Origin of the sequence: Candidatus Contendobacter odensis Run_B_J11 (assembly GCF_000531125.1) — a bacterium.
GTDB lineage: Bacteria > Pseudomonadota > Gammaproteobacteria > Competibacterales > Competibacteraceae > Contendibacter > Contendibacter odensensis.
On the sequence record NZ_CBTK010000295.1, the window covers coordinates 1 to 57,671 of the forward strand.

53 protein-coding genes and 1 pseudogene (1 of these 54 running past the window's edge) are annotated in these 57,671 nt (G+C 56.4%); 25 read left to right on the forward strand and 29 right to left on the reverse strand.

The genetic code is table 11. The features are described from left to right. Positions 1 to 450: 450 nt before the first annotated feature. Together BN874_RS25900 and BN874_RS18865 are read left to right on the forward strand one after the other, a co-directional pair. Positions 451 to 1,442: pseudogene (locus tag BN874_RS25900) on the forward strand (IS1-like element ISBeg1 family transposase); the annotation flags it as partial. A 321-nt stretch (positions 1,443 to 1,763) separates the two neighbouring features. After that, complete coding sequence (locus tag BN874_RS18865; protein WP_034435915.1) at positions 1,764 to 2,993, forward strand: pyrophosphate--fructose-6-phosphate 1-phosphotransferase; 1,230 nt, start codon at positions 1,764 to 1,766, stop codon at positions 2,991 to 2,993. A gap of 76 nt (positions 2,994 to 3,069) precedes the next feature. On the opposite strand, the gene BN874_RS26245 is transcribed toward BN874_RS18865, so the two are convergent. After that, positions 3,070 to 5,910: a DNA translocase FtsK 4TM domain-containing protein gene (locus BN874_RS26245; protein ID WP_154725027.1), complete on the reverse strand. Its 2,841-nt coding sequence runs from the start codon at positions 5,908 to 5,910 to the stop codon at positions 3,070 to 3,072. 189 nt (positions 5,911 to 6,099) lie between these two features. Between BN874_RS26245 and BN874_RS18875 the strand changes: the two genes are divergently transcribed. The 3 genes from BN874_RS18875 to BN874_RS18885 are packed head-to-tail and all read left to right on the forward strand — an operon-like array spanning position 6,100 to position 8,751. Next, positions 6,100 to 7,275 carry a GNAT family N-acetyltransferase gene (locus BN874_RS18875; protein WP_034435916.1) on the forward strand — a complete coding sequence of 392 codons (1,176 nt, stop codon included), beginning with the start codon at positions 6,100 to 6,102 and terminating at the stop codon, positions 7,273 to 7,275. Then, entirely contained in the window at positions 7,247 to 7,984 is a 738-nt protein-coding gene (gene aat / locus BN874_RS18880) for a leucyl/phenylalanyl-tRNA--protein transferase (RefSeq protein ID WP_051498076.1), read from the forward strand. Before BN874_RS18875 ends, aat begins: the two co-directional genes overlap by 29 nt. Next, the gene (locus BN874_RS18885) at positions 7,981 to 8,751 is read left to right on the forward strand and encodes an arginyltransferase (protein WP_081756525.1); all 771 of its coding nucleotides are present in this window, start codon (positions 7,981 to 7,983) and stop codon (positions 8,749 to 8,751) included. The genes aat and BN874_RS18885 overlap by 4 nt, the downstream gene beginning before the upstream one ends. Positions 8,752 to 8,900: 149 nt before the next feature. Here BN874_RS18885 and thiM read toward each other — a convergent pair whose 3' ends face one another. From thiM to glgC, 4 genes are all read right to left on the reverse strand, one after another. After that, the gene (gene thiM / locus BN874_RS18890) at positions 8,901 to 9,713 is read right to left on the reverse strand and encodes a hydroxyethylthiazole kinase (protein WP_034435917.1); all 813 of its coding nucleotides are present in this window, start codon (positions 9,711 to 9,713) and stop codon (positions 8,901 to 8,903) included. Between the two features lie 2 nt (positions 9,714 to 9,715). Continuing rightward, a complete protein-coding gene (locus BN874_RS18895) occupies positions 9,716 to 10,768 on the reverse strand; it encodes a GMP reductase (RefSeq protein ID WP_034435918.1) in 1,053 nt (350 codons plus the stop codon). Next, positions 10,769 to 12,244 carry a 4-alpha-glucanotransferase gene (malQ, locus tag BN874_RS18900; protein WP_034435919.1) on the reverse strand — a complete coding sequence of 492 codons (1,476 nt, stop codon included), beginning with the start codon at positions 12,242 to 12,244 and terminating at the stop codon, positions 10,769 to 10,771. It abuts the gene before it with no gap. Between the two features lie 64 nt (positions 12,245 to 12,308). Further along, positions 12,309 to 13,580: a glucose-1-phosphate adenylyltransferase gene (gene glgC, locus BN874_RS18905; RefSeq protein ID WP_034435920.1), complete on the reverse strand. Its 1,272-nt coding sequence runs from the start codon at positions 13,578 to 13,580 to the stop codon at positions 12,309 to 12,311. Positions 13,581 to 13,867: 287 nt separating this feature from the next. Here glgC and glgB point away from each other — a divergent pair, with 287 nt between their 5' ends. From glgB to BN874_RS18940, 7 genes are all read left to right on the forward strand, one after another. After that, a complete protein-coding gene (gene glgB, locus BN874_RS18910; RefSeq protein WP_034435921.1) occupies positions 13,868 to 16,045 on the forward strand; it encodes a 1,4-alpha-glucan branching protein GlgB in 2,178 nt (725 codons plus the stop codon). Beyond that, entirely contained in the window at positions 16,042 to 17,016 is a 975-nt protein-coding gene (cysB, locus tag BN874_RS18915; protein ID WP_034435922.1) for an HTH-type transcriptional regulator CysB, read from the forward strand. Before glgB ends, cysB begins: the two co-directional genes overlap by 4 nt. 266 nt (positions 17,017 to 17,282) lie before the next feature. Next, on the forward strand, positions 17,283 to 18,200 hold the full coding sequence (locus BN874_RS18920) for a hypothetical protein (RefSeq protein WP_034435923.1): 918 nt from the start codon (positions 17,283 to 17,285) through the stop codon (positions 18,198 to 18,200). Between the two features lie 278 nt (positions 18,201 to 18,478). Continuing rightward, positions 18,479 to 20,620, forward strand: coding sequence for a glycogen debranching protein GlgX (gene glgX, locus BN874_RS18925; protein ID WP_051498077.1), 2,142 nt, complete (start codon positions 18,479 to 18,481; stop codon positions 20,618 to 20,620). 230 nt (positions 20,621 to 20,850) lie between these two features. Continuing rightward, the gene (gene cysT, locus BN874_RS18930) at positions 20,851 to 21,693 is read left to right on the forward strand and encodes a sulfate ABC transporter permease subunit CysT (protein ID WP_034436044.1); all 843 of its coding nucleotides are present in this window, start codon (positions 20,851 to 20,853) and stop codon (positions 21,691 to 21,693) included. Then, positions 21,690 to 22,565: a sulfate ABC transporter permease subunit CysW gene (gene cysW, locus BN874_RS18935; protein ID WP_034435924.1), complete on the forward strand. Its 876-nt coding sequence runs from the start codon at positions 21,690 to 21,692 to the stop codon at positions 22,563 to 22,565. Before cysT ends, cysW begins: the two co-directional genes overlap by 4 nt. Further along, positions 22,562 to 23,677, forward strand: a complete 1,116-nt coding sequence (locus BN874_RS18940) for a sulfate/molybdate ABC transporter ATP-binding protein (protein ID WP_051498078.1) — start codon at positions 22,562 to 22,564, stop codon at positions 23,675 to 23,677. The genes cysW and BN874_RS18940 overlap by 4 nt, the downstream gene beginning before the upstream one ends. A 96-nt stretch (positions 23,678 to 23,773) precedes the next feature. Here the strand turns inward: BN874_RS18940 and BN874_RS18945 are convergent, their stop codons facing one another. The 3 genes from BN874_RS18945 to serA form a co-directional block, all read right to left on the reverse strand. Then, positions 23,774 to 24,349: a hypothetical protein gene (locus BN874_RS18945; protein WP_154725028.1), complete on the reverse strand. Its 576-nt coding sequence runs from the start codon at positions 24,347 to 24,349 to the stop codon at positions 23,774 to 23,776. Between the two features lie 217 nt (positions 24,350 to 24,566). Beyond that, positions 24,567 to 25,106: a DUF2058 domain-containing protein gene (locus BN874_RS18950; protein WP_034436048.1), complete on the reverse strand. Its 540-nt coding sequence runs from the start codon at positions 25,104 to 25,106 to the stop codon at positions 24,567 to 24,569. 38 nt (positions 25,107 to 25,144) lie between these two features. Next, entirely contained in the window at positions 25,145 to 26,383 is a 1,239-nt protein-coding gene (gene serA / locus BN874_RS18955) for a phosphoglycerate dehydrogenase (protein WP_034436050.1), read from the reverse strand. Positions 26,384 to 26,486: 103 nt separating this feature from the next. Here serA and BN874_RS18960 point away from each other — a divergent pair, with 103 nt between their 5' ends. Beyond that, positions 26,487 to 27,887 carry a D-2-hydroxyglutarate dehydrogenase gene (locus tag BN874_RS18960; protein WP_034435926.1) on the forward strand — a complete coding sequence of 467 codons (1,401 nt, stop codon included), beginning with the start codon at positions 26,487 to 26,489 and terminating at the stop codon, positions 27,885 to 27,887. Positions 27,888 to 27,935: 48 nt separating this feature from the next. Continuing rightward, the gene (locus tag BN874_RS24780) at positions 27,936 to 28,133 is read left to right on the forward strand and encodes a hypothetical protein (RefSeq protein ID WP_154725029.1); all 198 of its coding nucleotides are present in this window, start codon (positions 27,936 to 27,938) and stop codon (positions 28,131 to 28,133) included. Between the two features lie 21 nt (positions 28,134 to 28,154). On the opposite strand, the gene BN874_RS18965 is transcribed toward BN874_RS24780, so the two are convergent. From BN874_RS18965 to BN874_RS19000, 8 genes are all read right to left on the reverse strand, one after another. Then, a complete protein-coding gene (locus tag BN874_RS18965) occupies positions 28,155 to 29,129 on the reverse strand; it encodes an HpcH/HpaI aldolase/citrate lyase family protein (protein WP_081756526.1) in 975 nt (324 codons plus the stop codon). After that, entirely contained in the window at positions 29,126 to 30,211 is a 1,086-nt protein-coding gene (locus tag BN874_RS18970) for a cysteine protease StiP domain-containing protein (RefSeq protein ID WP_230314495.1), read from the reverse strand. The genes BN874_RS18965 and BN874_RS18970 overlap by 4 nt, the downstream gene beginning before the upstream one ends. Beyond that, positions 30,208 to 30,945, reverse strand: a complete 738-nt coding sequence (locus BN874_RS18975; RefSeq protein WP_051498080.1) for an HAD family hydrolase — start codon at positions 30,943 to 30,945, stop codon at positions 30,208 to 30,210. The genes BN874_RS18970 and BN874_RS18975 overlap by 4 nt, the downstream gene beginning before the upstream one ends. Further along, positions 30,930 to 32,075 carry a phosphoribosyltransferase domain-containing protein gene (locus tag BN874_RS18980; protein WP_034435929.1) on the reverse strand — a complete coding sequence of 382 codons (1,146 nt, stop codon included), beginning with the start codon at positions 32,073 to 32,075 and terminating at the stop codon, positions 30,930 to 30,932. Before BN874_RS18980 ends, BN874_RS18975 begins: the two co-directional genes overlap by 16 nt. A gap of 10 nt (positions 32,076 to 32,085) precedes the next feature. Further along, a complete protein-coding gene (locus tag BN874_RS22975; RefSeq protein ID WP_051498081.1) occupies positions 32,086 to 33,132 on the reverse strand; it encodes a CgeB family protein in 1,047 nt (348 codons plus the stop codon). Next, the gene (locus BN874_RS18990) at positions 33,078 to 34,124 is read right to left on the reverse strand and encodes an ATP-grasp domain-containing protein (protein WP_195912229.1); all 1,047 of its coding nucleotides are present in this window, start codon (positions 34,122 to 34,124) and stop codon (positions 33,078 to 33,080) included. Before BN874_RS18990 ends, BN874_RS22975 begins: the two co-directional genes overlap by 55 nt. 14 nt (positions 34,125 to 34,138) lie before the next feature. Continuing rightward, a complete protein-coding gene (locus BN874_RS18995; protein WP_034435931.1) occupies positions 34,139 to 34,843 on the reverse strand; it encodes a TIGR00266 family protein in 705 nt (234 codons plus the stop codon). Positions 34,844 to 34,920: 77 nt separating this feature from the next. Then, positions 34,921 to 35,496, reverse strand: a complete 576-nt coding sequence (locus BN874_RS19000; RefSeq protein ID WP_034435932.1) for a TerD family protein — start codon at positions 35,494 to 35,496, stop codon at positions 34,921 to 34,923. Positions 35,497 to 35,749: 253 nt separating this feature from the next. Here BN874_RS19000 and BN874_RS19005 point away from each other — a divergent pair, with 253 nt between their 5' ends. The 4 genes from BN874_RS19005 (at position 35,750) to BN874_RS19020 (ending at position 39,945) form a co-directional block, all read left to right on the forward strand. Continuing rightward, positions 35,750 to 36,772, forward strand: a complete 1,023-nt coding sequence (locus BN874_RS19005) for an amino acid ABC transporter substrate-binding protein (RefSeq protein WP_034435933.1) — start codon at positions 35,750 to 35,752, stop codon at positions 36,770 to 36,772. 85 nt (positions 36,773 to 36,857) lie between these two features. Next, on the forward strand, positions 36,858 to 38,039 hold the full coding sequence (locus BN874_RS19010; RefSeq protein WP_051498098.1) for an amino acid ABC transporter permease: 1,182 nt from the start codon (positions 36,858 to 36,860) through the stop codon (positions 38,037 to 38,039). Between the two features lie 3 nt (positions 38,040 to 38,042). Continuing rightward, a complete protein-coding gene (locus BN874_RS19015) occupies positions 38,043 to 39,152 on the forward strand; it encodes an amino acid ABC transporter permease (protein ID WP_034435934.1) in 1,110 nt (369 codons plus the stop codon). 13 nt (positions 39,153 to 39,165) lie between these two features. Continuing rightward, positions 39,166 to 39,945 (forward strand): amino acid ABC transporter ATP-binding protein, encoded by a 780-nt coding sequence (locus tag BN874_RS19020; RefSeq protein ID WP_034435935.1) that lies wholly within the window; start codon positions 39,166 to 39,168, stop codon positions 39,943 to 39,945. 32 nt (positions 39,946 to 39,977) lie between these two features. On the opposite strand, the gene BN874_RS19025 is transcribed toward BN874_RS19020, so the two are convergent. From BN874_RS19025 to BN874_RS19035, 3 genes are all read right to left on the reverse strand, one after another. After that, positions 39,978 to 40,739, reverse strand: coding sequence for an alpha/beta fold hydrolase (locus BN874_RS19025; RefSeq protein ID WP_034435936.1), 762 nt, complete (start codon positions 40,737 to 40,739; stop codon positions 39,978 to 39,980). Further along, positions 40,736 to 41,509, reverse strand: coding sequence for an SIR2 family NAD-dependent protein deacylase (locus BN874_RS19030; protein ID WP_034436058.1), 774 nt, complete (start codon positions 41,507 to 41,509; stop codon positions 40,736 to 40,738). The genes BN874_RS19025 and BN874_RS19030 overlap by 4 nt, the downstream gene beginning before the upstream one ends. 340 nt (positions 41,510 to 41,849) lie before the next feature. Then, entirely contained in the window at positions 41,850 to 42,821 is a 972-nt protein-coding gene (locus BN874_RS19035; protein WP_081756528.1) for a transglycosylase SLT domain-containing protein, read from the reverse strand. Positions 42,822 to 43,076: 255 nt separating this feature from the next. Here BN874_RS19035 and fusA point away from each other — a divergent pair, with 255 nt between their 5' ends. Both fusA and BN874_RS19045 read left to right on the forward strand, forming a co-directional pair. Continuing rightward, positions 43,077 to 45,119: an elongation factor G gene (gene fusA / locus BN874_RS19040; protein ID WP_034435937.1), complete on the forward strand. Its 2,043-nt coding sequence runs from the start codon at positions 43,077 to 43,079 to the stop codon at positions 45,117 to 45,119. Between the two features lie 214 nt (positions 45,120 to 45,333). Further along, positions 45,334 to 45,711, forward strand: coding sequence for a hypothetical protein (locus BN874_RS19045; RefSeq protein WP_034435938.1), 378 nt, complete (start codon positions 45,334 to 45,336; stop codon positions 45,709 to 45,711). Between the two features lie 79 nt (positions 45,712 to 45,790). Here the strand turns inward: BN874_RS19045 and BN874_RS19050 are convergent, their stop codons facing one another. Both BN874_RS19050 and BN874_RS19055 read right to left on the reverse strand, forming a co-directional pair. Further along, positions 45,791 to 46,321: an O-acetyl-ADP-ribose deacetylase gene (locus BN874_RS19050; RefSeq protein WP_034435939.1), complete on the reverse strand. Its 531-nt coding sequence runs from the start codon at positions 46,319 to 46,321 to the stop codon at positions 45,791 to 45,793. An 11-nt stretch (positions 46,322 to 46,332) separates the two neighbouring features. Continuing rightward, positions 46,333 to 46,503, reverse strand: coding sequence for a rubredoxin (locus BN874_RS19055; protein WP_195912233.1), 171 nt, complete (start codon positions 46,501 to 46,503; stop codon positions 46,333 to 46,335). Between the two features lie 131 nt (positions 46,504 to 46,634). Here BN874_RS19055 and thiD point away from each other — a divergent pair, with 131 nt between their 5' ends. From thiD to BN874_RS19075, 4 genes are read left to right on the forward strand one after another with little or no spacing between them, the layout of a single operon-like run. After that, positions 46,635 to 47,462 carry a bifunctional hydroxymethylpyrimidine kinase/phosphomethylpyrimidine kinase gene (gene thiD / locus BN874_RS19060; protein WP_034435941.1) on the forward strand — a complete coding sequence of 276 codons (828 nt, stop codon included), beginning with the start codon at positions 46,635 to 46,637 and terminating at the stop codon, positions 47,460 to 47,462. Further along, the gene (thiE, locus tag BN874_RS19065; RefSeq protein ID WP_034435942.1) at positions 47,459 to 48,085 is read left to right on the forward strand and encodes a thiamine phosphate synthase; all 627 of its coding nucleotides are present in this window, start codon (positions 47,459 to 47,461) and stop codon (positions 48,083 to 48,085) included. The genes thiD and thiE overlap by 4 nt, the downstream gene beginning before the upstream one ends. An 11-nt stretch (positions 48,086 to 48,096) precedes the next feature. After that, positions 48,097 to 49,374 (forward strand): glutamate-1-semialdehyde 2,1-aminomutase, encoded by a 1,278-nt coding sequence (gene hemL / locus BN874_RS19070; RefSeq protein ID WP_034435943.1) that lies wholly within the window; start codon positions 48,097 to 48,099, stop codon positions 49,372 to 49,374. A gap of 15 nt (positions 49,375 to 49,389) precedes the next feature. Further along, positions 49,390 to 49,998, forward strand: a complete 609-nt coding sequence (locus tag BN874_RS19075) for a Uma2 family endonuclease (RefSeq protein WP_034435944.1) — start codon at positions 49,390 to 49,392, stop codon at positions 49,996 to 49,998. Between the two features lie 187 nt (positions 49,999 to 50,185). On the opposite strand, the gene BN874_RS19080 is transcribed toward BN874_RS19075, so the two are convergent. From BN874_RS19080 to BN874_RS19090, 3 genes are all read right to left on the reverse strand, one after another. Further along, on the reverse strand, positions 50,186 to 50,722 hold the full coding sequence (locus BN874_RS19080) for a disulfide bond formation protein B (protein WP_081756529.1): 537 nt from the start codon (positions 50,720 to 50,722) through the stop codon (positions 50,186 to 50,188). 135 nt (positions 50,723 to 50,857) lie between these two features. Continuing rightward, entirely contained in the window at positions 50,858 to 51,325 is a 468-nt protein-coding gene (locus BN874_RS19085; protein ID WP_034435945.1) for a flavodoxin family protein, read from the reverse strand. A gap of 52 nt (positions 51,326 to 51,377) precedes the next feature. Next, positions 51,378 to 51,989, reverse strand: a complete 612-nt coding sequence (locus tag BN874_RS19090) for a 2-hydroxychromene-2-carboxylate isomerase (RefSeq protein WP_034435946.1) — start codon at positions 51,987 to 51,989, stop codon at positions 51,378 to 51,380. A gap of 275 nt (positions 51,990 to 52,264) precedes the next feature. Here BN874_RS19090 and infA point away from each other — a divergent pair, with 275 nt between their 5' ends. Next, positions 52,265 to 52,483 carry a translation initiation factor IF-1 gene (infA, locus tag BN874_RS19095; protein WP_034435947.1) on the forward strand — a complete coding sequence of 73 codons (219 nt, stop codon included), beginning with the start codon at positions 52,265 to 52,267 and terminating at the stop codon, positions 52,481 to 52,483. A 110-nt stretch (positions 52,484 to 52,593) separates the two neighbouring features. Here infA and clpA read toward each other — a convergent pair whose 3' ends face one another. The 5 genes from clpA to aceB form a co-directional block, all read right to left on the reverse strand. Beyond that, entirely contained in the window at positions 52,594 to 54,846 is a 2,253-nt protein-coding gene (clpA, locus tag BN874_RS19100) for an ATP-dependent Clp protease ATP-binding subunit ClpA (RefSeq protein ID WP_034435948.1), read from the reverse strand. Between the two features lie 45 nt (positions 54,847 to 54,891). After that, positions 54,892 to 55,218, reverse strand: a complete 327-nt coding sequence (gene clpS / locus BN874_RS19105; protein ID WP_034435949.1) for an ATP-dependent Clp protease adapter ClpS — start codon at positions 55,216 to 55,218, stop codon at positions 54,892 to 54,894. Positions 55,219 to 55,409: 191 nt separating this feature from the next. Further along, the gene (locus tag BN874_RS19110) at positions 55,410 to 56,141 is read right to left on the reverse strand and encodes an LrgB family protein (protein ID WP_034435950.1); all 732 of its coding nucleotides are present in this window, start codon (positions 56,139 to 56,141) and stop codon (positions 55,410 to 55,412) included. Positions 56,142 to 56,143: 2 nt separating this feature from the next. Continuing rightward, positions 56,144 to 56,497 (reverse strand): CidA/LrgA family protein, encoded by a 354-nt coding sequence (locus BN874_RS19115; RefSeq protein ID WP_034435951.1) that lies wholly within the window; start codon positions 56,495 to 56,497, stop codon positions 56,144 to 56,146. 97 nt (positions 56,498 to 56,594) lie between these two features. Continuing rightward, positions 56,595 to 57,671, reverse strand: partial view of a malate synthase A gene (gene aceB, locus BN874_RS19120; protein ID WP_034435953.1) — the 3' portion only. It continues 522 nt past the right edge of the window; 1,077 of the gene's 1,599 nt are visible here — the last part of the coding sequence; its start codon lies off the right edge, out of view; it ends in the stop codon at positions 56,595 to 56,597.

Genomic DNA, 57,671 nt, shown 5'->3' on the forward strand with positions numbered 1-57,671 from the left:
TCCTCGCTTGACGGCAAAACCCCCGATAGCGTGTACTTTGATTCGCTGCCGATCCAGCAGGCAGCCTAAACCGCAGAAACCCACTTAAGCCCGGTAAAATCCTGTCCAACAAACCGGGGCCACCGCTGACCGCCTTGAATCTCCTCAAACTGGAAGATCGACAACGCACTGAGGGTACGGATCGATCGGTCATCTCCATTGCCCGTTGGAAAATTCGCACATTCAATGAGCATTTGCTCAAACGCTTTTCTTCCATCTTAGGTTTAGACTTCAGTTTGATTAAATCCAACCCCGAGTTCGGTAACCTATGTAACTACGGGGCTATCGCCGCATAAAACTGTCCGAAGTATTGATCTAAATGAACATCACCTATTTAGATCAATGGGTTGGATTCAGTCAACGCCCTCGCCTGACGCTACCAACCCTCGCCATCACAGGAAAATTTACAGGACCGTAAAATTCGAGACGGCCCTGCGCGCGCTCGCCGAGGGAAATTCGCTGCGTGCCACTGCGCGCATCGTCGAAGTAGATAAGGACACGGTCTGTGCGTGGCTGGATCGGGGTGCCCGGCAATGCCGGTCAGTGATCCTGGCATTGTGGCAAAACTTGCCAGTGACGGAATGCCAACTCGGTGAATTGTGGGGTTTTATTCATACCCAACAAGAAAATCTGCCCGGTGCCAAGGAATACATCGAGACGTATGGAGACGCTTGGGTTTGGTTGGCGTTTGCTCCTGTTTGGCGCTTGGTCTTGGGCTTTGTGATCGGCAAACATGACCCACCCGGCGCAGACCGGTGGTTGGAACAGGTCGCTTGGGTAACGGATGAAACCGTACCCTTTTTTACCAGCGATCAATGGCCTGCCTATACGCAAGCGTTGTTGAATACCTATGGGGAATGGTATTGCCCGCTGCGCCGTGGGGCGCGCGGGCGCCAGCCCAAACCCCGACAACGCCCCTGTTCCAATCTGTGCTGTACGCCCAAGTGATTAAGCAACGAACCGGTGGGCGAATTACGGCCATCTCCACCCATGTTGTCTTTGGAGACCCCGCAGTGGTCGCGGCTCGGCTGGCGCAGTCACCGGTCAGTCAAACGATCAACACGAGTTTCGTCGAGCGGGACAATCTGACTCAGCGACAACAGAACCGCCGGTTGACCCGTCGCACCAACGGTTTTTCCAAGGCGTTAAGTGGGTTTGAAAAACAACTGTGGTTGTCCTTGGCCTACTACCCTTTTGTGTTACCCCATGACAGCTTGCGTCATCCCCTGCCGATCACCGAACCGACGCGAGGATCCGGCTCTCCCCGTCGATGGTGTCCCAGCACTCCCGCGATGGCGGCGGGCGTGACCGATCCTGTCTGGACCACCCAAGAGCTGCTGTCGTATCGGGTCTCACCGCTGTACTGGACAGAATGCCCCGATCTTGAAAAGCTATTTCGCTAGACCGAGGTTCCTCACGGAAACTGAGGGACACTACCTGGCAATCTAATTCATCTAAAAATGTCTATGTCTGGTTAGCACTTAATTCGCATTATAGCTGTACGATATTTGGGGACCACTATACAGAGAACGAGATTACCGCCGTCCCGCTATCCGGGAGTACCGCTTCCAACCTTGGGACAGCAGGAAAAATTCCCCGCGAATTTTGGCGTTGTTCCATGGCAGAATGACCCCTACCATTCCGGTGGGTCTTCCAGCTACTAATGCTCATCACCCTTTCGTTGCTCTCTTTTTCCTTTAACTTCAATGAGATTAATATCAACTATGAGTAAGCCCAAGAAAGTTGCTCTTCTCACGGCGGGCGGTCTGGCCCCCTGCCTCAGCTCGGCCATTGGCAGCCTCATCGAGCGCTACACCGAGATTGATCCCACCATTGAAATCATCTGCTATCGCAGCGGCTACAAAGGGTTGCTGCTCGGTGATTCCTACAAAGTCACCCCGGAAATCCGCGAAAAGGCCGGACTGCTGCACCGCTTCGGCGGCTCGCCCATCGGCAACAGCCGAGTCAAGCTCACCAACGTCAAGGACTGCGTAAAGCGCGGCTTGGTCAAGGAAGGCGAGGACCCGCAGAAAGTCGCCGCTGATCAATTGATCAAGGATGGCGTGGACATCCTCCACACCATCGGTGGCGACGATACCAATACCGCCGCCGCCGATCTCGCCGCCTTCCTGGCTAAAAACAACTACGGCCTCACCGTCATCGGCCTGCCCAAGACGGTGGACAACGATGTGTTCCCGATCAGGCAATCGCTCGGCGCCTGGACCGCCGCCGAACAGGGCGCCCGCAACTTTCAGAATGTCGCGGCTGAGAACAACGCCAACCCGCGCATGCTGATCGTGCATGAAGTGATGGGCCGCAACTGTGGCTGGCTCACCGCCGCCACCGCCCAGGAGTATCGCAAGCTGCTCGACCGCACCGAATGGCTGCCCGCCATCGGCCTCGACCGCGCCGCCTTTGAAGTCCATGCCGTCTTCGTCCCGGAGATGGAAATCGACCTCGCCGCCGAAGCCAAGCGCCTGCGTGCGGTGATGGATAAAGTGGACTGCATCAACATCTTCGTCTCCGAAGGTGCCGGTGTGGAAGCTATCGTGGCGCAACTTCAGGCCAAGGGCGAAGAAGTGCCACGTGACGCTTTCGGCCACATCAAGCTCGACGCCATCAACCCCGGCAAATGGTTCGGCGAGCAATTCGCCCAGATGATCGGCGCGGAAAAAACTCTGGTCCAGAAATCCGGCTACTTCGCCCGTGCCTCCGCCGCCAATGTCGAGGACATCCATCTGATCAAGTCATGCGCCGATCTGGCCGTCGAATGCGCCTTCCGTGGTGAATCCGGCGTCATCGGCCATGATGAAGACCAGGGAGGTGTGCTGCGCGCTATTGAATTCCCGCGCATCAAGGGCGGCAAACCCTTCAACATTGATACCCCCTGGTTCACCGAAATGCTGGCGGCCATTGGGCAACCCAAGGGTGGGAAGGTCGCGGTAAGCCACTAAGGGCGGATCGTAGCAGGATCGGGGTGAAGCAATGCGGCATCCCGGTCTTGCCCGCCATCCCTCAGCAAAGCCCCACTCACGGCGGCGGCGGCGCTAATACCTCGCGGCTACCGTTGGGCTGCACCGACCCCACCACACCCGCCGTTTCCATCTCCTCGACCAGCCGCGCCGCCCGGTTGTAACCAATGCGTAGCCGGCGCTGTACTCCGGACACCGAAGCCCGCCGCGACTCAGTCACGATGCGCACCGCCTCATCGTACAGTGGATCGCTCTCGCCGCTGCGCCCATTTCCGTTATCGGCCTCATCCCCGCTATCGCCGTCTTCACTGGACCCGGCCAGCACCTCGTCCATGTAATCCGGCGCACCCGTTTGCCGTAGATAATCCACCACCCGAGTCACCTCGTGATCGTCCACAAACGCACCATGCGCTCGCTGTGGCAGACCCGTGCCGGGCGGCAGATAAAGCATGTCACCATGGCCCAATAACTGTTCTGCACCCATCTGGTCAAGGATGGTGCGGGAATCCACCCGCGACGACACCTGAAACGCGATCCGGGTCGGGATATTGGCTTTGATCAGGCCGGTGATCACGTCCACTGACGGTCGCTGGGTCGCAAGAATCAGATGGATCCCGGCGGCGCGCGCCTTCTGCGCCAGCCGTGCGATCAACTCCTCCACCTTTTTGCCCACCACCATCATCATGTCCGCCAGTTCATCGATCACCACCACAATGAACGGCAATGGCTCCAGCAACGGAGATACACTCCACACCCCCGCATCGCCCGGCTTCCAGAATGGATCGCTGATGCCTTCTCCCGCCGCTTGCGCATCACTGAGCTTGCGGTTGAAACCGGCAATGTTGCGCACCTTCAACACCGCCATCAGCCGGTAGCGGCGTTCCATCTCGCCCACGCACCAGCGCAGGGCATTAGCCGCCTCCTTCATATCGGTGACCACCGGAGTCAACAGATGCGGGATATCCTCGTACATGGATAGTTCCAGCATCTTCGGGTCAACCAGAATCAGTCGCACCTCGCGAGGCGGAGCCTTGTACAGCAGGCTCAGCAGCATGGCGTTGATCGCCACTGATTTACCGGAACCCGTGGTGCCGGCCACCAGCAGATGCGGCATTTTCCCCAGATTCGCCACCACCGGATTACCACCGATATCCTTGCCCAAGGCCAGCGTCAAGGGTGACAAGGACTGGGTATAGATCGGTGCTTCCAACACTTCGCGCAAATAGACGACTTCACGGTGCTGGTTGGGAATTTCCAGCCCAATAACCGACTTGCCGGGGATGATTTCCACCACCCGGACACTGATAACCGACAGGCCGCGCGCCATATCCTTGGCCAGATTGCTGATCTGGCTGACTTTGACGCCCGGCGCCGGATCGATCTCGAAGCGGGTAATCACCGGCCCCGGCTCCACTGCCACGACCTTGACTTCAATACCAAAGTGTTTAAGCAGAACTTCCACTCGCCGCGACATCTGTTCCAGCGTTTCCGAGGAATAGCCGGCGGTGTTGGCGGAGGGCCGGTCGAGCAAATCCAGGGGAGGCAGCGAATACGGCGCGACCGGAGCGGGCGACGTCACCTGTCGCTTCATGACTGCTGCCTTATCCAGCGATGCAGCAGGCGCCGGTGGTACGCTCAGTGGTTGCGGCGCTGAAACGGGAAGCGAAACCAAGGGCGAGCGGGATGCAATTTCATCCGTCTCTACCTCCTCTTCACCCACATTGAGTTCAGTGACGGGCTGCGTCCATGGAACGGGAGAGACCAACGGGATCGAGGCTGCGGCAACCCTGACCGGCGCGACCGTCGGCACCAGGGTCAGCATCTCTGACCCGGCAGGTAACTCCCAAACCGGAGGCGTGGACCTCATCGGATCAGCAACCGACGATTCCGGGCGCAGTGATTCCTGATTAGGCGACAGATTAAAGACTGGCTCAATCCGCGCCGGATGCCAGCCAGCCGGCAATTCAGTCTCAATAGCAGGTGCTGAATCGGTAGGAGAGGTAGCAGGCGATCTGATCGGTGGCGGTACACGGTCCACTGTCTCGGTCACCACCGCCGGTTCGACCGATGCCGCAGGCATCCGCCACGCCCGCCACTTAGCCAGCGGCCACTTAACCACCTGCCTAGACCTACGCTCCGGGTTCATCTTCACCACCGGAGTAACCATCTCTCCATCAGAGATTAGCGCGATTTCGACCGCAGGATCCACGTTCTCGCTACCGCTGGCGCTGGTATCCGGGTGCGTCCGGCGCAACGGAGCTATCACTAGAGTGCTGATCCAGCCCACCGCCTTCAGCGCCGTCTGACCTACCCAATCCAGCAGTGTCAACCAGGAAAAACCGGTTGTCAGGGTCAGCCCGGCCAACAATAAAAAAACCATGAACAGGTTGCCACCCGCAAACTCGAAGGCATGGGTCAGAAACTGGCTGGCATGGATCCCCACCAGTCCGCCGGCTGATCCGGCACCGGGAATCGTACCCGGCGCCGGGTGTACATGCAGCGCCGCCAGCCCACAAGCCATGGTCAATGTCACCACAAAGCCCAGTACCCGGAGCAGCACGATCTCACCGTCCAGTTCCAGCAGAGCGCCGCGCATAAACAACCGCCAGCCACCGAAGACCACGCCTAGCGGCAGCAGGTAAGCGGGGTAGCCGAAAAAATAGAGATTCACGTCGGCGAACCAGGCGCCGATCACCCCACCGAGATTATGAAACTGGCTCACATTTGCGGTGTGGGTCCAGGCTGGATCTTCGGGGCTGAACGTCGCCAGCGCGATTATCATTCCCAACGCGATAGCAGCCAGCAGCCAGAAGCCGATCTCGCGCAATACTCCCTTGAGGAACCGGAAAATACCCACCCGAATCACCGGGGGTTCAGTCTTGATTCGATGTGCCTGCACCAAAATTCAGTCCTGTCGTATGCGGAGGGCAAGAGCGGTGAAATCCACTCTGAGATGAAATTTATACCGCTTTTAATAAACAAGCATTGTCCCATTCAAGCGTGCCAAGGTGAAGGGCGAACCGACCCCCGGTTTAGAGTTCCAAAGCCATGCATCCAACCTCAACCTACTGACACTGACCCGTGAATCATGCGCATTGAACGGATCGACGCTCTGACTGATATTCTCGCCGCCGAGTGGAACGCCCTGGTTCCCGACCGCAATCCGTTTCTCAGCCATGAGTTCCTCAGCGCGCTGGAACGCCATCACTGCGTCGGCGAGCGTACCGGCTGGTTACCATGGCACATCATCTGCCGAGACGAGCAGGGGTTATTGCTGGGTGCTGCGCCGCTGTATCTAAAATTCAACTCCTACGGCGAGTTCGTGTTTGACTGGGGCTGGGCGGAAGCCTACCGACGGCATGGCCTGCCCTACTACCCCAAACTGGTCGGCGCCATTCCCTATACCCCGGCCACCAGTCCCCGCTTATTGCTGGCCCCCGATCAACCGCATCCCGAAACCACGGCGCGGGCCATGGTGGACTATGTGCTGGAACAATCTCACCGCCAGCGCTGGTCCTCGATCCATTGGCTATTTCCGACCCTGACTGAGACCGGCCTGTTGCAAAATAAAGGCTTCCTGTCTCGAATCGGCTGCCAGTTCCATTGGCACAATCGCGACTACCGGGATTTTCAGGACTTTCTTGATACGCTCACCGCCAAGCGGCGCAAGAACATCAACCGCGAACGCCGACTGGTGCGCGAAGCCGGGCTGGAATTGCAGATTTTGAGCGGGCGAGAACTCAGCGAGGCGCAATGGCCCATCGTGTACGAATTCTACCGCTCCACCTTTGAACGCTTGGGCGGGATGCCCACGCTCACTCTTCCCTTCTTTCAGGACATTGCCGAAACGTTGAGTGAGCAGTTGATGCTGGTTCTAGCCTTCGACCAAGGTCGCGAGGTCGCTGGCGCAATCAGTTTTCGCAGCGCCAGCACCCTCTACGGACGACATTGGGGCTGTCGGGCCGATCATGACAGCCTGCATTTTGAAGCCTGCTATTATCAGGGTTTGGACTATTGCATCCAGCAGGGCTTGCAGCGCTTTGAGCCGGGCGCGCAGGGCGAACATAAAATTTACCGGGGCTTTCTGCCAACCCTCACCCACTCGGCCCACTGGATCGCCCATCCCGGTTTCCGCCAGGTAATCACTGATTTCCTCGACCGTGAAACGCCCGCAGTCCGGCAATATGCACAAGAACTGCTGCAACATTCACCCTACCGGGACGAGGTAACTCCCGATGCATCTGCCATGGCTAGATCCGCGTGACGACAGTCAGCCGTTTCCCCCGCATGAACGCGCTCTAACCGAACCCGATGGTCTGCTGGCCGCCGGCGGCAACTTGTCGCCACGCCGGCTGCTGCGCGCCTACCGCATCGGTATCTTCCCGTGGTATTCGCCAGGCCAACCGATCCTGTGGTGGTCACCGGATCCGCGCCTGGTGCTGTTCCCGGAATCGGTCAATCTCTCGCGCAGCCTGCGCAAGACCTTAAAAAAAGGGCTATTCACGGTGACCGCCGATACGGCCTTCGCTGCGGTTATTGCTGCCTGTGCCGCGCCGCGTGGTGAAGATTCTGGAACCTGGATCACCGCAGAGATGAATCGAGCCTATGTCAGGCTGCATCAGCTCGGTCACTCCCATTCCATCGAAACCTGGTATGAGGGCGAATTGGTGGGCGGCTTGTACGGGGTTGCCGTAGGTCGGGTGTTCTATGGCGAATCCATGTTCTGCATTATGAGCGACGCTTCCAAAGTGGCGCTGGCCGCGCTGGCCGCGCAATTGTGGCGCTGGCAATTCACCCTAATTGACTGCCAAGTGCATACCGAGCATCTGACCCGGATGGGCGCGGTGGAAATTCCCCGCGCTACCTTTCTCCAGTTGCTGGAACGCTATTGTATCCTGCCGGGCCGGGATGGATTCTGGCGTCTCGACGATGATCTGGTTACCGACCTGCTAACTCCCGCCACGCTACCATGAGCAATCCCCGCGATTCGCTGTACGATTTGCGCATGTTCCTGACCACTGAATATCCATGCAGTTATCTGCCGGGCCGGCGGGCGCGTAATCTGGTCGCTGACCCAGCCGTGACCGATAGCCGGATTTACACCCAACTGGCCGATTTGGGATTCCGGCGCAGTGGCGACCATGTTTATCGGCCGCACTGCCGAAGTTGCATGGCGTGCCGGTCGCTGCGAATCCCAGCAGAGCGGTTTCGCCCGAACCGTTCACAGCGGCGGATCTGGACTCGCAATCAGGATGTGCAGACCCGGATGACTGAAGCGGAGTTCCAGGACGAACACTTTGACTTGTTCGCCCGTTACATCCGGGTCCGGCATTCCGGCGGCGGCATGGATCCGGCCAGCCCGGACAGTTATTGGTCGTTCATCACCTCGCGCTGGTGCCCGACTTGGCTGTGTGAATTTCGCCGCGACCAGCAATTGCTGGCAGTCGCCGTCGTGGATCGCTTGGATGACGGGTTGTCAGCGGTCTACACCTTTTTCGACCCATTCCAGAATGAGCGCGGTTTAGGCACCTTCGCGATCCTGTGGCAGATTGCCGAAGCGCAGCGATTGGGACTGAAATGGGTATATCTGGGCTATTGGGTCGAACACTGCGACAAGATGGCGTATAAGGCTCGTTTCACTCCGCACGAAGTATTCGTCGCGGAACGCTGGGGCTGGGTATGCTCTTCCTCATCAGGATTTTCGCTTTCCGTCATTCCCGCGTCAGCGGGAATCCAGTAACCCACTGAAAAGACTGATGAGGAAATGCGGCTTGGCCCGTATCAATAAATCCTTTCCACAGATCAGAGCAGAAGCCTTCAATCCCCTCACACCCATCAGTCCCCGGGTTCTTGGAGCCTGTGTGCCGCTTCATGGAACTCCTCGACGGGCTAACTTTTTTCCAGCTTCAGCCTTTGCGCAAAATCACTGTGCGTTAACTCATACAGCACATCCAGCAATGCCACCTGCAAACTCCCCGGCCCCCGCGCCTGCGCCGCCGCCAATTCCCCTGCCACACCGAATACCGCCAGCGCTGCCGTCGTCGCCGTAAATGCATCCGGCGTCACCGCCAAAAGTGCCCCAATCACGGCAGTTGCTGAACAGCCCAGTCCAGTGACTCGCGTCATCAGCGGATGGCCGTTCTCAATTGCGACCACCCGTGCCCCGTCGGTCACATAATCCACCGCTCCGGTCACCGCAACTACTGATCCGGTATCTATCGCCAACAACCGCGCCGCGCCCAGCGCTGTTTCTGAACCCTGAGTGCTGTCCACTCCTCTGCCCTGCCCAGCGTGTTGTGCCAACGTCAGAATCTCCGACCCATTGCCACGGATGACGCTCGGCCCCAATCGCGTCAAAGCCCTCGCTGCAGCCAGTCGGTACGGCGTTGCGCCCGCGCCTACCGGATCGAGAATCCACGGTATGCCCGCAGTACCCGCCCGCATCGCCGCCAGCTTGCTGGCCGCAATCTGTTGTGAATCCAGCGTACCAATGTTGACGACCAGCGCCTGGCTCATCGCAACAAAATCCTCAACCTCGTCCAGCGAATGCACCATCGCCGGTGATGCCCCCAGCGCCAGCAGCACGTTGGCCGTGTTGTTCATCACCACGAAGTTAGTGATGTTGTGGACCAGCGGCGCCCGCTCCCGAACCGTCGCTACCAACGTCCACAACTGTTTCACGTCCAATGGCTCAATAGGCATGGTCACGTCTCAAAAATCGGATTTTCCTGCTCAGTCACTCGCACGAAGGTGGTGCGTTTGGTCAATTCCTTCAACTGTCCCGCACCAACATAGGTACAGGCCGACCGCAACCCACCTAAAACATCCTTAACCGTTTCCTCTACTGAACCTCGGTACGGTATCTCAACGGTTTTGCCTTCGGAGGCACGATATTCAGCGACTCCGCCGCTATATTTTTCCATTGCGGTACGCGAACTCATCCCGTAAAACCGTACCCGGCGCTGTCCCTCCCGCTCCAGAACCTCGCCGCCACCCTCATCGTGCCCCGCCAGCATCCCGCCGAGCATCACAAAGTCCGCTCCAGCGCCAAAAGCCTTGGCTACATCACCCGCGCAGGCGCAACCACCATCCGAGATAATCTGCCCGGACAGTCCATGCGCCGCATCGGCACACTCAATGATCGCCGACAGTTGCGGGTAGCCCACTCCGGTTTTAACCCGCGTGGTGCAGACCGAACCCGGCCCGATGCCCACTTTGACGATATCAGCGCCGGACAACAACAGCTCCTCCACCATCTCACCGGTGACCACGTTACCCGCAATAATCACTTGGTCCGGATGCCGCGCTCTAATCTCAGCCACCCGCGCCACGAAATGCTCGGAATAACCGTTCGCCACGTCCATGCAGATAAACCTGAGTTCGGGTAGGCGCTCCAGAATCTGATCCAGTTTTTCGAGATCGCCATCAAGAATGCCGGTACTCACCGCTACATGCGCCAACCCACCTTCATGGCCGTCAGCGCGCAATCCGGCCACGAAATATTCCCATTCCTCCACCGGGTAATATTTATGTACCGTCGTACACAATCCATGGCGCGCCAGCGCCTTCGCCATGGCGAAGGTGCCGACGGTATCCATATTGGCAGCCATGATCGGGATACCGGTCCAACTTCGCCCACTGTGGCGAAACCGAAAGGTTCGTTCCAGCTTCACCTGCGCCCGACTACCCAAGGTAGAACGCTTGGGCCGGATCAGCACATCCTTGAAGCCCAGTTTCAGATCGGCTTCGATGCGCATTTACACTCGTCCATACAATTCCAATAAATGCCGATAATGGCCCGCCACCTCATGGCCTACCTGATCCCAGCGGAATCGCCAACGCCAACAGCCGTCTGCAACTCCGGGCCGGTTCATCCGATGTTCACCGCCCAGCGCCAGTACATCCTGCATCGGCGTCACCGCCAGCCGCGCCACCGAGGCAAACGCCGCCCGCACCAACAACTCAGGCATTTGCTTCGGCCCACCGCCCAGATAGTCGAATACATGCGCCCGAGTGGATTCATCCAGTTCGTGGAACCAGCCCAGCGTCGTGTTGTTATCGTGGGTTCCGGTGTAAATCACTGAACTATCAAGATGATTATGCGGCAGATAGGGATTATCGGCTCCGCCGCCAAAGGCAAAGTGCAACACCTTCATCCCTGGCAAATGATGCGCGTCACGCAAAGTTTCAACTTCGGGAGTGATAATGCCCAAATCCTCGGCGACCAGTGGTAACGCGCCAAATTCCGTCTTCAAGGCTTTGAAAAGTGCGTCGCCGGGTGCCAACTGCCAGCGCCCCGCCACCGCAGTTTCAGCACTGGCGGGAATTTCCCAGTACGCCTCCAACCCCCGGAAATGATCGATTCGCAGCAGGTCAAACTGCGTCAGTTGAGTACGAATCCGTTCTTTCCACCACTGAAAACCGTCCGCCTCCATCCGCTCCCAGGCGTAATGTGGATTGCCCCATAACTGTCCAGTGGCGGAAAAATAATCCGGTGGTACCCCGGCCACCACTTCCCGCCGACCGTCGCGATCCAGCAAAAACATATCACGCTGAGCCCATACATCGGCGCTGTCGTAACCGACAAATAGTGGAATATCACCGAACATCAGGATGCCACGCTCGTTGGCATAACGCTTGAGCGCCATCCATTGCCGATCAAACAGGAACTGCTCAAACTGGCACTGCGTGATGGCCTCCACGCATTGCTGCCGCATCGAGGTCAACGCCTTCGGCTGGCGGTCGCGCTGTTCATTCGGCCAGACAAACCAGGCCCGTTGCCCGTTGGCCGCCCGGATCGCTTGATACAGAGCGTAATCGTCCAACCAGTGGCGATGCTGATGGCGAAACGCCTCAAAGGCTGCGAAATCTTTTCCACCCCGCCCTTGAAACCCCTGTCTGGCCTCACCCAGTCGCCGCCGCCGGTAGGCCCATCCGTCCTCACCCGCACCCGGTCCTCCATCCGCCCGTAACCAGCCTGCGTCAACCAGTGGCTCCAGCGCAATGAGTCGTGGATTACCGGCATGAACCGACTGGGCCGAATACGGCGATAGATCGTCATGAGTCGGTCCCAGCGGCAACGTCTGCCAAACCGTAAATCCGCATGCCGCCAGAAATTCCACGAACCGATAAGCATCCGAGCCTAGATCACCATTGCCATAGCCACCTGGCAGCGAAGTTGGATGCAACAGCAATCCCGCCCGCCGGCGGTCAAATGGCGAACCTATAGTCATGAACAATAACCTCTTGATGAGTTGAGTAATTAACAATGGGTGGATCGAGCAGAATTGAGCCGTATCAGCGAACTCGATGCAGTTCCTGACCCAGCATCTCGCGGGTAATCAGCACTACCCCTTTCTCGGTTCGATAGAAACGCCTTGCATCTTCCTGAGGATTTTCACCGACTACGGTACCGGGTGGGATGACGCAACCTCGGTCAATAATAATCTTACTGAGATGACAGTAGCGACCGATATCTACCTCAGGCAACACCACGGCATCTCGCAATTGCACGAAGGAATGCACTTGGACTCGCGGGAAAAGTAGCGAATGATTAACGTAACCACCAGAAATGATACATCCTTCTGCGATCATCGAATCCACGGCCATGCCCCGCCGTCCGTCATCATCAAATACAAACTTGGCAGGTGGCAACTGTTCCTGATAGGTCCAGATGGGCCAGTGTTCATCGTAGAGGTTTAACTCCGGATCCACACCCACCAGTTCCATATTCGATTCCCAGAATGCATCCACCGTCCCGACATCGCGCCAGTAACTCTGCGTCTTGGTCTGTACATCGCTGAACGGATAGATGACCACCCGATGTCGTCCAAGCAACCGGGGTAGCAAATCCTTGCCAAAATCATGGTGCGAATCCGGGTTCTCGGCATCCTCAATTAATTGATTGTACAGGAATTGAGTATTGAATACATAAATACCCATTGAAGCCAACACCATACCGTTCCGGCCTGGTAGCGTCTCTGGTTCTTGCGGTTTTTCCACGAACCGGATCACTTCATTGCGCTCGTTCACCGTGAGTACTCCAAACTCACGCGCCCGTTCGTGCGACACCTCAACACTGCCAACAGTGACTTCGGCCTTACTTTCTACATGGTGTGCCACCATCGGTCCATAATCCATCTTGTAAATATGATCTCCAGCCAGGATGAGTACAAACTCAGGAGCATGGCTGCGGATAATGTCCAGATTCTGATAGACGGCGTCGGCTGTTCCCTTGTACCAGGAAGTTTCGTCGATCCGTTGCTGGGCCGGCAGCAATTCAACGAACTCACCGAACTCCCCACGCAGGAAACCCCAACCACGCTGAATATGTTGAATCAGTGAGTGTGCCTTGTACTGAGTCAGCACACAGACGCGCCGGATTCCAGAATTGATACAATTAGACAGTGGAAAATCAATAATTCGGTACTTGCCACCGAACGGCGTCGCCGGTTTTGCGCGCCACAGTGTTAGTTGTTTAAGTCGGCTACCACGCCCGCCTGCCAGGATCAGGGCCAGTGTTTCCCGGGTTAGGCGACTAACGAAACGTGAGGTGATGGCGGCGCTCATGCGTTTAATGTTCCTCTCTGCTATGCTGTTTTGATTTTCAGGATCTAAGAAACAGGCCGCTTGGCGGGCAAGGTGCCAAGGATGCAGTAACGGCAAGCGATGAACGGATGTTTGGCACCTCCACCTTTATATTAGTTGGTTTTCAAAGGTAGTTTTCGCCATTCGTAGCGCTTGGTTGGAAGGATGCCGAGCGGATTAGATTAATGGGATGCTCAACTTTTCCAATGACGCACTCTGATCACAATAACGATATGCAGCATCATCGACCATCCACAGACGAGCGGTTGATGATTGATGCAGCTTTGCTGAGCAAAGGAATCCATCCCGATCCCTTTGCAGTGCTGGGTCGCCATGGTCGTGGTGAGCAGGTCATGGTTCGAGCTTTTATCCCTGGCGCTCGGACAGTGAGATTGACCGATATCGATCAATCGCTGCGGCGGTTGGTGGATACCGATCTGTTTGAGTGGCGTGGTGCAGTGGGTACGCTGCCACTGCATTATCGACTGACATGGATTGACGCTATCGGTTGCGAACGGACAGATCACGATCCTTACAGCTTTTCCCCACAGATCAGCTTGTATGATTTGCACCTCTTTAATGAAGGTCGTCATCTGCACGTTTATCGGGTGTTAGGGGCACATCCGCGTGTAGTAGACGGTATTGTCGGCGTCCTTTTCGCCGTCTGGGCTCCGAATGCGGCTCAAGTCAGCGTGGTGGGCGATTTTAACGGATGGTGCGGTCCGCGCCATCCGTTGCGGCGGCGAGGGGGAGTCTGGGAACTCTTCGTCCCTAGCATCAGCATAGGTACCCGCTACCAGTATGAGATTTGTGTCCAGGGATCTGGCGAATGGCTGCGTAAGAGCGATCCTTACGGTAGCGGCTTCGAACGGCGACCAGCGACTGCTAATCTCATCGTTAATCATATCCCCTATCCATGGCGTGATGAGACTTGGATGACGCGGCGGCGACGGCGGAAATGGGAACAGACACCGTTGGCAATTTATGAAGTCCACCTTGGTTCCTGGCAGCGGGATTATCAGGGTCATTATTTGAACTATCAGGAATTAGCCCAACGTTTGGTCGCTTACGCCGGGTCTTTGGGCTTCACCCATATCGAACTAATGCCGGTGACTGAACATCCACTGGATGCGTCTTGGGGCTATCAGCCGACCGGGTATTTTGCTCCTACCAGTCGCCATGGTGATGTGAACGATTTTCGCTGGTTCGTGGATTATTGTCATCAGGCCGGTCTCGGTGTAATCCTGGATTGGGTGCCTGGACACTTTCCCAAGGATCCTCATGGTCTGGCTCAATTTGATGGCACCTATCTTTACGAACACGAAGATCCAACTCGACGTGAGCAGCGTGGATGGGGCACATTGGCATTTAACTATGGTCGTACTCAGGTTAAAAATTTTTTGCTGGCCAGCGCTTGCTTTTGGCTTGAAGAATGTCACTTGGATGGATTACGGGTTGATGCCGTCGCTTCTATGCTCTATCTGGACTATTCCCGTGAATCAAATGAGTGGGCACCTAATCCTTTTGGTGGTAATGAGAATCTGGAAGCGATTGCTTTTTTACGAGAACTGAATGATGTCATTCACCGCCGTTATCCTGGCGTATCAATGATTGCTGAGGAGTCCACTGCTTGGCCACTGGTGACGCGCCCTTCCTGGATGGGTGGGCTGGGTTTTAGTATGAAATGGAACATGGGATGGATGCATGATACCTTGGAATATATAGCTAACGATCCAGCTCTGCGTCGCCGCCATCATGATTTGCTCACTTTTGGTTTGCTATATGCTTTTACTGAAAATTTTATGTTGCCTCTATCCCATGATGAGGTGGTGCATGGTAAGGGTTCCCTACTTTCCAGAATGCCAGGAGATCGCCGACAGCGTTTCGCAAATATACGGTTGCTCTATGTGTATATGTGGACTTATCCAGGTAAAAAAATTCTATTTATGGGTAACGAATTTGCTCAGGAACAGGAATGGGATCATGCAAGTATCTTAGATTGGGATTTGTTAAATCAAATGGAGCATCATGGAATTCAGGCACTAATTCGTGATCTTAACTGTTTGTACCGCGTTACGCCGGGTTTGCATGGATGTGAGTTCGCTCAGGAAGGTTTTGAATGGCTGGATTGTCATGATGCAACTCATTCAATTATGGCTTATCTTCGTCGGGGTGATGATAACAAGCCAGTTGTTGTTGTTTTTAATTTTGCGGCGGTAGCACGATTAGGTTATCGGGTAGGCGTTCCGAATCCAGGAAATTATTGCCAACTTTTGAATTCTGATTATTGGGCTTATGGCAGTGGTAACCATGGTGCTGATAGTAGGAATATACTTGCTGATCAAATGATTCACATGGGGCATCCTTACTCATTGCTGCTGGATTTGCCACCACTGACTGCAGTAGTGATCGCCTTACTGGAACCGAATGGAGATGATTTTTCTTGAAGTTACAACAGCTACGTTATCTTACTGCGATTGTTCGGAATAATCTGAATATTTCTTCAGCGGCTGAGAGTTTGTATACTTCTCAGCCAGGAATTAGTAAGCAATTGCGCCTGCTTGAGGAAGAGCTGGGGGTTGAGTTATTTGGTCGTAACGGCAAACATCTCACTGAGGTCACTCCGATTGGCCGACAGATCATTACTAAGGCTGAAAGTATCCTGCGTGAGGTGAATAATATCCAGATATTAGCTGAAGAGTATCGTGATGATCGGCGTGGTAGCTTATCTATTGCTACGACCCATACTCAGGCTCGTTATGCATTACCACCAGTGATTAAAATTTTTCGGGAGCGTTATCCAGCAGTTACTTTACAAATTCACCAAGGTTCTCCAGCACAGATTGCTGATCTAGTGCAGTCGGGTGAAGTAGATTTCGCGATTGCTACTGAGTCTTTGGAGCTATTTGAAGATTTAGTAATGATGCCCTGCTATGTTTGGCAGCGCTGTGTGCTAGTACCATCTGGACACCCGTTGGCTGATATTGATCGTTTGACGCTGCATGATGTTGCTCAATATCCGCTGGTCACCTATGTATTTGGTTTTACTGGACGATCACAACTGGATGAAACTTTTCGTAACGCTCAACTTAAGCCCACTGTGGCTTTTACTGCCACTGATGCGGATGTCATTAAAACTTATGTGCGTTTGGGAATGGGTGTAGGTATTATTGCACGGATGGCATATGACTCTCGGCAGGATCAGGATCTGATTCAGTTGGATGCCAGTCACCTGTTTTCTACTAACATAACAAAAATAGGGTTTAGGCGCGGTATGTTTCTGCGATTTTATATGTATGATTTTATAGAGTTATTTGCTCCTCATTTGACTCGGGATCGGGTGCGGATGATGGAACATCTCCAGACATCTGAGGAAATTGGTGTGTTGCTTGAATCTATGGAGTTACCTGTTTTCTAGCAACTGATGTGGTTTTATTTTTTGCTAATTTAGCAACCATGACGACATAATAAAATTTTGCTTTCCGTCATTCCCGCGTCAGCGGGAGTTCAATCACTCGTTAAAAAGACTGGATCTCTATTTTTACCGATATGACGACACATGGTTTATTAGCGAAAGTCCTATGTAAATATGGTGTTCTTAGATAATTTACAGGTTGAATTAAGTGACAACTCGACACGTTACAAATATCCATGACTGATTTAGGATTGCTCCAGGAGAGTCGCATGCAGTCTTTACCCGTTGCTGCTCGGATTGATCTATTATCCAGTTTTGAAGCCGTGCTTGCGCAAGTAGATAAGTTCTGCGCTAAAGCACGTCAAGATACTGCATTACCGGCTTGGGTTTCGCGTACTGAAGCAGAACTGACTGAAAATCTCGATATGCGTTTTAAGGCAATTCAAGTTTATCGCGCACTCTGGTATGAAAATAGCCAAGATGGGCGAGAGACACTGACTTGTCCAGGGATTGTTGGCGCTAGTTCAGATACCTTAGCGGCTGCCCATGCCTGTAATAGAGCTAAGGATGACTTTAAAACGGCTGTACTGACGATAAAAGCTCTGGGTCAGGTTGAAACCAAGGAGGCAATGGTTGACTTGCACCGGCGTTGGGAAATTGTAGCAGCGGCAATGCGACGCATGGGAGCTGCTCGCTTGAATCTTAAACAGGCCTACCGCCATATTCCACTCCTTGAGCGATGCCCGATCAAGATTGGTTTTACTTGGTCCAAACAAGGCCGTGTGATTCAGCGTACCAGTGTAGCTGCTGCTCGACGCTTGCTGGAACAGCGGGCTGAAACACCGCAGATTCGATTGGAAATGCAGCGTTTAGCCGAAATCAGCGCTGATGAGTTGCTAGCGCGTGTTCGCAGTGTTTGTCCACATTTACGCGCTAATATCGTTTTTGCTGATTCGGAAAATTCCGGGAGGGTATCACGTCGACTAATGCAGGCTCCCCTGCCGATTCTGGTGCCACTCCAGGCTAATGAGCAATTGCCTGATTTTGTAGCAGTGGCATCGGAGCCACCGGCGAGTCCTCGCCTGCGACGGGCAGATGTACGGATTGAGGATGAACTTTTTTTACCTTCGATTCGAATGCATCGCTATCGTGATTTTTGTCGGTCTAATAATTCCATACCAATGTGATGAGATAAAAACCGAGATTTTGAGTACGTTGAGGAATCGGGCGCAGTGGGATCCACTTCAAACATCAATCAACCGTCGCGAAAATATCCTAAGATAATAATCGGTCCAAGCACCTTTATTAGGTTCTCAGAACTCTTTTGCCCACAACCTTCCTTCGCCATGCCAGCGGCTACTGGTATCCATATTTTTTAACTGGTTACTTGGATTCTAGCTTTCGCTGGAATGATGGAGAGCGAAAGCCTTATTTCTTTTATCCGAACTTATCAGGAGACTCCCTTATGTCAGCGCGCACTCGCGTATGGCCCGGCATTCCATATCCCCTCGGCGCCACATGGGACGGCAAGGGCGTCAATTTCGCCCTCTTTTCCGCCCACGCTGAAAAGGTCGAGTTATGCCTATTCGATTCATCGGGCCAGCGCGAAATTGAACGCTTGGTGCTGGCCGAGAATACCGACCAGATATGGCATGGTTATGTGCCAGGCTTGTGGCCGGGCGCCTTGTATGGCTATCGGGTCTCTGGACCCTACGAACCGCAGATTGGTCATCGTTTCAATCACCATAAATTGCTGCTTGATCCCTATGCTAAGCAATTCTATGGTTCACTGCACCTGCGCGACGAACACTGTGGTTACCAAGTCGGTCACCGCGACGCCGACTTGTCTTTCGATACTCGCGACAGTGCTCGCGATATGCTGAAATGCGTCGTGGTAGACACTCGCTATAACTGGGAAGGGGATCGTTCGCCCGATGGACCTTGGTCACGAACACTGATTTATGAAACCCACGTTCGCGGCTTCACCATCCGCCATGAAGGCGTACCCCACCATTTGCGCGGCACTTTCGCCGGCCTTGCCCACCCCGAAGTAATCAAATATCTTCAGTCTCTCGGCATCACTGCGATAGAACTGATGCCGGTTCACGCCTTCGTGGATGACCGGTTTCTGACCGACCGTGGGCTACGTAATTACTGGGGTTACAATACCCTTTGCTTTTTTGCCCCAGAAACCCGTTACCTGAGCGGGGGAGACTTGGTCGAGTTTAAGACCATGGTCAAGCGGTTGCATGATGCCGGCATTGAGGTCTTGCTGGACGTGGTTTACAACCACACCGCCGAAGGTGATCAGATGGGACCCACTCTGAGCTTCAAAGGCATCGATAACGCCTCTTATTACCGGCTGCTGCCCCATGACCGTCGTCACTACATCAATGACACCGGTTGCGGCAATACTCTTAATCTGATGCATCCTCGAGTATTGCAGATGGTGATGGACAGCTTGCGCTACTGGGTCAACGAAATGCATGTGGACGGCTTTCGATTCGATCTGGCAGTCACTCTGGGCCGTGAAGAATATGGTTATGACCGTGCCGGCGGTTTTTTCGATGCCATTCGCCAAGACCCAGCCATGTCACGGGTTAAGGTTATTGCTGAACCGTGGGACATCGGTCCCGGTGGCTATCAACTTGGTAGCTTTCCAGCCGGCACCACCGAATGGAACGACCGCTTCCGTGATACGGTACGCCGATTCTGGCGGGGCGATGACGGCATGCTGTCTAAACTGGCACCCAACCTGCTTGCATCCAGTGATTTGTTCGAACACGACTGTCGGAGACCCTGGGCCACGGTCAACTACATCGCCAGCCACGATGGCTTCACATTGGCCGACCTGGTCAGCTACAACGAGCGCCACAACGAGGCCAACGGCGAGCAAAATCGCGATGGACATCCCTCCAACTTCAGCAACAACCACGGCGTTGAAGGGCTGACTACTGATCCCGGTATCCGGCAAATCCGCCTGCGTCAACGCCGTAACATGCTGGCGACCGTGCTGCTGGCGCAAGGCACCCCGATGTTGTTAGCCGGTGACGAGTTCGGCCGCAGCCAGCAGGGTAATAACAATGCCTATTGTCAGGATAACGAAATCAACTGGTTGAATTGGGACAACCCAACACCTGATGAGCGGGAATTCCTGGACTTTGTCCGCCGACTGATCAATCTGCGCCGGGATCATCCGGTACTGCGGCGACCGCGCTTCATGCATGGCTTGCAGGCCTCGAAAACCACTGGATTGCGCGACGTTGATTGGATTAGCCCTGGCGGCAGCACGATGAGCGACTACCACTGGCAGGAACCTAAAGCCCGCTGCTTCGGCCTTCTGCTGGCGGGTGACGCCGGCGAACACTTCACTGCCGACGGCTACCCGGAAACCGATGATGCACTGCTGATTATTTTCAACGCCGGTCCGGCCACTACTCCGTTTCGGATGCCTTCCGTTCGCGGCGCCGGCCACTGGCGTTGCTTGCTTGACACCACCCAACCGCAGTTAGCATCCGGCGAGTTGCTGCTGGACAACGGCGGCGAATTCCAGATGGAGTCCTGGGCGGTGACCGTGTTTGCCCTGGTGATGACGGATACCGACTGAATCGTGGGTTATCCGACAAAATGGCTATATAAATATCATTAAACATTCTTTTTGATTATTTAGCCTGCCCTCTATAGTCACCGGTCACCCGGCCACGTTGATTCTGCGCCGGGTGTTTTTTATCGTCATTGATCCTATGGAGTCTTCATCGTGTACGCACCCCCGCCCTATTTTTCATCCGTACCTGCGATACCCATCCCGATCTCGGATCGTAGGGGGCAGTGGGGATGATGTTCCGGTTTCGCCAGCCGAGTGTTCTGCCGGGTTTCGGCCTGACCCTTGGTTTCACCCTTGGCTATCTCGGATTGATCGTCCTCATCCCGCTGGCGATGGCTTTTACCCAAGCCTTTCATCTGAGCTGGGATCAGTTCTGGCATACCGTGACCGCACCCCGGGTTTTGGCTTCCTATCGTCTGACTTTCGGCGCCGCTTTCCTGGCTGCTGTCATCAATACCGGCTTTGGTTTCATCATCGCCTGGGTACTGGTTCGCTATCCGTTCCCCGGCAAGCGTCTAGTGGACGCGCTGGTAGACCTGCCGTTCGCCTTGCCCACTGCGGTAGCTGGCATCACCCTGGCCGCGATCTATTCCAGCAACGGCTGGATCGGCCATGCCCTTAAGCCACTGGGAATTAAAATCGCCTTTACTCCGCTAGGAGTGATCGTAGCGTTAGTGTTTATCAGTCTGCCGTTCGTGGTGCGCACCGTACAACCGGTGCTGGAAGATCTGGAGGCTGAGGTCGAGGAAGCTGCGGCCAGCTTGGGTGCAGATCGCTGGCAAATTTTCTGGCGGGTCATCTTTCCAGCGGTCCGTCCTGCCCTGTTGACCGGTTTTACCCTGGCTTTCGCTCGCGCTATCGGCGAGTACGGCTCGGTCATCTTCATTGCCGGCAATCTGCCGATGATATCGGAAATTACGCCTCTGCTGATCGTCAGCAAGCTGGAGCAGTACGACTATAGCGGCGCAGCAGCCGTCTCGGTGGTCATGCTGGTAATCTCCTTCATGCTACTGCTCGTGATCAACTTGCTCCAACGCTGGAGTCGAATCCGGAACGGCTGGGAGGCGGTCACATGAACTCTTCTCTGCAACCCAGTCCAGTTTCCGTCACCAATAGCGAGCCGCCACTGATTCGTCGGCTGCTGCTGGCAGTGGCGCTGATCTTTCTCACCCTGTTCTTGTTTATACCGCTGGCTGCTGTGTTCTATGAGGCGCTTCGCAAAGGACTGGGGGTTTATCTAGCCGCAATTACTGACCCTTATGCCCTGGACGCAATTCGCTTAACTCTGCTTAGCGCAGCCATTGCCGTACCGCTGAATATTGTGTTTGGCGTCGCTGCCGCTTGGGCGATTGCCAAATTTGAATTCTATGGCAAGAGTGTCTTGATCACTTTGATTGATTTGCCTTTTGCTGTCTCACCGGTGATCGCCGGCCTGATTTATGTACTGCTGTTCGGTGCGCAAGGCTGGCTGGGACCGTGGCTGGCAGCTCACGACATTAAGATCATTTTTGCCGTGCCCGGTATTGTCCTCGCTACCGTGTTCGTAACTGTGCCATTTATCGCTCGTGAGTTGATCCCGCTGATGCAGGCCCAAGGTACCGAGGAGGAAGAGGCTGCGATGGTGCTTGGCGCCAGTGGCTGGCTGACCTTCTGGCGTATCACCCTACCCAACATTAAATGGGGCTTGCTGTACGGTGTGGTGCTCTGCACTGCCCGTGCTATGGGTGAGTTTGGTGCAGTATCAGTGGTATCAGGGCATATTCGCGGCTTGACGAATACCCTGCCTTTACATATAGAAATTTTGTATAACGAATACCAGTTTGCTGCGGCCTTCGCTTGTGCCTCGCTGCTGACGCTATTGGCGCTGGTTATGCTGGCGCTTAAGGCTCTGATTGAGCGCTATACCCTCAAGCAACGCTGGATCGTGACTTTGGAAGAAACTAAATGAGTATTGAAATTCAAGGATTGCATAAGCGCTTCGGCCATTTTGTAGCTCTCGACGGGATTGATCTTACTATCCCAGCGGGTCAGTTGGTTGCTCTACTTGGACCGTCCGGCTGTGGAAAAACGACGTTGCTGCGAATTATCGCTGGGCTGGAAATGGCGGACTGCGGCCAAATTTTATTCAACGGCGAGGACGCCAGCCGTCGGCAGGTCCAGGATCGTCAGGTGGGTTTCGTATTCCAGCACTACGCGCTATTTCAGCATATGAGCGTGTTTGAGAACGTCGCCTTTGGCCTGCGGGTCCGGCCACGCGCCCGCCGTCCGAGTGATGCACAGATTCGCGACAAAGTTCATGCCCTGCTGGAGCTGGTGCAACTGAGCTGGGTGGCAAATCGTTATCCCAGTCAGTTATCCGGTGGACAGCGCCAGCGCATCGCCTTGGCGCGAGCATTGGCGGTCGAGCCTCAAGTATTACTGCTCGATGAGCCGTTCGGTGCCCTCGATACCAAGGTACGTAAAGAACTACGCCGCTGGCTGCGCCGACTGCATGATGATTTACATATTACCAGTGTATTTGTCACTCATGATCAGGAGGAGGCGTTAGAAGTAGCCGACCAGATCGTGGTGATGAATCGCGGTCATATTGAACAGGTGGGTTCACCACAGGAAGTCTACGACGCGCCGGCAACACCCTTCGTCTATCAATTCCTGGGCAATATCAATCTGTTTCACAGCCGGGTTCATGCGGGTTGGGTCAAGGTAGGGGGGCTACGAGTTCAGGTTCCCGAGCATGATGCTGCTGAACATGCCCCTGCGATGGCCTACGTTCGGCCCCATGATATTGATGTACTGCGTGAACCTGAAGACGGCGATACCACCCTTGCCGCTACCATTAGTCGAGTTTCTTCACTGGGTTCATTGGTACGGCTGGAATTGATCCAAGCGCCGAGCGGTGAAATCGCTGAGGTAGAAATGACCCGCGAGCGCTACGCTGCTGATCCGTTGCAAGTAGGCGACTTGGTGTTTGTTAAGCCGCGTCAATTGCGGGTTTTTCTGTATAACGATCCAAAAGTCGAATCACCGATGCACTGGAGCGGGGATGGTGATGGTATTTGAATGTTGGCTTAGTCATTTCCTAAATTTTGATGATGGTATAAAAGACTTAAAACGGCTGATGGTTCCCACCAAAGCGCAAAACACTCCTGTCAGCAGTCAGCGCTCATCCCCGGCGGTCTGCGCTGCGGAATCGCTAACGCTGGGTAAATTCTCATTGCCAACGGTCCGAATCATAAAATACGTCGGTAATGCATTTTTATCCGTGAGTTGGAACGCTGCGGAATAGGATCGCACTTCACCCATGCCAAGGCTGGCGGCTTTTAATGCCCCTGGGCTTGCGGTACCAATCTCGGTACTACCGACCTGAATGCCCAGTTCATTAAACAGAAAAAGCTGAATTTCCGGCCATAGCAGCGCACGGGTATTGTTCTGCACCACCAGCTTGTATTCATAATTCTGAACACCGCGATTGACGACCTTGGTAAACGAGATATTCTTCAAATGACCCTCGTCCAAAGGCAGTACCTGGTCATATTCCAGCTTGCGCAAATGCGGCAGCTTGCCACGAATTAATTCATCCAGGTCTTGTCGCAACTGTCGTAATTCAGGCATAGCTTGACGTAATTCTTCCTGGCTTTTAGCTAACTCACTCCGCAATATCTGGTTTTGGCGGCTTAGATCATAGGTCTGCGTTCCCAACAGCAGCGCTGTGAAAAAATCCACCAGAATCATCACTACCACAAGACCTAACAGTAACTTGTTGCGTCGGCTCCACTCGCGGGTGCGCCGACTGGTATGTTGGGATCGCTCCCGATCCAACGGTGCCATATCAAACTTCGTATTGGCGGAAAAACGCGACGGCTGACTACTTCGGTAATGACTACTCATTGGATTTTTACCTAAAAACTACGGCAAACAAGCGATTATCCTATCCGTTCGGTCCAAACCCTTATTCCCAATCGCCCCACTCGTCATCGGAATCGACATCACTGCTTTCGGGGTGCAGCAATAACACTCGATCCGGCACAAACTCAGCCAGCTTATGGGCGATCTCACGGGGCGCCAGTGCAAAATCAAATTCGCGACGATCCCCTCGCACAATAGCCAGCCGCCCCATCGCCAGCGCCTTGCGTTGCGGTGATGTCACCCGAATCGTGCGAATCCGGTTGCCGTCCTGAAAGTTATAGGCAATCTCCGCCGCTGGATCATTGATGCGATGCGCTTCAATCAACTGGTAAGCGCGGGCGATGTGTTCCCGGCGCTGTTTTTCAGCCTCACGCGCCAAATTTAATTGCCGATCCTGTTCGCGTTTATGAGCGGCATCCGCTTCAGCTTGCTGCCGCGCTTGTGTCCGCTGCGCTTCCTCTTCGGGAGTCAGCGCCTTGCCTTTTTTGCGCTGGTAATCGTGCTTGCGTCCATCAGAGTCCAGTTTTTTAGCCTTATCCGACGATACCAAACCTGCTCTCAGCAATTCATCACGCAGCGACATCAGCCACATCTCCTCGCTCTCGCCAAATTTACCACGACTCAGTACAGAATCCGGGTCCGAATCGTACCGGCGATTTCATCCAATCGCTTTTTCAATTGCAGCGTCTCGGCACGCTCGTGGCTATCTACATCAATCACCACATAACCGATTTTAGCGTTAGTTTGCAGATATTGCCCGGCGATGTTGATTTGCTGCTCAGAGAAGATGGCGTTGATCCGGGACAAGACACCGGGCTGATTACGGTGAATATGCAGCAGCCGATGCTTGCCGGGATGTTCCGGCAAGGTAACTTCCGGGAAATTGACCGAACTGACGGTCGAACCGTTGTTGCTGTATTTAATCAGCTTGCTGGCGACTTCAAGACCGATGTTCTGCTGCGCTTCCTCGGTACTGCCACCGACGTGAGGGGTCAGCAGCACGTTGTCAAAGCGGCGCAGTGGCGATACAAATTCCTCGTCGTTAGCCTTTGGCTCCTCCGGGAACACATCGAGCGCTGCCCCGGAGAGGTGCTTGGATTCCAGCACTTGCACCAGTGCGTTGACATCTACCACGGTACCGCGCGCGGCATTGATCAAGCTGGCACCCGGTTTCATCCTTGCCAGTTGTGCCGCACCGATCATCTGATAGGTCTGCGGCGTCTCCGGCACATGCAGGGTCACCACGTCGGCCACCTCCAGCAGCACGTCCAGTGACGGCAACGGTTGTGCATTACCCAGCGCCAGCTTGGTTTCAATATCGTAAAACACCACTCGCATCCCCAGCGCCTCTGCCAGCAAACCGGTCTGGGTACCAATATGGCCGTAACCCACGATACCGAGGCACTTGCCACGCGCTTCATGGGAACCGGTGGCGGTCTTCACCCAGCCACCGCGATGCGCCACCGAGCTGCGCTGAGGAATCCCGCGCAACAGCAGGATGATTTCGGCCAGCACCAGTTCCGCCACGCTACGAGTGTTGGAAAACGGCGCGTTGAACACCGGAATACCGTGTTCCTGAGCGGCGTCGAGATCGACCTGATTGGTACCGATACAGAAACAGCCGATCCCCATCAGACGAGGGGCTTGTTCGAGAATCCGGGCGGTCAACTGGGTCGCGGAACGGATGCCAACCACATAGGCGTCGCTGATCGCTTCCAGCAGTTGCGGTTCCGGCAAAGCCTTCTGCTGGTATTCGATATTGGTATAACCATCCGCCTGGAACGCTTCTACCGCGCTGGCATGGAGACCCTCCAGCAACAGAATCTTGATCTTGCTTTTATCGAGTGAAGTTTTGCTCATCAGTGCGCCAGCCTCGCCAGTGGTAGAATGCCGCCGAAAATAATCCCTATAGCCGGGGCTGGCAACCTTCACTAACCCCTTTTTTTAATCGAGGCGACCCTCCATGCACACCCCGAATGAATCCGCCGCCCTGCTCGACGGCATCCGCGTCTTCATCGAACCCGCTCATGTGCGTAGCGACCCGGACAGTTGTTTGAACTACGGTCGCGACTGGACCCGGCTGTATACGCCGAATCCGCTGGCGGTGGTGCTACCCGGCACTGTTGAACAGGTGCAACAACTGGTGCGCTACGCTAATGAACACCGACTGGCGCTGGTGCCGTCGGGTGGACGTACCGGCTTGAGCGGTGCAGCGGTGGCCTGTCGGGGCGAGCTGGTGGTCTCGCTAGAACGCATGAGCCGGATTCTGGATTTCGACCCGACCGACCGCAGCGTGACCTGTCAGGCCGGTGTCGTCACCGAAGCAGTGCAAAATTTCGCCCGTGATCATGGCCTGTACTATCCGGTAGATTTCGCCTCACGCGGTTCCAGCCAGATCGGCGGCAACATTGCCACCAATGCTGGTGGCATCAAGGTCATCCGCTATGGTCTGACCCGCGACTGGGTGACCGGGCTGAAAGTAGTGACCGGGTGCGGCGATCTACTCGATCTCAATCGGGGCCTAATCAAGAATGCCAGCGGCTATGATTTGCGGCATCTATTCATCGGCAGCGAGGGTACGCTGGGCATCATCGTCGAGGCGACCCTGAAGCTGACCCGACCCTTGCGCGAGCCGAGTGTGATGGTGCTGGGAGTACCGGATTTAGATAGCGTGATGTCGCTCTATCACATTCTCCGTAATAAGCTGGAACTCAGCGCCTTTGAGTTCTTCTCGGAAAGAGCCTTACGCCATGTGCTGAAAAAAGGTCTGCATCGCCCATTTGATACCGAAACGCCCTACTACGTACTGGTCGAGTTTGAAAATCCAGAGCAACTGCATACCGATACTGCGCTGGCACTGTTTGAACATTGCGCTGAACAGGGCTGGCTGGCCGATGGCGTTATCAGTCAGAGTGAGAGTCAGGTCAAGGAATTATGGCGACTACGTGAAGATATCAGTGAATCCATCGCCGAATATCAGCCCTATAAAAATGATGTATCGGTGCGAATTTCGCGGGTTCCAGATTTTCTAGCCGAGGCGGATACACTATTGACGCAGGAATACCCGGATTTTGAGGTGCTTTGGTACGGACATATTGGTGATGGCAATCTGCACATCAACATTCTCAAACCAGTGGGCATGAACCCCACCGCCTTTGCGCAAAAGTGTGGAGCGGTGAGTGAACATCTGTTTGCGATCTTGCAGCGCCACGGCGGCAGCATCTCCGCTGAACACGGCGTCGGCCTGACCAAGAAGCCGTACTTGCATTACACCCGCGACGAGACCGAGGTGAATTATTTACGGGCGATTAAGCAAGTCTTTGACCCGAACCGGATCATGAATCCAGGAAAGATTTTTGATTGATATCGTCGGTTGGTCTCACTCAGCCTTCACTGCCCAACCGACGGTTTTATGGTCAACCGGACTTGCGAAACCTGTCGGTATGGCGATTTTGGCCAATCAGGCTATGAAGGACGTTGCCGCCGCCTGCCCCCGGTCGCCACCCTAGCCTACGCCGATACCGACCCGCGTCCTGTAGCGATCTGGCCGACCGTCAAAACCTCGGATTGGTGCGGCGAACACCAACCCAAGCACGACGCCAAGCCATAAGAATTTATTTTTTTAATTCAATTAATTACACCCTACATCTACTCCAAAAACCCGCGCCCGTTCCAACACTCCCGCCGCCCAGCGCCGATGAGTGGCCGGCTCGCAGAAGGTCCTGCAGCGTTTGAATACCGCTGCGGCATCCGGCGCCAGCACCGCCGAGGCCATCTCATAGTCGTCGCGGCAAACCCGGTACAGCGCTTCGATGACTGGAATTTGCGCCGGATGAATCGCGGTCTTGCCGATCAAGCCATACTGCAAATCGGCTTCCACCTCACGCGCTAACACCTCCGGCATATCCAGACGCTCGAATACCGGGGCACTCAAACGATACCCCGCTGGATGAAAAATACACACCAGATCGGCGATAACGCCCCGCAACGGCGTGTCATAAATCGTCGCGCCGCGCCCCCGACGGATGCCAAGCAAACCCAGTAGATCATTGCCACCAATTCGCAAACCAAGCACCTGCTCACTGAGTCCGCTGTCTTCCAACCGGTCACGCAGCAACTCCATCTTCCGGTGATCAAACACCTCAGCCGTTTCCAGGATCGGCAATAGATAGTGGCTGTGTCGGTCATCCCAGACCCGCAGCCAGTCGCTCAACGTATTCGGGCCAAACTTGGGCAGCGCAAAGCCGTGAATTCGCTCAATTCCTTCCATCCGCAATAAGCGCCGCAAGACCGCTGGACTACGCGGGCGGATAAAACGCAGTAACGGTCCCGATTTCAACTCCGGTAACAGCGCCGCTAAATGAATGAGCGCCGCTTCTAAATCCCGTTCGTGGATTGCGTCCTCGGTGCAAAAAATCACCGACCGCAATTCCGGAAACTTCGAGCTGCTGGCAACAGCCGCCAAATCGGGACGACTGGCGGGCACATACAGCGATGCTCCCAAATGGATGGCTGACAGGGCCGGTTGAGACTCCTGACATTCGGCGGTGAGATTATCCAGATCACCATGCTGCAAAGCACGGAAATCAACAGGGATGACGCTCATGATAAATCCTTAATCAGGGCGGTAGCATGAATCGGCATGGTTGAATCGATAACGATAGGCACCTGCTTTTCCCTAGCCAGCAGCCGAAGATGTTCAACATCAGGATGATCCAGATCACGCAGCAGCAATAAATCGGGCAAACGGCGCAATAAAACCCGAGTCGCTTCGGCGACACCCGGCTTGACGAAATTGCGGTCGCTAATCCGGTAATCGGCATGGATGCGCACCAGAAACTCCACCATGAGCCGCCGGCGATCCAATCGTGTACCGGGATCGTGGCGCACTTCAATCGGTTTAGCCCTGGCGAAATGCTCAGCAACCCGATCGAGAAACCAGTTGGAACGGTCATGCTGGACAAACTCCGGGTAAAACACGCAACCGTGAAAATCCTCCGGGCCAATAGCCGCATTGAGAATCGAGCGGCTGGTCAAGCCAGAAACGGTGGCATTGAGAATGCCGCTGGGAATAGCGTAATCATCGTAAGTCGCAGCCACATCAGCGACACCGCCCATATCGGACACCACATACAGCGCCTCAGTCAGTTGCTCAGGCTGGCGGGCGTTCCAATGCCGTAGCGCTTGCCGCAACTCCTCAGTAATCACCCCTTTAGCAGTCCAACCGTCCACAAAGGCCAATCCTGCCGGTTCCCGCCCTTCCTGCCGCAACATAAACGCCAGTGCATTCTCATCAATTCCCCGGTCGCGGATAATGGAAATCGAGTAATGGCGGGCATCCGCCCGACCCTGTTGCTGCAAAGCGCGAGTCAACAGCGCGCCAATCGGAGTCCCGGCGCGGGCCAGCGACACCACCGTAATTTGCCGGGGGCGCGTTGCCATCAGATGACAGGCCAGCGCCATAATCTCCGTCGCCAGTCGCCGGGCGTAACGGACGGTCAGCGCCTCGAACAGCTCCAGATAACGCAGGTCCGGTGCCCGCTCCGGCGCCAGCATCTCGCTGTAATGGCGCTGGCCGGACTGAATCAGGCGTTCCTTGGCCGCCACATCGACCGTCTCCATAGCCATCGGCTTGAGCAGAAACACGGTATCTTCGGGACGGTAGCTGCCGGAAAATGGGGTCGTCAACGGGACCCGCTCCAGGTTTCAGTCTGAATCTGACTGTCCTTGGGCACCAGAGCGAAATCGCAGGCCCGCAAAAAGGGGATATCGGTGAGGCTGTCACCAGCACCAATCGTCACAATTGGCCCGTCCCGTTCCAGTTCCGCTACCACCCGGCGCACCGCATCCTGCTTTTGCGCACCCTTGACCGTGATCGCGAGATTGTTGCCGTTGCAGTGCAACGTCAATTCCGGCGGCAGTCCGACCTTTTGCAACTGCGCCCGCACCCGCACCAGCGCCACGCCCTCATCATTGGACTTGACCGAGACATAGGTTAGCCATTCATCAACCGAATGGCTGCTCACCCGATAACCTCCCGCTGTGGCGTCAGTAGTCAAGCGGGCGGCGAGACTCCACAACAGCGGTTGCGCCGCTACCAGCAACGGGCGCACCTGGGTATACCACCAGGTCGGCAGGAATCCGTTAGGCTGGCGGATGACCGCGCCGTGATGGGTGATGCGCCAGGAGGTGAACGCAATATTCACCCGCGCCAGTGCATCATCGGTGCGGCCGGTTACCGGAATCACCGTACCCTGATCCAGCCAGAACGCCAGCAAGCGCTGCTGGGCGCGGGTCATAAATGACAGCGCCCGACCGGTGCGATCCATTGCTGCCGGTATGACCGCCTCACCGGGCGGACACTTGGGCGCGGTTTGCAGAATAGTGTCGTCGAGGTCGAGAAAAATCACGATGCGCGGCATGATTCCTCCACCGCAACCGCCAGACCGCCCAGATCGTCCGCCAGGGAATGCGCAGCCAGCATGGCGGGATGTTCGTAAACGATCACCGGCAACCGGACCGGATCGAGGTTATAGAGATAGTTGGGAATGCCATCGCCGTAGTTGTCCAGAAATTCTCGCCGACAGGCAATGGCGTCGCCAACCAGAATCGGCGACCGGGTGGTGGACTGATAACGCACGTCGTAGCCTTGTTCTTCCAGCGCCAAGGCCATCCGAAAGGGCGTATAGGCATACTCGCCAGTGCCAATGATCGCCAACGGCTGATCCTTCCTCCCCCTCGCCCTGACACTCTCCCACTGGGAAAGAGAATTCGTGCGCCAACGTCCCGCAATTAAACCGGTGCGCGCTGAATCGGTCGCTATGTCATCGTGACTACGATTCGGATGACCTATCACCCATGGCAAAACCGGCGCTGGGAATCGCGGATCAGGCTCAAATTGGAAACTACCCTCGATCAACGCCGGGAACAGCAGCGGACGTTCCAGCAGCGCCGTCAATTGCTGCTGCTGCGTGACGCTCAGCCAGTGAGTGATACAGACCAGCGCGATCTGCTCGATGCCCGGATTCAGCCGCAAACAGGCGCGGGCCAATTCCGCCAAGGTGCGTCCGGTCGAGATTTCATCATCCACCAGCACCAGGGTTCGTGCCGCCCGAAACAGCGGCTGCAACGCCGGATCGGGCAGATAGACCGCATGATCCGGGGCGTGGCTGTGGCACTCGTCGAAACCGAACGCCAGCGGGCGCGACAACCGACAGCGGGTGGTTTGCAGATACAAAATATCGTCACGCCCGGTTTGCAGCGCGGCTTCCTCGGCCACGCCGCGCCCCAACGCCGTCGCCGTTTCCGCCATCCCGATGACGAGCAGCGGCCCCGGCAAATGAGCCATTTTCTCAGCCAGGCGCCGGTGAACATCGCGCATCACCCGGGGCCGAACCGGCCAGTGCTTGCCCAACACCTTGCTGACAAACAGGTAGTGTCGCTTCGGATTCTGGCGGGTGGCGCCGGCCAGACAATCCTCCAGCGCCAGTTCCTCACGCCGGGTAGTGATCATCATCCGTCCGGCTTGAATCGGTAGGGTCAGACTTCGCATGGCCGCTCCGTCACAGACTCAGATCGTTGAGGATAGCGCGGACTCGATGACCATAGGTGTGTTCGGCCAACACTCGCCGGCGACCGGCCTCGGCCACGCTCGTCGCAACCGCCGGATCCCGGCGCAACCGCGCCACCAGCGCGTTGAGTTCATTGGTATCCCGATACACCAGAATTTCCCGGCCCGGCTCGAAACAGCGCGGTAAGTCGGGCAGATCATCGTTCAATACCAGTGCGCCGCAGGCCAGCGGCTCAAAACTGCGCTGATTCAAACCGTGTTCTACATTAGCTTCGTTACGGATGTTCAATACTGCCCGATGACGTTGATAGAGTCGGATGAGCGCGTTGCGGCTGATTTTTCGATTCTGCACCCGATGAATTCCGTCGCGCGCCAGCCCGCTCCAGTCGGTGCCAATGACGAGAGCAGGCGCATCCAGAGCGCGCACTACCGCTTCACGAAACAGGGTGCGGCTGGCAACAAACAGCAGTTCAGGATGACGCGCAGCAGTGCCGGGTGCGAACAACTCCGGGTCTACCGCCAGCGGCAAATAATGACCCGTCGTGGTGAAACCAGCGGCTTCAGCGTCATGGAAAAAGCGGGTATCGGTGAAATAGAGCCGGTCGCAACTATTGGCCCGCTCGCGGCAGTCCAGCGGAAACCGGTCACCCACCAGACCGGCAATCAGTGGGCGCCGGGCCAGTGCGTACAGCATCCGGTAATAAGCCGGCGGTACCCCAAACACGCCAGCCACCAGCACCAGATCGGGACGAAACCACGCCAGCATCCGCTCGAAGCGGGCCAGCATCCAATCAGCGCTGGCCGAGTCGCGCCCCTGCCACTTGACCCGCAGCCGCGAACCAAGGCTATCGCCGTTGATAGCAAAAACCTGGGTGGCATGGCCCAGCCGGATGCAAGCGCGATGCAGGTTTTCCAGCCATAACACCAGACTGCCGCGCTTGCCGAGTAACAGAATCCGGGCGGGTCTCCGGGCCGTCGCTGTTATCACACCACCACCGCCCGCTCGATTTTCGCCACCCGCACGCCGGCGCTCGGCCACGGAATAGCGGCCTCCTCCACCGTACCGACGAGTAATCGCAGGAGCCAATACGGCAGATTCAACCCCGCCTGACAGGCCATATCCATCCCACCCGACATGCGCGGATTCACTTCCAGAAAGCATTGCTCGCGCCGGCCATCGGGATGCAATCGCTCGCGGGTTTGCACATTGACCAATCCATGAAGGCTCAATGCGGCAATAGCATGGCGGGCGATCTCCCGTCCTTCCGGGTCGTCCTCAATCAGTTGCCAGCGGCCATGCGCGTTCGCCGGCTTGCGCCGAACCACCGCACGCACCAACCGCCCTTGATGCGCCAGGCAATCGATGGAGCGCTCATCGCCGGCCAGATATTCCATCGCCAGAAACGGACGCTGGCCGGCGGCGGCAACCAGCAGATCCGCAAACTCGGCGCTGCCCAAGGTGTAGCAATCGTTGGCTAAAAACCGGTCGAGTGGGCGCTTGCGGTCATCAATCCGGCGGAACCCAAGGCCATAGATGGAACGAACTGGCTTGACGCAGACCTGCCGCGTGCCGTTGTCGCCCAGAATCGCTAAGGCGGCGTTGAAGTCGGCGGCAGTGGTGACCGGCAGGGTTTGGGGCAGCGCTACTCCAGTGGCGGCCAGTCGAGCATTGGCGCGGGCTTTATCCTGCACCGCATCCAGCGTATCGGTATCGGGGCACGGCAAGATAAGTTGAACCCCGGCCGCCGCAAACCGGGACTGCTGGTTCAGCAACAGCGACCAGCGGCTTTGCGGCCAGACCCAGGCGAAATCCCGTTCCTGGCACAACGCCAGCAGCCACTCGATATAGGCGCCCGGTTCCGGATCATCCGGTTCGAGAACAAAGGAATCGGCCACCCGGCGCAGCGGGGTATATTCGGTGGCGTAGGCCGCGCCCAAATGAAACTCATCCGGCGCCATCACCCCATGAATCAGATCAATGGCATCACGGACGTTGGACAGGCCCCGAGTCAGCAGTAAGCGGGTCGTCAAAGCCGACCGAACCACTAAGCGCGGCTCCCGCCGATTCCGGCACCGATCCAACTCTTGAAGGCATTGCGGTTGCGGGAACTAATCACCACCTTGCCTTGCCCGGAAAAGCGCAGGACGATGCCTTCGCCACTGGTCGCGCTATTGATCAGACGACCGAGCAGCCCACTACTCTGATTGGGCACCGAAATCTGGTAGTGCAAACGGCTGTCCCACGCCACTACATGGGCGTTATCAATCACCATATCCCGGCCGGGCACGACCTCCAGAATGAAGTTGGAGCCAAAGCCGGATACCACCAACTTGCCTTGACCGGTCGCCTCGCCGACAAAAAAACCGCCGGTCTGCGCGAAAAGGGCATTACCGATGTTTTGCGCACGGGCGCGAAGATCCACCCCGCTTTCGGCGGCCAAAAATGCGCCATCGCTAATGAGGTAGCTGGTCACCCCGACCTCCAACACCTGCATCGCTCCCGGCAGCATCGGCGACAGCAGACAATCCCCGTCGCCCCGAACCGCTTCGATATGCTGCTGAAAAAAAGACTCGCCGTTGGCGAAGCGGCGCATCAGCGCACTCATCAACCCCCCGGTCATCCGCCCGGACAAATCGAGGGTGTCTTCCATCATCACCATGGCATCGGATTCACAATAAATCCGTTCGCCCTTGCGTAAGGAGACATGCAGAAAGGGATCAACATCACCCGTGATTGTGAACGCCGTCATGGTCGTCTCTCAGCGTGATTTCGCGGCTCGTCGGTCAAAGCTGAGGGCAGGAAGCGCGAAACTCCCCGCCCGCAGCCTCAAACCTTCACGCCATGCGCCCGCGCCAGCGGCCCCAGACCGCCGGCAAAGCCTTGTCCAACCGCCTTGAACTTCCAGTCGGCTCCGTTGCGGTAGACCTCGCCAAAGATCATCGCGGTTTCGGTAGACGCATCTTCACTCAGGTCATAGCGGGCGATCTCCTGGCTATTATCTTCATTAACAATACGGATGAACGCCTGACTGACTTGGCCGAAGTTCTGGCGACGCGCTTCGGCCTCGTGGATCGTCACCGCGACCACAATTTTGGCGATCTCCTCCGGCACCAGCGCCAAGCTCACCCGAATAATTTCATCGTCACCCTCGCCAGCGCCGGTGAGATTGTCACCACCATGCTCAACCGCGCCACTGGCACCTTTAGCGTTGTTATAAAACACAAAATCACTATCGTCCCGCACCTTGCCATCGCTCTTGACCAGAAACGCGCTGGCATCCAAATCGAACGCTGCGCCATCGGTGGCGCGGGTATCCCAGCCTAATCCGACCTTAATCTTGGCCAGGCCCGGCGCTTCCTTGCTCAGATTGACGTTGCCGCCTTTTTGCAGACTGATTGCCATGATGTAGCCCTCTCTATCCACGGTTGATCTTAAAAGCTCTTTGATTTTACCACGGGGAACACCCTGCAAGGTCACAGGCAGACCCAGTGGCTGTCGTCCAGACCGGTGGGTGAGCCATGCCGCCAATCCCTGATCGCTTCGATCCACCCCAGTATCATTCGGATTCAGCACGCTTCTACTATATTTTTTTAGCCCTGTCCGGTTAATACTAAAAAAGCAGCCGCTTCATCCACTCATCCCCAGGAGATACCGCATGATTCCGATCAAAACCCTCACTACCGCTGCTACGGTACTGCTACTCACCACCACCGGCATGGTTCAAGCCGGCGTCACTTTGGACGGTATCAAGAAAAACGGCTTCATTAAATGCGGGGTCAGCGATGGCCTGCCCGGTTTCTCCTACGCCGATGAAAAAGGCAACTACAACGGCATTGATGTGGATGTCTGCCGCGCTGTCGCCGCAGCAGTGTTCGGCGACGCCACCAAAGTCAAGTTCACCCCGCTGACGGCCAAAGAACGTCTCACTGCCCTGCAATCCGGCGAAATTGACGTGCTGTCGCGCAACACCACCTGGACTTCCAGCCGCGACTCCGCCCAAGGGATGAACTTTACCGGCATCACCTACTATGATGGTCAGGGCTTTCTGGTGAACAAGAAACTGGGGGTCAAAAACGCCAAGGGGCTGGATGGCGCCACCGTCTGCGTCCAAGCTGGCACCACCACCGAGTTGAATCTGAGCGACTACTTCCGCGCCAACAAGATGAAATACACCCCAATCAGCTACGACAAATCGGACGAAAGCGCCAAGTCGCTGGAAGCGGGCCGCTGCGATGTGCTGACCTCCGACCAGTCGCAGCTTTATGCCCAGCGGATCAAGCTGGCCAAGCCGGATGACTACATCGTGCTGCCGGACGTAATCTCCAAGGAACCGCTGGGGCCGGTGGTCCGTCACGGTGACGACGACTGGTTCGATATTGTCAAATGGACGCTTTTTGTCATGGTCAATGCCGAAGAGCTGGGGATCACCTCCAAAAATGTCGAGGAGATGAAGAAATCCACCAATCCTGATGTGAAGCGACTGCTCGGTGTCGAGGGCGATAAAGGCAAGGATTTTGGTCTGGCGAATGACTGGATGGCGGTAGTGATTAAGCAGGTCGGCAACTACGGCGAGATTTTCGAGCGCAATGTCGGCAAGGGCAGCTCGCTCAAGATCGAGCGCGGCCTGAACGCGCTGTGGAATCAAGGGGGTCTGCAATACGCGCCGCCGATGCGCTGAGCGCGGCAATCACCCTCAACCCCTCTCCCCGATGCGGGCGAGGGGCGTTTTCATGCAGGATCTCACTCAAATTTCCGGGAACCCCATGACCGAGTCGATCTCCACCCCGGTCAAGCCGCCGATCTGGAATAACCCGCAAGTGCGGGCGATTGCGTTCCAGATCATCGCCCTCGTGGCCACCGTCGCCTTTGGGCTGTACATCTTCCAAAATACTCAGACTAATCTGCGCCAATTAGGCATTACCTCCGGCTTCGATTTTCTGTCTTCGCAATCCGGCTTCGGCATCGTCCAGAGCCTGATCCCCCACTCCGAGAGTTCCAGCTATGGTCGGGTGTTCTGGGTGGCGCTACTTAATACCCTGCTGGTGTCGGTGCTGGGCGTTATCTTCGCGACCCTGCTCGGTTTCATCATCGGCATCGCCCGGCTGTCCAAAAACTGGCTGATTTCCCGGCTGGCCTTGGCCTATATCGAGACTTTCCGCAATATCCCGCTGCTGCTACAAATTTTCTTCTGGTACTTCGCGGTGCTGCGGGCGATGCCGGCACCGCGCCAGAGCTTCAGTCTCGGTGAAGCCGCATTCCTGAACATTCGCGGTTTGTATCTGCCCGCGCCGCAATTCCAGCCTGGCTTTGGCTGGGTGCTGGTGGCGCTTGGAATCGCGGTAGTTTTGGTCATCCTCCTTTCACGCTGGGCGCATCAGCGGCAAATGGCGACCGGCCAGCAATTCCCGACTTTCCAGACCGTGCTGGCGCTACTGCTAGGTCTACCGCTGTTGATCTTTTGGCTGACCGGTTCACCGCTCAGTTGGCAATACCCGGCATTGCAGGGTTTCAACTTCCGGGGCGGCTGGGTGATCATCCCGGAAATGGCCTCGCTGCTGCTGGCCCTCTCGCTCTACACCGCTGCCTTCATCGCCGAAATTGTCCGCGCCGGAATTCAGGCAGTCAGCCACGGCCAGACCGAAGCCTCGTTTTCGCTCGGTATCAACTCCAGCAAAACCTTACGGCTGATCATCCTGCCGCAAGCGCTACGGGTCATCATCCCACCCCTGACCAACCAATACCTGAATCTGACCAAGAACTCGTCGCTGGCTGCCGCGATTGGTTATCCCGACCTGGTATCGACCTTTGCTGGCACCGTGCTGAACCAGACCGGGCAAGCAATTGAATGCATCGCGATTACCATGGCGGTTTACCTGACCATCAGCCTGTTGATCTCGCTGCTGATGAACCTGTACAACCGGCGGGTCGCCCTGGTGGAGCGTTGATACATGGCTGAAGCTCATATTCCCCATCCCGATCTGCCGCCGCCGGTCAGTACCATCGGCGTCATCGGCTGGCTGCGCCGCAATCTGTTCTCCTCGCCGCTCAATATCGTGCTGACGATCCTGGCGGTCTACCTGCTTTATACCGCCCTCCCGCCACTGCTGCGCTGGGTACTCTGGAATGCGCATTGGAGTGGCGATAACCGCGCTGACTGCCCGGCGGATGGCGGTGCCTGCTGGGTCTTCATCCGGGTTCACTTCGAGCAATTCATGTACGGTTTCTACCCGGATGATCAACGCTGGCGGGTGAAAACCGCTTTAGTCGTACTCATCCTGAGCGCCGCGCCGCTGTTCATTCGCAGCGTGCCCGGTAAAATCAAGATGCGGCTGGGATTAAGCCTGCTGGCAATTTATCCCGTGATTGCCTTCGTATTATTCAAAGGCGGCCTGTTGGGTCTGGCGACGGTGGAAACCAGCAAATGGGGTGGATTGCTATTGACGCTGGTGATTGCCGGAGTGGGCATGACGGCGGCTCTGCCCTTGGGCGTATTGCTGGCGCTCGGTCGGCGCTCACAGATGCCGGCTATTCAAACCTTGTGCGTCACCTTCATCGAGTTCTGGCGCGGCGTCCCACTGATCACCGTACTTTTTATGTCCTCGGTGATGTTGCCGCTGTTTATGCCCGCCGGAGTGAGCTTCGACAAGCTGTTGCGGGCGCTGATCGGGATTACCCTGTTTCAGGCCGCTTACATGGCTGAAGTGGTGCGCGGCGGTTTGCAGGCCATTCCCAAAGGCCAGATCGAAGCCGCTGCCGCGCTAGGATTGGGCTATTGGAAAACGATGGGGCTGATCGTTTTGCCGCAGGCGCTGAAACTGGTGATTCCCGGTATCGTCAACACCTTTATCGCTCTGTTCAAGGATACGTCGCTGGTCCTCATCATCGGCTTGTTCGATCTGATGAACATTGTCCACAATGCCACAACCAATCCTGACTGGCTGGGCTTTTCCACCGAAGGCTATGTCTTCACTGCCGCAGTGTACTGGCTGTTCTGTTTCAGCATGTCGCGCTACAGCCACAGTCTGGAAAAACGCCTGCATACCGGCCATAAACGCTAGAGGAAATCTTGTCATGCCCGATTCGTTATCGACTCCTGCCCATAAGCCGCTGTCCAATGAGATCATGATCCAGATGGAAGGGGTCCATAAATGGTATGGCGCATTCCACGTTCTCAAAAATATCAATCTGACCGTCCAGAAAGGCGAGCGCATTGTTATTTGCGGCCCCTCCGGTTCCGGTAAATCTACGACCATCCGCTGTATTAACCGGCTGGAAGAATACCAGAGCGGTCGGATTGTGGTCAGTGGGCAGGAATTAAGTAACGATGTAAAACAGATTGAGCAAATCCGTCGCGAGGTCGGCATGGTATTCCAGCACTTCAATCTGTTCCCGCATCTGACGGTATTAGAGAACTGCGCACTGGCGCCGATTTGGGTGCGCAAGCTGCCGCGCAAACAGGCTGAAGCGATGGCGATGCAATACCTGGAGCGGGTCAAGATTCCTGAACAGGCGCGCAAATATCCGGGGCAACTCTCCGGCGGTCAGCAACAGCGGGTCGCTATTGCTCGCAGCCTGTGCATGAATCCCAAGATCATGCTGTTCGACGAACCCACTTCAGCGCTGGACCCGGAGATGATCAAGGAAGTGCTGGATACCATGGTGACACTGGCCGAAGACGGTATGACCATGATCTGCGTGACTCACGAGATGGGTTTCGCCAAAACCGTTGCTCATCGAGTCATCTTCATGGACAGCGGCGAAATCATTGAGGAGAAACCGCCAGAGCAGTTTTTCACTAACCCCGAATCCGAGCGTACCAAGCTGTTTTTGAGCCAGATATTGCATCATTAGAGGTAAGCCGAAACCAATTGCGCTTTCGTTCGCTAACCGGCCAGCATCTCGCCCAAGGTGCGGGTCAACAGTCGCAAATCCGATTCCCGCGATAAGGTATGTTCACCATCCTTGACCAGAATCAGCCGGGTATCAGGACTGCTGAGTTTCTCCGCTACCTGTACACTGATCCGCCACGGCACATCGGCGTCGCCCATCCCATGAATCAACCGCACCGGACAACGGATCGGCAGTTCCGGTCGGTTCAGCAACTGGTGCTGCTTCGCTTCTTCAATCAGGTTCAGGGCAATGATGTAGGGTTCGCCATACGACGACGGCAACGTGATCACTCGGTCGCGCTGCAAGCGATCCCGCAACCGGTCGTCAAGCCGCTCCCACAACAGATAGTCAGTGAAGTCAGCGGCGCAGGCCAAACCCAGCAGACCGGCGATCCGCTCCGGGCGCGCCAGCGCGACCAGCAGCATCAGCCATGCGCCCATTGAGGAACCCACCAGCAGTTGCGGCCCTTCGGTCAACCGATCCAGCACGGTGATGGCCTCCGCCGCCCAGCCGCCGATGGTTCCCTCCGCAAATTGGCCACTGGACGCGCCGTGACCAGAATAGTCGAAGCGCACGAAGGCTTGGCCGCGTTTCTGGCACCACTGTTCCAGCGTGGTTGCCTTGATCCCGGTCATGTCCGAGGTGAAACCGCCAAGGAACATCACGCCCGGCCCGATGCCCGGATTGCGGTGATAGGCGAGGCTGACGCCATTGGCGAGCGCCATTCGTTCGGGGCGGGCGGTGAACAGGCTCATAAGCGGCACTCGCTGATCCCGACGGCGTCGCCCCATACCTGTTCGACCAAGCGGGGCAGAATCACCCCGGCGGGTCCGTTCAAGCTAAAGGTAACCTGCGGGCTAAGCGGGGTCGGTTGCGGATTGATTTCCACCACGGTCGCCCCGGCGGCCAGCGCGGTGAAGGGCAAATTAGCGGCGGGATAGACCAAAGCCGACGTGCCGATGCTGAAGAAAATTTCAGCGGTTACCGCCGCCTGTTCCGCTACCCGCAACGCACTCGCCGCTAGACTTTCTCCAAACCAGACCACATCGGGCCGTAACAAACTGCCGCAGTGTGGACAGCGTGGCGGGATGTTGGCGCTCTCCGGCCAATTTTCTACTGGACGGTCCTCGGCAAAGCACTTGACCCGGAACAGGTTGCCGTGCAATTCCACCACCTGCTGGCTACCGGCCCGGCGGTGCAGACCATCCACGTTTTGCGTGATCAAGGCAACCTCAGCAATCCGGCGTTCCATCTCCACCAGAGCGTAATGACCGGCATTCGGCTCAGCCTGCCGCACCCGCTCCTGCCGCCAGGCGTACCATTCCCAAACCAGCCTGGGATTGCGCCGAAAAGCTTCCGGCGTCGCCAGCTCTTCCGGGTTGTAGCGCGCCCACAGCCCGGTCTGCGCTTCGCGAAAAGTCGGTACGCCGCTCTCGGCGGAAATACCGGCGCCAGTTAATACAGCGACCCGGCGGGCGGTGCGCAACCGGGTGACAAGATCAGTGGGAATCAGGAGTGGGTTCATAACCATTATATGGTTCTTCGAGGATTCTTATGGAAACCAGTGTTTTATGCCACAAAAATGTGTCTAATAGTTGGAGATTCTTAAGCAACCGATTGATTTACAAAGGTGCATACCGAGCCACTAGCCGTCTTGGCAGGCCCAGACCGGCCTCTCAAGGCCGGCTCCACAAGAATCCTCGAAGAACCAATTTTTTCTTAATAGCTGAACAATGTCAGTTTTAACCAGGACTTTCGCTAATAAACCTTGCGTCGTCATACCCGTGAAAACGGGTATCCAGTTTTTCAGCGGGTTACTGGATTCCTGCTGACGCGGGAATGACGGAAAGCGAAAGTCCTGTTAACTAAGGCTTGCGGGCTGTGGTTATCAGCAGCGAGGACGGCGCTGACGGAGTGACCACCGGTGAGGCTAACGCAGACACAAACGGTGGTCGGTTTAGAACCGCCGGTCGGGTCACCGCCGCTACCGGAGGGTGCGCCAGTTGACCGTAAACGCGGGTGATTTTTTCGACATAGGCCCGGGTTTCCGCATAAGGCGGAACGCCACCATGACGAACCACTGCGCCCTCACCGGCGTTGTAACCAGCCAAGGTCAGGCGGACATCACCCTGGAAATACGCCAGCAACCAGCGTAGATACGCCATGCCGCCTTGCAGATTCTGCACCGGATCATAGGGATTCTGCACCCCGAAGCGTTCGGCAGTCGCGGGAATCAACTGCATCAGCCCTTGGGCATCCTTGGGTGAGCGGGCCTGATCGTTAAAGCTGGATTCAGCCTCGATCACTGCCAGCACCAGCGCCGGCTGCAAACCATAACTCGGGGCGATCCGGTTCACCAGCGCCTCAACTTTGGCCCGTTCCGGCGAGAAGGGTCTCGACCGGGAGGCGAACTGTTGCAGCGGCGGTTTGGGCGTCGGGTCCACCGGTTCGACGCAATTCGCTGGCTTGATTTTGGCCGGATCGTCCAGTCGAGCCAACATCCGCTGGGCGAGCGCATCACCCTTCGCCGCCGCCAACCGGAACCAGGCCGCCGCCTGAACATCATCCCGTGCCACGCCGCGACCGTTGGCATAGATCCAGCCCAGTTGATACTGCGCCAAGGCGTGACCCCGCCGGGCAGCGGCGCAATACAACTGCATCGCCCGGCCATAATCCTGCGGCAAGCCCTCGCCGTGCTCGTAGCGCGTTGCCCATTCCACTTGCACGGTCGGGGTCTCCCGGATCAGTTTGAGCCAATCGGGTGCAATACCCGCTACCGACCCGCTGACCCCGCAAGCGGTGAGTAACCAGAATCCAATACAGTTTCGTACTCTCATCCAATCAGTTTCCTGTAGTACCGTTGTTGTCCTGTCCGCATCCTAGGCAATTTTGGTTCCAGCCGCTAACCGACGCTCCAAATTCTTGTAGGGCGAAGCCAAACCGGAACTTCCACGCTGTGCGGCGAGCTTTGCAAAAAAATGACAACGCCAACATGAGAAACCCCTACCTGTCCTGTAAACTTTCCCAGTTCGTACCGGATCGTTTGACTTAAAAATTATACCGTACCGAATCCTAGCGACAGGAGGCCATAAATGAGTCACACCACCGAATCCATCCGCAATATCGTTCTGGCTGGACATGGCGCGGCTGGAAAAACCACCTTGGTGGAATCCATCCTTTACCATGCTGGCAAGCTCCCCGCACCCGGCGCCGTGGAAAAAGGCAATACCGTTTGCGATTTTGATCCGCAGGAAAAAGCGCATCAGCACTCGCTGGATGCTGCTCTGGCAAATCTCGATTACAACGGTATCCACATCAATCTCATCGACACCCCCGGCTTTCCCGATTTCATCGGCCAGGCGATTGCTGCCTTGCCGGCGGTGGAGACGGTGGCGGTAGTCATCAACGCCCAAACCGGCATCGAGGCGATCACCCAGCGGATGATGGACCGCGCCGCTGAGCGCGGGCAATGCCGGATGATCATCGTTAACAAGATCGATGCCGAGAACGTCAATCTGCCTGCTCTGCTAAACCAGATTCAGGACACCTTCGGCAAGGAATGTCTGCCGATCAATCTGCCGGCCAATAACAACACCCGGGTGGTGGACTGCTTCTTTAATCCCGCTGGAGAAAGCGATTTTTCCAGCGTCGCCGCCACCCACTCCGCTTTGATTGATCAAGTGGTTGAAGTGGATGAAGAGTTGATGGCGCTGTATCTGGAACAGGGTGAAGACCTCCAACCGGAACAATTGCACGCGCCGTTTGAGAAGGCGCTGCGTGAGGGTCACCTGATTCCGATCTGCTTCGTTTCTGCCCGTTCTGGGGTGGGTATCAAGGAATTGCTGGATATTTTTGTCCGGTTGCTACCCAACCCTATCGAGGGCAATCCCGAACCTTTTTTGAAGAGTACGGGGGCAACAACCGAGAGACTGTACGCGATTCCCGACCCGCTGCAACATGTGGTGGCGCATGTGTTCAAGGTGCTGATTGACCCGTTCATCGGCAAACTCGGCATTTTCCGTATTCACCAGGGCACGATCACCAAGGACAGCTCGCTCTTCATCGGCGACGGCCGCAAACCGTTCAAGGTCAGCCACCTGTTCCAGATCCACGGCAAGGAACATCCCGAAGTAGCGGTTGGCGTCCCCGGTGACCTGTGTGCCGTAGCCAAGGTGGATGAAATCCATCACAACATGGTGTTGCATGATTCCCACGATGAAGATCAGATTCACCTGCGCCCGCTGATTTTCCCGACCCCACTGTTCGGCCTGGCGATCCGTGCCGCCACCCGGGGCGATGAACAGAAACTGTCGGATACCCTGCACAAACTGCTGGAGGAAGACCCCTGTCTAGCGCTGGAACACAACACTCATACCAAGGAAACCGTGCTGCGCGGCCTGAGCGATCTGCACTTGCGCATCACCCTGGAAAAGATGCAGCAACGCTACAACCTGCAAGTCGAAACCAAACCGCCCAAGATCGCTTATAAGGAAACCATCGGCCAGCCCGCCGAGGGCCATCACCGCCACAAAAAGCAAACCGGTGGCGCGGGTCAGTTCGGCGAGGTGTACTTGCGCATCGAACCGCTGCCACGCGACGCCGGCTTCGAGTTCGTCAGCGAAGTGGTGGGCGGCACTATCCCGACTTCCTTCCTGCCCGCTGTGGAAAAAGGTATCCGCGAAGCCCTGCACGAAGGCATCATCGCCGGCTATCCAGTACAGGATGTGCGCGCTATCGCCACCGACGGCAAATACCATCCGGTGGATTCCAAGGAAATCGCCTTTATTACTGCCGGACGCGAGGCTTTTCTGGATGCCGTCAGCAAAGCCAAACCCATCGTTCTGGAACCGATCATCAATCTGGAAGTGCGGGCGCCCGCCGACTGCGTAGGCGCAATCACCGGCGATTTGTCCAGCCGGCGCGGTCGTATCGTGGGTACGGACGCTGGATCGCAGGGCATGAGCATCATCAGTGCGCAGGTTCCCCAAGCGGAATTGGAAGGCTATGAGTCACAGTTGAAATCCATGACCGGTGGCCTGGGCTCATACAACATTGAGTTGAGTCATTACGATCCGGTGCCCAGCGACATCCAGCAAAAGCTGCACACCGCGTACAAGAAGCAGTTGGAAAGTTAATCAGCCGTCCAAGACGTCCCTCGCCCGCCTCCGGGAGGGGGGCTAAGGGCGATTATTCAATGCCAGCGCAGCAAAAACCCAGTGACCAACCGGGTTACAAACTTTGTACATTAACTTTGCATTTTATGCTTGACTTTACTGAAATTCCTTGTATAAATTTACTTAAAAGCTGTACAAAACTTAATTTTTCCACTCGTATCGCCCGAGGTGAGTCATGCGTAACACCCTCCGCAACCTCAGAAACTTTATTCCCTACCTGCTGACTGCCTCCTTGTTCACTATCGCCGGTGTGCTGCTGGTGGGTTTGCTGTATTACCCCCTGCCTTCGGCCAGCACCACCCATGCCACCGAAAGTGTCGCCACCACGGACCAAGCATACTGGCGGTCCCACGCCGAAAATATGCTGGCGGCGATGCTGGCTGATGCGGTGCGCCAGCTTCAAGCGGAACGGCAAACTCAGACCCATAACCCACGCTCTCCCCATGGGAATAGCGCCCCATCCGGGGAATTACCTGCCGGACTACGGGTAGCGCCGCTAATAATCATCGAAAACGGTGGCGATCCCAGCCGTCCCGTTCTAATCCGACTCTAGCGCTCTCGCTTTCGCCAACAACAGCAATCGGTGAACTGAGCCTCGCTCCAGCATACTGGATGCGAGGTTTGCCGATTTTTCATCCACCCCGCATTGTTTGCAGCGCCTGTTCATACGCTTGGCGCACTTCCTCCCCGAAACACACCAGATAGACCGTCTCGATTCGGTCATCCTTCGCCAGAAAATCCATGACCTCCCGCACCGCGATATACGCCGCTTGGTCCAGTGGATAACCGTACATACCGCAACTGATGGCAGGAAAAGCGAGGGTGCGAATCCCGTTATCCACCGCCAATTTCAAGCTGTTGCCATAGCAGGCCGCCAATAATTCCAGCGCACTCGCAGCGCCACCCTGCCAGATCGGCCCGACCGTGTGAATGACAGAGCGGGCCGGCAAGCGGTAACCGCGAGTGAGCTTGGCCTGACCCGTCTTGCATCCACCCAAGGTTTGGCACTCTGCCAACAGTTCCGGTCCAGCAGCGCGGTGAATAGCACCATCTACGCCGCCGCCGCCCAGCAGCGAAGAGTTGGCGGCATTGACAATGGCATCCACCCGTAACTGGGTAATATCGCCCGAAGTGAGTTGAATTCGACCGGGATCAACGCTCATGTCAGTCTCTGCTAAATCTCAACCATCTCGAAATCATTCTTGGTGGCGCCGCATTCAGGACAGGTCCAAGTCAGCGGTACATCGTCCCAGCAGGTGCCCGGTGCGATGCCATCGTCGGGCCAGCCTTTTTCTTCATCATAAATCCACCCGCAAATCAAACACATGTATTTTTTCATTGGAATCACGCTTTCTGTTGGCAAGGGTTTGGCGGCGGCGATTGTCCCACACTGGCGCATCCCGAAAAACCCGCAGCGTTTGTTAGAATCCGGCCATTCGCAATCCTTTCTATCCACCCGTTCGGAGTATCGGCCCGATGCAGCCTGCTTTCCCGCCCTTCCCCGTCGTGATGACTTTAGCCGGCAATGATCCCAGCGGTGGAGCCGGTCTCGCCGCCGACATTGAAACTCTGGTCAGTCTGGGTTGTCACCCCGCGCCGGTTGTCACCGCCCTGACGGTGCAGAATACCCATAATGTTCAGGCGTTGTTGCCGGTCAGCCCAGAGCAGATCCTCGCTCAGGCACGGGCGATATTGGCGGACATGCCGGTAGCGGTGTTCAAAATCGGGGTCATCGGTAGCGCCGAAAATGCCGTTGCCCTGCGTGAGTTATTGACTGCCCATCCCGATATTCCGGTGGTGCTTGATCCGGTGCTGGCGGCCGGTGGCGGAACCGAACTGGCCGGAGCGGAGCTAATCGAAGCGATTCAGGATTTGCTGCTACCACTGACAACCATACTGACGCCCAATAGCATCGAAGCCCGCCGACTGGCGCCGGAAGCTGACACACTCAGCGCCTGCGCCATGGCGCTATTGGCACGGGGCTGCGGGTATGTACTGATCAGTGGCGGGCATGAATCCGGCGCTGAGGTTATCAACACTCTGTATGGCAATCATCGGCAGTTGGAAAGCTGGCGCTGGCCGCGATTACCCCACGAGTATCATGGCTCTGGCTGCACTCTGGCCGCTGCCATCGCGGCACTACTGGCCCAAGGCCGAGAACTCCACTCAGATGTTCCTCACTCCGCTATTCATCACGCTCAAGCTTACACTTGGCGTTCCCTGCAAGCAGGCTATCCAGCCGGCGGCGGGCAATGGCTCCCCAACCGGCTGTTTTGGGCCACTGCTGCCCGAGGTCAGGCATGAACCAACCTTCCTGTCACGGTCTATACGCGGTCACCGATGCGGTGCTGCTACCCGATGATCGCCTGGTCCATGCGGTCGAGCAGGCCATTCTGGGCGGCGCCCGACTGATTCAGTACCGTGATAAGAGTACGGATCCAGCGCGGCGGCTGATACAGGCACGAGCCTTGAATACTCTGTGCCAGCGTTATGAGGTGCCCCTAATCGTCAACGACGATGTAGAACTGGCGTTTCAGGTCGGTGCAGCGGGCGTTCATCTCGGCCAACACGATCCATCGCTCGCTACGGCCCGCGACCGTTTAGGCGAAACCGCCCTCATCGGTGTGTCCTGTTACGACCGGCTGGATTTGGCATTAGCCGCTGAGCGGGCTGGCGCCGATCAGGTCGCGTTTGGCGCTTTTTTCCCGTCGCCGACCAAGCCGAATGAAATTCGCCCACCGATCACCCTGCTACAGGAAGCGCGGGCGGTGTTGACCGTGCCCATCGTCGCTATCGGTGGCATCACGCCTGATAACGCGCCACTGCTGCTGGACGCCGGTGCCGACGTGCTGGCGGTGGTTAGCGCGGTGTTCGCCCAACCCGATATTCAAACTGCCGCCCGCCGTTTTGCCGCCCTGTTTACTTGAGGAATTGCGCTATGACCCGTTCCGAAACCCTGTTCGCCGAAGCCCAGAACTACATTCCCGGCGGCGTCAATTCGCCAGTGCGCGCCTTTCGCGGCGTCGGCGGCACCCCGATATTTTTCAAGCGCGGCGCGGGCGCTTATTTATATGACGAGGATGACCGCCGCTATATTGACTATGTCGGTTCCTGGGGACCGATGATCGCCGGTCATGCGCATCCTGCCGTGGTGAGTGCGGTGCAGGAAGCAGCCGCCGACGGCCTGAGTTTTGGCGCGCCGACCGCCATTGAAACCGTCATGGCGCGCCAAATCCGGCAACTCATACCGTCCATGGGTCTGGTGCGGATGTGCAATTCCGGCACCGAAGCCACCATGAGCGCCATCCGACTGGCGCGTGGCTTTACCGGCCGCGATACCCTTATCAAGTTTGAGGGCTGCTACCACGGCCATTCCGATTCATTGCTGATTAAAGCCGGTTCCGGCGCACTGACGCTGGGAATACCGACTTCGCCCGGTGTCCCAGCGGCGCTGGCGGCATACACCGTGACCCTGACTTACAACGATCTCGCTCAGGTCCGGGAAGTGTTTACAGCGATTGGCGAACAGATTGCGGGCGTGATCGTCGAACCGGTCGCCGGCAATATGAACTGCATCCCACCGGTGCCCGGTTTTCTGGAAGGCTTGCGCGAGCTTTGTGATCACTATGGCAGTGTGCTGATTTTCGATGAAGTAATGACCGGGTTTCGGGTGGCAGCGGGCGGCGCACAAGAGTTGTATAACATCGCCCCGGATCTCACTACGCTCGGCAAGATTATCGGCGGCGGAATGCCAGTCGGCGCCTTTGGCGGCAAGCGGGCGATCATGGAAAAACTGGCGCCGCTGGGACCGATCTATCAGGCCGGTACGCTGTCGGGCAATCCGGTGGCGATGGCCGCCGGCCTAGCAACGCTGAAGTTGATTTCTACGCCCGGTTTCCATACTGAACTCGCCGCCAAAACCCGCCGGTTATGCGATGGACTGGTCGCTGCTGCCGGTGAAGCAGGCATCCCGTTGACGACGAATCACGTCGGCGGGATGTTCGGCTTCTTTTTCAACAGTGAAACCGTGACCCGTTACGCCCAAGCCATTGCCTGCGATGTTGAACGCTTCAAGGCGTTTTTCCACGGAATGCTGGCTGAGGGGGTTTATCTGGCGCCATCGGCGTTTGAGGCGGGATTCATGTCATCGGCGCATAGCACGGCGGATATTGACGCGACGATTGCCGCTGCCCGGCGGGTGTTCGCCCGTATTTGATTCGGAGGATCCACCATGTCCAGACCTGCTGAGCAGTTCATCACCGCCGCCGACTATCTGGCGCTGGAACGCAAAGCCGAAACCAAGAGCGAGTATCTCAACGGCCATATTTACGCGATGAGCGGGGCCAGCCGCAGCCATAACCGTATCACTATTAACCTGGTCGCAATGCTGCATTCCCGACTCAAGGGCAAGCCCTGTGAACCCTTCGCCGGTGACATGCGGGTCAAGGTCAATCCTACCGGTCTTTACACCTACCCGGATCTGGTAGTCGCCTGTGGCGAATCACGGTTCGATGACCAACAACTCGACACGCTGCTCAATCCCACGGTGATTATTGAAGTGTTGTCCGAAAGCACGGCAGCGTATGACCGGGGCGACAAGTTTGCTCATTACCGTGCGCTGGAATCGCTCACTGACTATGTGCTGGTCGCTCAGGACAAGCCGTGTATCGAACACTACCGCCGGCAAGCCAATGGGCAATGGCTCTATTCCGCTGCTGATGGGTTGGACGCCCAAGTCGAAATCGCCACTATTGGCTATGGGTTACCGCTGGCTGAAGTGTATGAGCGTGTGGTTTTTCCCGATTCCAGCGAAAACATTCATCCGAGGATAGGCGGGTAAAATCTTAATCGCGTTCAAAAGCAGGGCCGTATCGGCCCACCTGTCGCCGGTGGGTTGTTGCGCCACCTTGGCCGCAAGGCCAAGGGGAGATCAGAGAACATTCAGTGTTCTCGGTGTGGGGCATCATACCCTCTACAGAGGCATCCCCGTCCTTCAGAGCCTGCCCCCGCGTAGGGCGGGGAGGATGTCAACTACGACGCAGCCGCCAATTACCGACCACGCCCACCACGCCCACGCCGACAAACAGCAGCAATGTCCATACGGGCATACTCACTCCCAGCAGGAGATCGACCTTAGCGCACTCACCGGAACCGGTCAGCACCTCGCGGATCGTCTCGGTCAATGGGAAAGCCTCCAGCATATAATCCAGACTTGGCCCGCAACGCGGCACTTCATCGGGTGGCAGGTGCTGCAACCAAATCTGCCGGGCGGCAATGCTCGCACCGATACCCGCACCCAAACCCAGCAGCAAACCGTACACCTTCGCACCCCAACCGCGTGGGTTATGAAGGGCCGCCGCCAGAAATACCAACCCGACCACCAACAGCGCCAGCCGTTGGAAAATACACAGCGGACACGGCTCCAGCCTCAAGTAAAACTGCGCGTAGTAGGCAAAACCCAATCCGCCCACGCAAATTAGAAAGCCTAGCCCATTCAGCCGTCGAAGATAAGACGCCCCGAACCGTTCCGACACGGAATCACTGAACACTTGCAAGTCTTGCATGGTTTTTCCCAATAAAGGTATGGATTTCAATCGGATCAGCGGATCAAATCAGCGATCCGAATACGCCATTCGTGAGTAGCAATCGGCGGGCGGTGGGAGTTTGGAATCGACCGATCCAGCCACGCAACCGCTCGCTTAGAAAATGCCCCACGCCACCCCCAAAGCCATCGTCTCGCCCAGTTCCTCGCAATGTTGCAGAATTTCGGTGCTGAGTTCGCCCCGGGCGATAATCGGGTCGCACACTGGTTTGAGCGGATAACCCCGAGCAATGCGCTCAATGCTGGTCAGCGCTCCGATGCCGTCGTTGCCAGCGCTGATAAAGACCGCGTAGGGCAGCCCGCTGATTTTGCCCTGCGCCGGATAGTAAGTGCGATCCAGAAAATTCTTCAACGCCCCGGACATGTAGCCGAAATTTTCCGGTGTCCCCAGCAAGAGGCCATGCGCCCATAACAGATCGTCCAGGCCAGCGCGCAAGGCTCTTTTCAGCCGTATTTCGACTTCTGGAACCCGCCGTGCCCCACGCAGCACCGCCTGCGCCATCATCCGGGTATGACCGGTCTGAGAGTGATAGACCATTAGCAAATGCTTGCGCGATTCTGTCATAACAGCGCTCGGATAATAATAAAAAGTTAAAATTTTACAGGAAGATACAACATTAAGCGGGTGGATTGAGGCCAGGCGATTTGCACCATGCCATTGCCTGCTCCAACCGATCATTGCCCCAGAAAATCTCGTGATCGACGATGAAGGTCGGTGCGCCGAATACGCTGATGGCCGCCGCGTGTTCGGTTTGCGCCCGAAGCAAGTTCTTGCTGGCGGGCATCAAGGCCTGTTCGATTTTCTCGGCGCCCGGCACGCCAACACGGTCGAGACACCCCTCAATGACCGCACGATTGGAGATATCCTGATCGTCGGCGAAGTTGGCAGAGAAGACGTGCCGCACGAATTCCGGGAGCCAGGGTTCCGATGCGAAACAGCAGGCGACCCGTGCGGCCAGTACGCTATTGCGCGGGAACACCGACGGCTGCCGCAACGGTATACCCAAATCTGCGCAGATACGTTCGAGATCACGCCACATGTAGCAACCCTGCGTGGGGTAGATATTGAACGGTGAATCATTCCAGCCTTGTTGCTGGAAGATCGGCCCCAACAAAAATGATCTCCAGATCACGGAAATCCCTTTCTCACACGCCAGCCTTTCAATTCTTGCTGCTGCGGGATAGCTATACGTGCTGGCGAAATCAAACCAGAATTCAATAGTTGCCATGATGGGTCTTTAATGTCCGGCGTTGCAGTTTAGAAGCGTTCGAGCACCATTTGCCGTGAATGGGGAAACGCTCACCATGACAGGCGCTTTCCCGCTATGAAGCCACTGCACGGAAATATCAACGCCTTAATCGGGGATGTCTATCAACAACGAGGGGCTGATTAAAACAAGAACTCGCAAGCCGGCTTTCAGTCGGTAACTTGCCGCGCCAAGGGATTTCCGCTATGGTTGCGAGTCTTTTCAAAAGGCCGAAAGCGGCTTGCCAGCGAGGTTGTATGTCGAAAGAAGATCATATCGAAATGGAAGGCACCGTGGTTGACACTCTGCCCAACACCACGTTCAGGGTGCAACTGGAAAACGGGCATGTAGTTACAGCGCACATCTCCGGACGGATGCGCAAGAACTACATCCGCATCCTGACTGGAGACAAGGTAAAAGTGGAACTCACTCCCTACGATCTCAGCAAGGGTCGCATCACCTATCGTGGACGCTGATCACACCGCAACCGCAACGCTCTACCGTTGGTATCTACCCTGGTATTGCGTGGCAGCCAGCGGCTTTTGCGCCGCACGCCGCCGACTATCCCTAGGCCGCATACTCCATCTCAGGGCACTGCCTCTTCCTCGGCAATTTCCACTTGCAGATCGTCGTCGCGCACACTGACCAGCACATGCCCGCCATTCATTAACCGCCCGAATAAAAGTTCCTCGGCCAAACGGCGCTTGATGCTGTCCTGAATGATCCGCGCCATCGGCCGTGCGCCCATCTTGGGATCGTAACCGTGCTTGGCCAGCCACTCCCGTCCCTCCTCGTCCACTTCCAGCGTGACTTTCTTCGATTCCAGTTGTGCTTCCAGCTCAATCAGGAACTTGTCCACCACCTGCGCGATAGTCATCGCCGTCAGCGCCTTGAACTGAACGATGGCATCCAGGCGGTTGCGGAATTCGGGCGAGAACATTCGCTTGATCGCATCCATACCATCGCTGCTGTGATCCTGCAGGGTGAATCCAATAGACGCCCGATCCATCTGCTCAGCGCCGGCATTGGTGGTCATCACCAGAATCACATTGCGAAAATCGGCCTTGCGACCGTTGTTGTCGGTCAGCGTACCGTGGTCCATCACCTGCAACAGCAGGTTGAACACATCGGGATGAGATTTTTCGATCTCATCCAGCAACAACACGGCGTGCGGGTGCTTGAGGATGGCATCAGTGAGCAAGCCGCCTTGATCGAAGCCGACATAGCCCGGTGGCGCGCCGATCAGCCGCGAGACCGTGTGCCGCTCCATATATTCAGACATATCGAAGCGAATCAGCTCGATGCCCATGATCCGGGCCAGTTGCCGGGTGACCTCGGTCTTGCCCACCCCGGTTGGCCCGGCGAACAAAAAGTTACCAATCGGCTTTTGCTCGTTGCCTAAGCCGGCACGGGCCATTTTGATGGCGTTGCCCAGCATGGCAATCGCCTCATCCTGGCCGAAAACTACCAGTTTCAAATCCCGCTCCAGATTGCGCAATACATCCTTATCGGACGAGGACACTGTTTTAGGCGGGATGCGGGCGATTTTGGCAATAATGGTTTCGATATCAGTGACGTTAATCACCTTCTTGCGCTTGGCCACCGGTAATAACCGCTGGCTGGCTCCGGCCTCATCAATGACATCAATCGCCTTATCCGGCAGGTGGCGGTCGTTGATGTAGCGGGCCGACAGATCCACCGCCGCCCGCAGCGCCTTGTCGGCGTATTTCACGTCGTGATGCTCCTCGAACCGGGTCTTCAGACCCCGCAGAATCTGGTAGCTCTCTTCTACCGACGGCTCGACCACATCAATCTTCTGGAACCGCCGCGCCAGCGCCCGATCCTTCTCGAAAATGCCGCGATATTCCTGATAGGTGGTCGAACCGATGCACTTCATCTCACCCGAAGCCAGCATCGGCTTGATCAGGTTTGAAGCATCCATCACTCCACCGGAGGCCGCGCCCGCACCAATGATGGTGTGAATCTCATCAATGAACAAAATGGCGTTGCGCTCCTTGCGCAACTGCGCCAGCACCGCTTTTAACCGCTTCTCGAAATCGCCGCGATACTTGGTGCCGGCCACCAGCGATCCCAAGTCCAGAGCATAAATCGTGGCGTTACGCAGCACATCCGGCACTTCGCCATCCACGATCATTTTCGCCAGTCCCTCAGCGATAGCCGTCTTGCCGACTCCAGCCTCACCCACCAGCAGCGGGTTATTCTTGCGCCGCCGGCAGAGAATTTGAATGGTGCGTTCGATTTCCTCGCGCCGGCCAATCAACGGATCGATGCGCCCTAACCGCGCCAGCTCGTTCAGGTTGCTGGCAAAGTTATCCAGCGGTTTGGCGTTCTGATTCTCAGCGTTCTCCTCACCCTGATTCGCTGGGGCATCCGGCTGATCCTCCGCATTCTTGGAGATGCCGTGTGAAATGAAATTCACTACGTCCAGCCGGTTAATTTCCTGCTGCTTCAGCAGGTACACCGCCTGCGATTCCTGCTCGCCAAATAGAGCGACCAGTACGTTAGCGCCGGTGACTTCGCGGTTGCCGGAGGATTGCACATGCAGCACCGCTCGCTGCAACACCCGTTGGAATCCCAGAGTGGGCTGAGTTTCACGCGGGTCGTCCACTTTCAGAATGGGCGTGTTATCGCGGATGAAAATCTGCAAATCGCGTTTCAACGAGTCCAGTTGGGCGCCACAGGCCCGCAGCACTTCCACCGCCGCTGGATTATCCAGCAAAGCCAGCAGCAGATGCTCGATGGTCATGAACTCATGGCGCCGATCCCGCGCTTCGCGAAAAGCAAGATTGATGGAAAATTCCAGTTCCTTGCTCAACATACTCATACCTCACTCATACCTCGAATCGCGCTGTGGGTGGCAGGTTTAGGCTTCTTCCAGGGTACATAACAACGGATGCTGGTGCCGACGGGAAAACTCGTTCACTTGTACCACCTTGGTTTCGGCAATCTCGTGGGTGTAGACCCCACACACGCCGCGACCTCGGGTATGAACATGCAGCATAACTTGCGTGGCTTTCTCCCGGCCAAGGCTGAAAAAGCCTTCCAGAACCCGCACCACAAACTCCATGGGAGTGTAGTCATCGTTGAGCAGAATCACCTTGTACAGCGGCGGTTGCTTGAGTTCCGGCTTGGCCGGTTCCACGACAAGGCCGCGATCTGGATCGGAAGAAGATGAATAGTCCGCGCTCATGGTCAATAAACAATATCTGACAGGGAATCGTGCAAGCGTTCAGTGGCGACGCGGCGGAGGGTCTCATACCGTTCGCGGTTATGAACTGACCTTCTTTAGATCATACGCGGCCTGTAAGTTTCCTCAAGGGCGATCCGTGCAATAAAAAACTCGTGGATCATTTACTGGGTTATCGGGGGGCTGCCTTGCACTCAATACAGCCATCTGCCCAGCCACGCCATGACTAACGGCAACAACGCCGCCGTTACCAACCCATTCAATCCCATCGCCAGCGCCGCAAACGCGCCGGCCTGCTCGCTCTCCTGGAACGCACGGGCGGTGCCAATCCCGTGGGAGGCAATGCCAAGGGCGAAACCACGGGTCGCCTGATCTTCGATCCGCAACGCCTGATAAACGTAGCGAGCGCCGACTGCGCCGAGAATGCCGGTGATAATCACCAGCACCGCAGTCAGGGAAGGTAAACCGCCAATGCGTTCAGCAATCCCCATTGCAATAGGCGTAGTTACCGACTTGGGCGCCAGCGACAACAGGACGGCCTTGCTGGCGCCGAGCCAATAACCCACGGCAACGGCTGACAACGCGGCGGTTAATGATCCTGCCACCAAGGCAACCAGTAGCGGCAACGCCATGGCTCGCAACCGTCTAAACTGGGCGTGAAGTGGAATCGCCAGCGCGACGGTCGCCGGCCCCAGCAGAAAATGCACAAACTGAGCGCCATCGAAGTAGCTGCGGTAAGGCGTACCGGTGATCCAGAGAATGCTCACCAGCATCGCCACCGCCAGCATCACTGGATTGGCGAGCGGGTGACTACCGGTGCGGCGATACAACCAGAATGCGCCTTGGTAAGCCAGCAGGGTCAAGGTTAGGCCAAACAGCGGCGAAGCGGCGAGATACACCCAGATTTCGGTCAAACGGCTCGGCATGGCTACTTCTCCCGCGCTGCCGGATGACGGATCAGTACGCGCAAGACCAGAGCCGTGACCGCAATGGTGATAAAAGTACTGACGACCAAGGAAACCGCCAGCGGCAACCAGGCGTCAGCCATCAGTTGGAAATACAGCATGACGCCGACGCCGGCGGGCACAAACAACAAAGACAGATGTTGCAGCAAGTGACCGGTGGTGCGATGCAACTCCTCATCCGGGCCATCCCTCAGAATCAGCGTCACGAAAAGCAACCCCATCCCGATGACCGGGCCAGGAATGGGCCAATTAAAAGCACGGGCGATCACTTCGCCGATCAGTTGAAAAACCAGCAGCAAGCTCAAAGCGCCGATCATGATGGCTATCTCCGCATTTCGGCATAAATCGGGATTATGAAATTAAAAACGGCGCCCGTAAGCGCCGTCTTTCGTTGCAACCGATGGATAATGGCAATCAGTCCATCGCTTCATACAACGGCAGAGTCAAGAACTCAGGATAATCCGCCGACAACGACATCTCTTCAAAGATCTTCGCAGCCTGATCGTAGGTCGCAGTGTCCTCGCCTTGGGCCGTTACCGTCGCTTTAACCTTCGCCAGTTCCTCAGGAATAAAGCCGCGCACCATATCAGCGGTGACCTTGCGGCCATCGTCCAAAATGCCCTTTGGACTCACCACCCACTGCCACACTTGCGAGCGGGCGATTTCCGCCGTAGCCGCGTCTTCCATCAGATTATGAATCGGTACGCAGCCATTACCTGCCAGCCAGGAGCCGAGATAGTGAATACCGACATTGATGTTATTGCGCACACCTAATTCGGTAATCGGTTGTTCCGGCTGGAAATTCAGGAAGTCCTTGGCGGTAAACACTTCGTCGCGCTGCTTTTGCCACTGATTCGGCTTGTCACCCAGCACCTTGACAAATTCCTCGTGGGCAATGGGCACCAGACCGGGATGCGCCACCCAGCCGCCGTCAAAACCGTCGTTGGCGTCGCGGGTCTTGTCGTGGCGAATACCGGCCAGCGCTTTCTCATTCGCCACCGGGTCATTCTTAATCGGGATCAGCGCACTCATGCCGCCCATGGCCGGAGCGCCGCGCTTATGGCAAATCTTGACCAGTTGCAGCGCGTAGGAACGCATAAACGGCACTTCCATCGTAATCGCGGCGCGATTGGCCAGGCAGAACTCCTTATTCTTCTTAAACTTCTTGATACAGCTAAAGATGTAATCCCAGCGCCCGGCATTCAGACCGGCAGAATGCTCGCGCAATTCGTACAGAATTTCTTCCATCTCAAAGGTGGCGAGAATGGTTTCCACCAATACGGTGGCTTTAATCGTGCCTTGGGGAATACCGCACTCGTTCTGCGCCATGACGAAAAGGTCATTCCACAACCGCGCTTCGAGGTGTGACTCCATCTTCGGCAAGTAAAAAAACGGCCCCGCGCCAGCCGCAACCTGTTCTTTGGCGTTGTGGAAGAATACCAGGCCGAAATCGAAAATACCGCCGGAGACCCGCTGACCATCCACCAACAC

What these genes read in the sequence shown, in the direction of transcription:
- BN874_RS18865 (WP_034435915.1), top strand. Translation starts at nt 1,764, where the DNA reads ATGAGTAAGCCCAAGAAAGTTGCTCTTCTCACGGCGGGCGGTCTGGCC.
- BN874_RS18875 (WP_034435916.1), top strand. Translation starts at nt 6,100, where the DNA reads ATGCGCATTGAACGGATCGACGCTCTGACTGATATTCTCGCCGCCGAG.
- aat (WP_051498076.1), top strand. Translation starts at nt 7,247, where the DNA reads ATGCATCTGCCATGGCTAGATCCGCGTGACGACAGTCAGCCGTTTCCC.
- BN874_RS18885 (WP_081756525.1), top strand. Translation starts at nt 7,981, where the DNA reads ATGAGCAATCCCCGCGATTCGCTGTACGATTTGCGCATGTTCCTGACC.
- thiM (WP_034435917.1), bottom strand. Translation starts at nt 9,713, where the DNA reads ATGCCTATTGAGCCATTGGACGTGAAACAGTTGTGGACGTTGGTAGCG.
- BN874_RS18895 (WP_034435918.1), bottom strand. Translation starts at nt 10,768, where the DNA reads ATGCGCATCGAAGCCGATCTGAAACTGGGCTTCAAGGATGTGCTGATC.
- malQ (WP_034435919.1), bottom strand. Translation starts at nt 12,244, where the DNA reads ATGACTATAGGTTCGCCATTTGACCGCCGGCGGGCGGGATTGCTGTTG.
- glgC (WP_034435920.1), bottom strand. Translation starts at nt 13,580, where the DNA reads ATGAGCGCCGCCATCACCTCACGTTTCGTTAGTCGCCTAACCCGGGAA.
- glgB (WP_034435921.1), top strand. Translation starts at nt 13,868, where the DNA reads ATGATTGATGCAGCTTTGCTGAGCAAAGGAATCCATCCCGATCCCTTT.
- BN874_RS18920 (WP_034435923.1), top strand. Translation starts at nt 17,283, where the DNA reads ATGCAGTCTTTACCCGTTGCTGCTCGGATTGATCTATTATCCAGTTTT.
- glgX (WP_051498077.1), top strand. Translation starts at nt 18,479, where the DNA reads ATGTCAGCGCGCACTCGCGTATGGCCCGGCATTCCATATCCCCTCGGC.
- cysT (WP_034436044.1), top strand. Translation starts at nt 20,851, where the DNA reads ATGTTCCGGTTTCGCCAGCCGAGTGTTCTGCCGGGTTTCGGCCTGACC.
- cysW (WP_034435924.1), top strand. Translation starts at nt 21,690, where the DNA reads ATGAACTCTTCTCTGCAACCCAGTCCAGTTTCCGTCACCAATAGCGAG.
- BN874_RS18940 (WP_051498078.1), top strand. Translation starts at nt 22,562, where the DNA reads ATGAGTATTGAAATTCAAGGATTGCATAAGCGCTTCGGCCATTTTGTA.
- BN874_RS18945 (WP_154725028.1), bottom strand. Translation starts at nt 24,349, where the DNA reads ATGATTCTGGTGGATTTTTTCACAGCGCTGCTGTTGGGAACGCAGACC.
- BN874_RS18950 (WP_034436048.1), bottom strand. Translation starts at nt 25,106, where the DNA reads ATGTCGCTGCGTGATGAATTGCTGAGAGCAGGTTTGGTATCGTCGGAT.
- serA (WP_034436050.1), bottom strand. Translation starts at nt 26,383, where the DNA reads ATGAGCAAAACTTCACTCGATAAAAGCAAGATCAAGATTCTGTTGCTG.
- BN874_RS18960 (WP_034435926.1), top strand. Translation starts at nt 26,487, where the DNA reads ATGCACACCCCGAATGAATCCGCCGCCCTGCTCGACGGCATCCGCGTC.
- BN874_RS24780 (WP_154725029.1), top strand. Translation starts at nt 27,936, where the DNA reads ATGGTCAACCGGACTTGCGAAACCTGTCGGTATGGCGATTTTGGCCAA.
- BN874_RS18965 (WP_081756526.1), bottom strand. Translation starts at nt 29,129, where the DNA reads ATGAGCGTCATCCCTGTTGATTTCCGTGCTTTGCAGCATGGTGATCTG.
- BN874_RS18975 (WP_051498080.1), bottom strand. Translation starts at nt 30,945, where the DNA reads ATGCCGCGCATCGTGATTTTTCTCGACCTCGACGACACTATTCTGCAA.
- BN874_RS18980 (WP_034435929.1), bottom strand. Translation starts at nt 32,075, where the DNA reads ATGCGAAGTCTGACCCTACCGATTCAAGCCGGACGGATGATGATCACT.
- BN874_RS18995 (WP_034435931.1), bottom strand. Translation starts at nt 34,843, where the DNA reads ATGACGGCGTTCACAATCACGGGTGATGTTGATCCCTTTCTGCATGTC.
- BN874_RS19000 (WP_034435932.1), bottom strand. Translation starts at nt 35,496, where the DNA reads ATGGCAATCAGTCTGCAAAAAGGCGGCAACGTCAATCTGAGCAAGGAA.
- BN874_RS19005 (WP_034435933.1), top strand. Translation starts at nt 35,750, where the DNA reads ATGATTCCGATCAAAACCCTCACTACCGCTGCTACGGTACTGCTACTC.
- BN874_RS19010 (WP_051498098.1), top strand. Translation starts at nt 36,858, where the DNA reads ATGACCGAGTCGATCTCCACCCCGGTCAAGCCGCCGATCTGGAATAAC.
- BN874_RS19015 (WP_034435934.1), top strand. Translation starts at nt 38,043, where the DNA reads ATGGCTGAAGCTCATATTCCCCATCCCGATCTGCCGCCGCCGGTCAGT.
- BN874_RS19020 (WP_034435935.1), top strand. Translation starts at nt 39,166, where the DNA reads ATGCCCGATTCGTTATCGACTCCTGCCCATAAGCCGCTGTCCAATGAG.
- BN874_RS19025 (WP_034435936.1), bottom strand. Translation starts at nt 40,739, where the DNA reads ATGAGCCTGTTCACCGCCCGCCCCGAACGAATGGCGCTCGCCAATGGC.
- BN874_RS19030 (WP_034436058.1), bottom strand. Translation starts at nt 41,509, where the DNA reads ATGAACCCACTCCTGATTCCCACTGATCTTGTCACCCGGTTGCGCACC.
- BN874_RS19035 (WP_081756528.1), bottom strand. Translation starts at nt 42,821, where the DNA reads ATGAGAGTACGAAACTGTATTGGATTCTGGTTACTCACCGCTTGCGGG.
- fusA (WP_034435937.1), top strand. Translation starts at nt 43,077, where the DNA reads ATGAGTCACACCACCGAATCCATCCGCAATATCGTTCTGGCTGGACAT.
- BN874_RS19045 (WP_034435938.1), top strand. Translation starts at nt 45,334, where the DNA reads ATGCGTAACACCCTCCGCAACCTCAGAAACTTTATTCCCTACCTGCTG.
- BN874_RS19050 (WP_034435939.1), bottom strand. Translation starts at nt 46,321, where the DNA reads ATGAGCGTTGATCCCGGTCGAATTCAACTCACTTCGGGCGATATTACC.
- thiD (WP_034435941.1), top strand. Translation starts at nt 46,635, where the DNA reads ATGCAGCCTGCTTTCCCGCCCTTCCCCGTCGTGATGACTTTAGCCGGC.
- thiE (WP_034435942.1), top strand. Translation starts at nt 47,459, where the DNA reads ATGAACCAACCTTCCTGTCACGGTCTATACGCGGTCACCGATGCGGTG.
- hemL (WP_034435943.1), top strand. Translation starts at nt 48,097, where the DNA reads ATGACCCGTTCCGAAACCCTGTTCGCCGAAGCCCAGAACTACATTCCC.
- BN874_RS19075 (WP_034435944.1), top strand. Translation starts at nt 49,390, where the DNA reads ATGTCCAGACCTGCTGAGCAGTTCATCACCGCCGCCGACTATCTGGCG.
- BN874_RS19080 (WP_081756529.1), bottom strand. Translation starts at nt 50,722, where the DNA reads ATGCAAGACTTGCAAGTGTTCAGTGATTCCGTGTCGGAACGGTTCGGG.
- BN874_RS19085 (WP_034435945.1), bottom strand. Translation starts at nt 51,325, where the DNA reads ATGACAGAATCGCGCAAGCATTTGCTAATGGTCTATCACTCTCAGACC.
- BN874_RS19090 (WP_034435946.1), bottom strand. Translation starts at nt 51,989, where the DNA reads ATGGCAACTATTGAATTCTGGTTTGATTTCGCCAGCACGTATAGCTAT.
- infA (WP_034435947.1), top strand. Translation starts at nt 52,265, where the DNA reads ATGTCGAAAGAAGATCATATCGAAATGGAAGGCACCGTGGTTGACACT.
- clpA (WP_034435948.1), bottom strand. Translation starts at nt 54,846, where the DNA reads ATGTTGAGCAAGGAACTGGAATTTTCCATCAATCTTGCTTTTCGCGAA.
- clpS (WP_034435949.1), bottom strand. Translation starts at nt 55,218, where the DNA reads ATGAGCGCGGACTATTCATCTTCTTCCGATCCAGATCGCGGCCTTGTC.
- BN874_RS19110 (WP_034435950.1), bottom strand. Translation starts at nt 56,141, where the DNA reads ATGCCGAGCCGTTTGACCGAAATCTGGGTGTATCTCGCCGCTTCGCCG.
- BN874_RS19115 (WP_034435951.1), bottom strand. Translation starts at nt 56,497, where the DNA reads ATGATCGGCGCTTTGAGCTTGCTGCTGGTTTTTCAACTGATCGGCGAA.